This window comes from Actinomycetota bacterium (assembly GCA_005888325.1).
In the GTDB taxonomy this organism is placed as follows: domain Bacteria; phylum Actinomycetota; class Acidimicrobiia; order Acidimicrobiales; family AC-14; genus AC-14.
Map to the genome: position 1 here is coordinate 1 of VAWU01000018.1, position 57,671 is coordinate 57,671.

The 57,671-nt window shown below is 70.7% G+C and carries 56 protein-coding genes, 1 tRNA gene and 5 pseudogenes (1 of these 62 running past the window's edge); 37 read left to right on the top strand and 25 right to left on the bottom strand.

The features are described 5' to 3' along the window. A partial coding sequence (locus tag E6G06_04650; protein TML92689.1) for a VOC family protein occupies positions 1-275 on the bottom strand: 275 nt, incomplete at its 3' end. Positions 276-466: 191 nt separating this feature from the next. Between E6G06_04650 and E6G06_04655 the strand changes: the two are divergent. The 3 genes and pseudogenes from E6G06_04655 to E6G06_04665 all read left to right on the top strand — a co-directional run bounded on the left by E6G06_04655 (position 467) and on the right by E6G06_04665 (position 2,979). Continuing rightward, positions 467-1,674 (top strand): annotated as a pseudogene (locus E6G06_04655) (NAD(P)/FAD-dependent oxidoreductase). Positions 1,675-1,703: 29 nt separating this feature from the next. Beyond that, positions 1,704-2,225 (top strand): GNAT family N-acetyltransferase, encoded by a 522-nt coding sequence (locus tag E6G06_04660; protein ID TML92690.1) that lies wholly within the window; start codon positions 1,704-1,706, stop codon positions 2,223-2,225. A gap of 55 nt (positions 2,226-2,280) precedes the next feature. After that, positions 2,281-2,979, top strand: a complete 699-nt coding sequence (locus E6G06_04665) for a DUF480 domain-containing protein (GenBank protein ID TML92691.1) — start codon at positions 2,281-2,283, stop codon at positions 2,977-2,979. A 37-nt stretch (positions 2,980-3,016) separates the two neighbouring features. Here the strand turns inward: E6G06_04665 and E6G06_04670 are convergent, their stop codons facing one another. Next, positions 3,017-3,682 (bottom strand): hypothetical protein, encoded by a 666-nt coding sequence (locus E6G06_04670; protein TML92692.1) that lies wholly within the window; start codon positions 3,680-3,682, stop codon positions 3,017-3,019. 515 nt (positions 3,683-4,197) lie between these two features. Between E6G06_04670 and E6G06_04675 the strand changes: the two are divergent. From E6G06_04675 to E6G06_04695, 5 genes and pseudogenes are all read left to right on the top strand, one after another. Continuing rightward, a pseudogene (locus E6G06_04675) lies at positions 4,198-6,348 on the top strand (glycosyltransferase family 39 protein). A 670-nt stretch (positions 6,349-7,018) separates the two neighbouring features. Then, the gene (locus E6G06_04680; protein ID TML92693.1) at positions 7,019-8,773 is read left to right on the top strand and encodes a methyltransferase domain-containing protein; all 1,755 of its coding nucleotides are present in this window, start codon (positions 7,019-7,021) and stop codon (positions 8,771-8,773) included. Between the two features lie 23 nt (positions 8,774-8,796). Further along, a complete protein-coding gene (locus E6G06_04685) occupies positions 8,797-9,957 on the top strand; it encodes an acyltransferase (GenBank protein TML92694.1) in 1,161 nt (386 codons plus the stop codon). A 31-nt stretch (positions 9,958-9,988) separates the two neighbouring features. Next, positions 9,989-11,464: a glycosyltransferase gene (locus tag E6G06_04690; protein TML92695.1), complete on the top strand. Its 1,476-nt coding sequence runs from the start codon at positions 9,989-9,991 to the stop codon at positions 11,462-11,464. An 81-nt stretch (positions 11,465-11,545) separates the two neighbouring features. After that, positions 11,546-13,300, top strand: a complete 1,755-nt coding sequence (locus tag E6G06_04695) for a B12-binding domain-containing radical SAM protein (GenBank protein TML92696.1) — start codon at positions 11,546-11,548, stop codon at positions 13,298-13,300. Between the two features lie 209 nt (positions 13,301-13,509). Here E6G06_04695 and E6G06_04700 read toward each other — a convergent pair whose 3' ends face one another. The 3 genes from E6G06_04700 to E6G06_04710 all read right to left on the bottom strand — a co-directional run bounded on the left by E6G06_04700 (position 13,510) and on the right by E6G06_04710 (position 15,470). Beyond that, complete coding sequence (locus E6G06_04700; protein TML92697.1) at positions 13,510-13,734, bottom strand: hypothetical protein; 225 nt, start codon at positions 13,732-13,734, stop codon at positions 13,510-13,512. Then, complete coding sequence (locus E6G06_04705; protein ID TML92698.1) at positions 13,721-14,596, bottom strand: hypothetical protein; 876 nt, start codon at positions 14,594-14,596, stop codon at positions 13,721-13,723. Before E6G06_04705 ends, E6G06_04700 begins: the two co-directional genes overlap by 14 nt. A gap of 220 nt (positions 14,597-14,816) precedes the next feature. Beyond that, positions 14,817-15,470, bottom strand: a complete 654-nt coding sequence (locus tag E6G06_04710; GenBank protein ID TML92699.1) for a hypothetical protein — start codon at positions 15,468-15,470, stop codon at positions 14,817-14,819. Positions 15,471-15,544: 74 nt separating this feature from the next. Here E6G06_04710 and E6G06_04715 point away from each other — a divergent pair, with 74 nt between their 5' ends. Next, positions 15,545-16,093, top strand: a complete 549-nt coding sequence (locus E6G06_04715) for a VOC family protein (GenBank protein ID TML92700.1) — start codon at positions 15,545-15,547, stop codon at positions 16,091-16,093. A 15-nt stretch (positions 16,094-16,108) separates the two neighbouring features. Next, positions 16,109-17,257 carry an alpha/beta hydrolase gene (locus tag E6G06_04720; protein TML92701.1) on the top strand — a complete coding sequence of 383 codons (1,149 nt, stop codon included), beginning with the start codon at positions 16,109-16,111 and terminating at the stop codon, positions 17,255-17,257. 9 nt (positions 17,258-17,266) lie between these two features. Here E6G06_04720 and dnaB read toward each other — a convergent pair whose 3' ends face one another. From dnaB to panB, 7 genes and pseudogenes are all read right to left on the bottom strand, one after another. After that, on the bottom strand, positions 17,267-18,628 hold the full coding sequence (gene dnaB, locus E6G06_04725; protein TML92702.1) for a replicative DNA helicase: 1,362 nt from the start codon (positions 18,626-18,628) through the stop codon (positions 17,267-17,269). Between the two features lie 132 nt (positions 18,629-18,760). Next, positions 18,761-19,213: a 50S ribosomal protein L9 gene (locus E6G06_04730; protein TML92703.1), complete on the bottom strand. Its 453-nt coding sequence runs from the start codon at positions 19,211-19,213 to the stop codon at positions 18,761-18,763. A gap of 236 nt (positions 19,214-19,449) precedes the next feature. Beyond that, positions 19,450-19,713, bottom strand: a pseudogene (rpsR, locus tag E6G06_04735) (30S ribosomal protein S18). Continuing rightward, positions 19,713-20,186, bottom strand: coding sequence for a single-stranded DNA-binding protein (gene ssb, locus E6G06_04740; protein TML92704.1), 474 nt, complete (start codon positions 20,184-20,186; stop codon positions 19,713-19,715). Before ssb ends, rpsR begins: the two are co-directional and overlap by 1 nt. A gap of 4 nt (positions 20,187-20,190) precedes the next feature. Further along, positions 20,191-20,559: a 30S ribosomal protein S6 gene (rpsF, locus tag E6G06_04745; protein TML92705.1), complete on the bottom strand. Its 369-nt coding sequence runs from the start codon at positions 20,557-20,559 to the stop codon at positions 20,191-20,193. A 604-nt stretch (positions 20,560-21,163) separates the two neighbouring features. Then, positions 21,164-21,682, bottom strand: a complete 519-nt coding sequence (locus tag E6G06_04750) for a DUF192 domain-containing protein (protein TML92706.1) — start codon at positions 21,680-21,682, stop codon at positions 21,164-21,166. 18 nt (positions 21,683-21,700) lie between these two features. Continuing rightward, positions 21,701-22,609 (bottom strand): 3-methyl-2-oxobutanoate hydroxymethyltransferase, encoded by a 909-nt coding sequence (panB, locus tag E6G06_04755; GenBank protein ID TML92707.1) that lies wholly within the window; start codon positions 22,607-22,609, stop codon positions 21,701-21,703. 80 nt (positions 22,610-22,689) lie between these two features. Here panB and E6G06_04760 point away from each other — a divergent pair, with 80 nt between their 5' ends. After that, positions 22,690-22,869 carry a hypothetical protein gene (locus E6G06_04760; protein TML92708.1) on the top strand — a complete coding sequence of 60 codons (180 nt, stop codon included), beginning with the start codon at positions 22,690-22,692 and terminating at the stop codon, positions 22,867-22,869. 30 nt (positions 22,870-22,899) lie between these two features. On the opposite strand, the gene E6G06_04765 is transcribed toward E6G06_04760, so the two are convergent. Further along, complete coding sequence (locus tag E6G06_04765; protein TML92783.1) at positions 22,900-23,250, bottom strand: hypothetical protein; 351 nt, start codon at positions 23,248-23,250, stop codon at positions 22,900-22,902. A 231-nt stretch (positions 23,251-23,481) separates the two neighbouring features. Here E6G06_04765 and E6G06_04770 point away from each other — a divergent pair, with 231 nt between their 5' ends. The 3 genes from E6G06_04770 (at position 23,482) to E6G06_04780 (ending at position 26,023) form a co-directional block, all read left to right on the top strand. Then, positions 23,482-24,120, top strand: coding sequence for a PadR family transcriptional regulator (locus tag E6G06_04770; GenBank protein ID TML92709.1), 639 nt, complete (start codon positions 23,482-23,484; stop codon positions 24,118-24,120). A gap of 19 nt (positions 24,121-24,139) precedes the next feature. Beyond that, positions 24,140-25,198 carry an inositol-3-phosphate synthase gene (locus E6G06_04775; protein TML92784.1) on the top strand — a complete coding sequence of 353 codons (1,059 nt, stop codon included), beginning with the start codon at positions 24,140-24,142 and terminating at the stop codon, positions 25,196-25,198. A 69-nt stretch (positions 25,199-25,267) separates the two neighbouring features. Next, complete coding sequence (locus E6G06_04780; GenBank protein ID TML92710.1) at positions 25,268-26,023, top strand: class I SAM-dependent methyltransferase; 756 nt, start codon at positions 25,268-25,270, stop codon at positions 26,021-26,023. Here the strand turns inward: E6G06_04780 and E6G06_04785 are convergent. The 3 genes from E6G06_04785 to E6G06_04795 all read right to left on the bottom strand — a co-directional run bounded on the left by E6G06_04785 (position 26,020) and on the right by E6G06_04795 (position 29,637). Continuing rightward, complete coding sequence (locus E6G06_04785) at positions 26,020-27,411, bottom strand: CCA tRNA nucleotidyltransferase (protein TML92711.1); 1,392 nt, start codon at positions 27,409-27,411, stop codon at positions 26,020-26,022. The two genes, E6G06_04780 and E6G06_04785, sit on opposite strands and share 4 nt — an antisense overlap. A gap of 55 nt (positions 27,412-27,466) precedes the next feature. After that, positions 27,467-28,516: a PilT/PilU family type 4a pilus ATPase gene (locus E6G06_04790; protein TML92785.1), complete on the bottom strand. Its 1,050-nt coding sequence runs from the start codon at positions 28,514-28,516 to the stop codon at positions 27,467-27,469. Between the two features lie 74 nt (positions 28,517-28,590). Further along, positions 28,591-29,637 carry a histone deacetylase gene (locus E6G06_04795; protein TML92712.1) on the bottom strand — a complete coding sequence of 349 codons (1,047 nt, stop codon included), beginning with the start codon at positions 29,635-29,637 and terminating at the stop codon, positions 28,591-28,593. On the opposite strand from E6G06_04795, the gene E6G06_04800 reads away from it, so the two are divergent. From E6G06_04800 to E6G06_04855, 12 genes are all read left to right on the top strand, one after another. After that, on the top strand, positions 29,610-30,392 hold the full coding sequence (locus tag E6G06_04800; GenBank protein TML92713.1) for a GNAT family N-acetyltransferase: 783 nt from the start codon (positions 29,610-29,612) through the stop codon (positions 30,390-30,392). The genes E6G06_04795 and E6G06_04800 overlap by 28 nt on opposite strands. After that, positions 30,389-32,368 carry a hypothetical protein gene (locus tag E6G06_04805; protein ID TML92714.1) on the top strand — a complete coding sequence of 660 codons (1,980 nt, stop codon included), beginning with the start codon at positions 30,389-30,391 and terminating at the stop codon, positions 32,366-32,368. The genes E6G06_04800 and E6G06_04805 overlap by 4 nt, the downstream gene beginning before the upstream one ends. A gap of 7 nt (positions 32,369-32,375) precedes the next feature. Beyond that, positions 32,376-34,022: a murein biosynthesis integral membrane protein MurJ gene (gene murJ / locus E6G06_04810; protein TML92715.1), complete on the top strand. Its 1,647-nt coding sequence runs from the start codon at positions 32,376-32,378 to the stop codon at positions 34,020-34,022. Further along, complete coding sequence (locus E6G06_04815; protein TML92716.1) at positions 34,019-34,378, top strand: hypothetical protein; 360 nt, start codon at positions 34,019-34,021, stop codon at positions 34,376-34,378. The genes murJ and E6G06_04815 overlap by 4 nt, the downstream gene beginning before the upstream one ends. Positions 34,379-34,395: 17 nt before the next feature. After that, the gene (locus E6G06_04820; protein ID TML92717.1) at positions 34,396-35,244 is read left to right on the top strand and encodes a DegV family protein; all 849 of its coding nucleotides are present in this window, start codon (positions 34,396-34,398) and stop codon (positions 35,242-35,244) included. 45 nt (positions 35,245-35,289) lie between these two features. Beyond that, positions 35,290-36,789 carry a serine/threonine protein kinase gene (locus E6G06_04825; protein TML92718.1) on the top strand — a complete coding sequence of 500 codons (1,500 nt, stop codon included), beginning with the start codon at positions 35,290-35,292 and terminating at the stop codon, positions 36,787-36,789. A gap of 22 nt (positions 36,790-36,811) precedes the next feature. Then, a complete protein-coding gene (locus E6G06_04830) occupies positions 36,812-37,414 on the top strand; it encodes a sigma-70 family RNA polymerase sigma factor (GenBank protein ID TML92719.1) in 603 nt (200 codons plus the stop codon). Further along, complete coding sequence (locus E6G06_04835; GenBank protein TML92720.1) at positions 37,407-38,180, top strand: hypothetical protein; 774 nt, start codon at positions 37,407-37,409, stop codon at positions 38,178-38,180. Before E6G06_04830 ends, E6G06_04835 begins: the two co-directional genes overlap by 8 nt. 42 nt (positions 38,181-38,222) lie before the next feature. After that, on the top strand, positions 38,223-38,570 hold the full coding sequence (locus E6G06_04840; GenBank protein TML92721.1) for a hypothetical protein: 348 nt from the start codon (positions 38,223-38,225) through the stop codon (positions 38,568-38,570). A gap of 14 nt (positions 38,571-38,584) precedes the next feature. Beyond that, a complete protein-coding gene (trxB, locus tag E6G06_04845; GenBank protein TML92722.1) occupies positions 38,585-39,526 on the top strand; it encodes a thioredoxin-disulfide reductase in 942 nt (313 codons plus the stop codon). A gap of 125 nt (positions 39,527-39,651) precedes the next feature. Then, complete coding sequence (gene trxA / locus E6G06_04850; GenBank protein TML92723.1) at positions 39,652-39,978, top strand: thioredoxin; 327 nt, start codon at positions 39,652-39,654, stop codon at positions 39,976-39,978. Between the two features lie 5 nt (positions 39,979-39,983). Next, entirely contained in the window at positions 39,984-40,949 is a 966-nt protein-coding gene (locus tag E6G06_04855) for a hypothetical protein (protein ID TML92724.1), read from the top strand. Between the two features lie 62 nt (positions 40,950-41,011). Here the strand turns inward: E6G06_04855 and E6G06_04860 are convergent, their stop codons facing one another. From E6G06_04860 to E6G06_04895, 8 genes are all read right to left on the bottom strand, one after another. Continuing rightward, positions 41,012-41,893, bottom strand: coding sequence for a ParB/RepB/Spo0J family partition protein (locus E6G06_04860; protein TML92725.1), 882 nt, complete (start codon positions 41,891-41,893; stop codon positions 41,012-41,014). Next, the gene (locus E6G06_04865; protein TML92786.1) at positions 41,868-42,644 is read right to left on the bottom strand and encodes a ParA family protein; all 777 of its coding nucleotides are present in this window, start codon (positions 42,642-42,644) and stop codon (positions 41,868-41,870) included. Before E6G06_04865 ends, E6G06_04860 begins: the two co-directional genes overlap by 26 nt. Before the next feature lie 336 nt (positions 42,645-42,980). Next, entirely contained in the window at positions 42,981-43,640 is a 660-nt protein-coding gene (locus E6G06_04870; GenBank protein TML92726.1) for a hypothetical protein, read from the bottom strand. Next, the gene (locus tag E6G06_04875) at positions 43,637-44,431 is read right to left on the bottom strand and encodes a KH domain-containing protein (protein ID TML92727.1); all 795 of its coding nucleotides are present in this window, start codon (positions 44,429-44,431) and stop codon (positions 43,637-43,639) included. The genes E6G06_04870 and E6G06_04875 overlap by 4 nt, the downstream gene beginning before the upstream one ends. A gap of 6 nt (positions 44,432-44,437) precedes the next feature. Beyond that, positions 44,438-45,520, bottom strand: a complete 1,083-nt coding sequence (yidC, locus tag E6G06_04880) for a membrane protein insertase YidC (GenBank protein TML92728.1) — start codon at positions 45,518-45,520, stop codon at positions 44,438-44,440. Then, positions 45,420-45,683 carry a membrane protein insertion efficiency factor YidD gene (gene yidD, locus E6G06_04885; protein ID TML92729.1) on the bottom strand — a complete coding sequence of 88 codons (264 nt, stop codon included), beginning with the start codon at positions 45,681-45,683 and terminating at the stop codon, positions 45,420-45,422. The genes yidC and yidD overlap by 101 nt, the downstream gene beginning before the upstream one ends. Then, on the bottom strand, positions 45,680-46,012 hold the full coding sequence (rnpA, locus tag E6G06_04890) for a ribonuclease P protein component (GenBank protein TML92787.1): 333 nt from the start codon (positions 46,010-46,012) through the stop codon (positions 45,680-45,682). Before rnpA ends, yidD begins: the two co-directional genes overlap by 4 nt. After that, positions 46,009-46,143: a 50S ribosomal protein L34 gene (locus tag E6G06_04895; GenBank protein TML92730.1), complete on the bottom strand. Its 135-nt coding sequence runs from the start codon at positions 46,141-46,143 to the stop codon at positions 46,009-46,011. Before E6G06_04895 ends, rnpA begins: the two co-directional genes overlap by 4 nt. Before the next feature lie 301 nt (positions 46,144-46,444). Here E6G06_04895 and E6G06_04900 point away from each other — a divergent pair. The 11 genes and pseudogenes from E6G06_04900 (at position 46,445) to E6G06_04950 (ending at position 57,351) form a co-directional block, all read left to right on the top strand. Beyond that, positions 46,445-46,636: pseudogene (locus tag E6G06_04900) on the top strand (hypothetical protein). A gap of 14 nt (positions 46,637-46,650) precedes the next feature. After that, positions 46,651-47,827 (top strand): annotated as a pseudogene (gene dnaA, locus E6G06_04905) (chromosomal replication initiator protein DnaA). 219 nt (positions 47,828-48,046) lie between these two features. Beyond that, positions 48,047-49,141 (top strand): DNA polymerase III subunit beta, encoded by a 1,095-nt coding sequence (dnaN, locus tag E6G06_04910; protein ID TML92731.1) that lies wholly within the window; start codon positions 48,047-48,049, stop codon positions 49,139-49,141. Positions 49,142-49,145: 4 nt separating this feature from the next. Next, on the top strand, positions 49,146-50,234 hold the full coding sequence (gene recF / locus E6G06_04915; GenBank protein TML92732.1) for a DNA replication/repair protein RecF: 1,089 nt from the start codon (positions 49,146-49,148) through the stop codon (positions 50,232-50,234). After that, positions 50,231-50,575 carry a DUF721 domain-containing protein gene (locus E6G06_04920; protein ID TML92733.1) on the top strand — a complete coding sequence of 115 codons (345 nt, stop codon included), beginning with the start codon at positions 50,231-50,233 and terminating at the stop codon, positions 50,573-50,575. Before recF ends, E6G06_04920 begins: the two co-directional genes overlap by 4 nt. A 139-nt stretch (positions 50,576-50,714) precedes the next feature. Next, positions 50,715-52,667: a DNA topoisomerase (ATP-hydrolyzing) subunit B gene (gene gyrB / locus E6G06_04925; GenBank protein ID TML92734.1), complete on the top strand. Its 1,953-nt coding sequence runs from the start codon at positions 50,715-50,717 to the stop codon at positions 52,665-52,667. A gap of 187 nt (positions 52,668-52,854) precedes the next feature. Continuing rightward, positions 52,855-55,239 (top strand): DNA gyrase subunit A, encoded by a 2,385-nt coding sequence (gene gyrA / locus E6G06_04930; GenBank protein TML92788.1) that lies wholly within the window; start codon positions 52,855-52,857, stop codon positions 55,237-55,239. Positions 55,240-55,304: 65 nt separating this feature from the next. Then, positions 55,305-55,631: a pilus assembly protein TadE gene (locus tag E6G06_04935; GenBank protein ID TML92735.1), complete on the top strand. Its 327-nt coding sequence runs from the start codon at positions 55,305-55,307 to the stop codon at positions 55,629-55,631. After that, entirely contained in the window at positions 55,559-56,098 is a 540-nt protein-coding gene (locus tag E6G06_04940; protein TML92736.1) for a hypothetical protein, read from the top strand. The genes E6G06_04935 and E6G06_04940 overlap by 73 nt, the downstream gene beginning before the upstream one ends. Positions 56,099-56,125: 27 nt before the next feature. Then, positions 56,126-56,199 (top strand) — tRNA-Ile (locus E6G06_04945). Positions 56,200-56,349: 150 nt separating this feature from the next. Next, positions 56,350-57,351: a hypothetical protein gene (locus E6G06_04950; protein ID TML92737.1), complete on the top strand. Its 1,002-nt coding sequence runs from the start codon at positions 56,350-56,352 to the stop codon at positions 57,349-57,351. 12 nt (positions 57,352-57,363) lie between these two features. On the opposite strand, the gene E6G06_04955 is transcribed toward E6G06_04950, so the two are convergent. After that, positions 57,364-57,671: the 3' end of an Fpg/Nei family DNA glycosylase gene (locus tag E6G06_04955; GenBank protein TML92738.1), read on the bottom strand. 568 nt of this gene lie beyond the right edge of the window; the window shows 308 of its 876 coding nt (coding positions 569-876); the start codon falls outside the window, past its right edge — the gene reads right to left on this strand; it ends in the stop codon at positions 57,364-57,366.

Genomic DNA, 57,671 nt, shown 5'->3' on the forward strand with positions numbered 1-57,671 from the left:
CCCGCCCCGTCGACCCTCTTGGCGATGTCGTCTGCGTCGGCGACCGACACATACGTCGTCCAAACCGGGGGACCGGGGCTCTGCTGGGGCCCGTAGCCGGCGACCAACTTCTCGCCCTTCACGAAGAAGCCGTACCCTCCGGTCTCCTCGGCGGGTCCCGCGTCGCGTGCGCCCCAGCCGAACAGCCGACCGTAGAACCGCTTCGCGTCTTCCACGTCGGTACCGATGTCGACCCACGACGGCGTCCCCGGTGCGTAGTGCGCTCGCTCGGGCATGGCTGCTCCTCTCGACTCGACAGACGGACGCACACTATCGGTGGCGACCCGCGGCCCGAAGTCGCCAACCAACTGGCCGCACGGGGAGCGAGCGGCCGCCGACTCGTGCCGGCGGGGCGGGGTCAGCGCGGAGCCCGCAGGCGCACGCGACAGGCCATGCTGTGGTGTCCCCAACTGACGAGGAGGGCACCATGGCCGAGAACCAGTACGACGCAATCGTGGTCGGAGCGCGCTGCGCCGGGTCTCCCACCGCGATGCTTCTCGCGCGCAAGGGGTACAACGTGCTCGTCGTCGACCGGGCGACGTTCCCGAGCGACACGATGTCGACCCACATCGTCCACCCGCCCGGAGTGGCGGCGCTTCGCGAGTGGGGACTGCTCGAGCGGCTCACGGCAACCGGTTGTCCGCCGATCGACACGTACGCGTTCGACTTCGGCCCGTTCTCGATCTCCGGAGGCCCGGGGACAGCCGACTCCCCTATCTCGTACTGTCCTCGACGCACCGTGCTCGACAAGTTGCTCGTCGACGGCGCGTCCGAGGCAGGGGCGGAGGTCCGCGAGGGTTTCACCGTCGAGGACGTCGTCGTCGAGGAAGGGCGCGTCACCGGTGTCCGCGGCCACGCCAAGGGCGGCAAGACCGTCACCGAGCAGGCCAACGTGGTCATCGGAGCAGACGGCCGCAGCTCGCTCGTCGCCCGAACGGTTCGTCCCGAGCAGTACAACGAGAAGCCGCAGATCCTGTGCGGCTATTACAGCTACTGGAGCGGCTTGCCCATGGACGGCCGCTTCGAGGTCTTCATCCGTCCCGACCGCGGTTGGGGGGTGGCGCCCACCCACGACGACCTACGCTCGTCGTCGCAGGTTGGCCGTTCGCGGAGTTCGATGCGAACAAGAGGGACATCGAAGGCAACTATCTCCGGATGTTCGATCTGGCGCCGGAGTTCGCCGACCGAATCCGCGGCGCCAAGCGCGAGACCCGGCTCCTCGGCACGGCCGTGCCCAACTACTTCAGGAGGCCCTTCGGGCCCGGCTGGGCGCTGGTCGGCGACGCCGGCTACAACAAGGACTTCATCACTGCCCAGGGGATCAGCGACGCCTTCCGCGACGCCGAGCTGTGCGCGACGGCGCTCGACGAGGCGTTCTCCGGCGCTCGCGACTTCGACGTGGCGATGGGCGCGTACCAGTCCACGCGTGACGAGCACGTCCTGCCGATCTTCGAGTTCACCTGCCAGCTCGCGACGCTCGAGCCGCCACCGCCCGAGATGCAGCAGTTGCTGGCGGCAATGCACGGCAACCAGGAGGCGATGGACGGGTTCGCGCGGGTGAACGCCGGAGTGACGTCGCCGGCCGAGTTCTTCTCCGAGGAGAACGTCGAACGCATCTTCGCCGCGGCCGGTTGAGTCGAGGGCCCGATCGTCGTTCCCCGACGATGACCGCGCTGCAGGGGTCGGTCGTCCGACTGAGGTCGGCCACGAGGGCCGACATCCCCGACCTGGTGAAGATCCGCCGGACGCCGCAGGTCTACGAGCACTGGCGCGGCGGAGACGACATGGTCGCGGCCGTTGAGGAGGACTTTGCCGAACCCGGGAGCACCTCGTATGTGATCGAGCTCGATGACCGTGTCGTCGGCTGGATCCAATGGCAGGCCGAGGAGGAGCCCGACTACCGGCACGCGAGCATCGACATCTACGTCGACCCCGCGGTGCACGGCCGCGGCGTCGGTACCGACGCGGTCCGGACACTCGCGCGGCACCTCTTCGTCGATCACGGCCACCACCGGCTCGTGATCGATCCCGCCGCCGACAACGCGGCCGCCATCCGCGCCTACACGAAGGTGGGCTTCCGACCGGTCGGCATCATGCGACGCCACGAGCGCGGGGTCGACGGCACCTGGCACGACAGCCTGCTCATGGACCTTCTGGCCGACGAGCTCGTCGACGAGCGCGAGTAGCCGCCCGCGGACGACCGGCACCGGTGCCAGAGGGGCGGTGTGGCACCCTGGCGCCATGTCGGACGCATCCGGCGCCATCGAGTTGACCGCCGTCGAAGCCCGCGTGCTCGGCGCGTTGCTGGAGAAGCAGCTCGCGACGCCCGATGCCTACCCCTTGACGCTCAAGGCCGTGATCGCGGCCTGCAATCAGACGTCGAGCCGCGAGCCCGTCGTGAGCTACGAGCCGAACCTGGTGGAGACGACGTTGCTCGCCCTGAAGGCCAAGGGTCTGACGCGGGTCGTCCACCCGGGATCGGGAGAACGGGCCACGAAGTACCGCCAGGTGGCCGACGAGGTCCTGCGCCTGGGGCCCCCCGAGCGGGCGCTGCTGTGCGTGCTGCTGTTGCGCGGCGCGCAGACGGTGGCGGAGCTCAAGGCTCGAACCGAACGGCTGCATGCGTTCGACTCGCTCCGCGACATCGAGTCCGTCCTCGACGCCCTGACGCGCCGCGACCCTCCGCTGGCGGCCCGGGTCGACCGGCTCCCGGGTCAGAAGGAGGACCGGTGGATCCAGCTGCTCGAGACGGGAGCTGCGGAGCGGGCGGCGGCGAGCGCGCGGGTGCGGGTCACCCCGTCGGTTCGAGGCGGGGGGCGGGTGGAGGAGCTCGAGGATCGCGTCGGCGTCCTGGAGACGCGTCTCGCGGCTCTGGTCGAGGCGCTGGGCGACCTGGTCGCGCTCCCCGACCTCGACGGCGAGCCCTCCCAAGAGCGGTAGCGCTCACCCGACGGGCGCGCGGGAGAAGGGTGGCGCATCACGAGCGATCCGTCGCGAGGCGGCGGCGCAGCTCCACGTAGACCGCGGTGCCGACGACAGCCTCGAGCTCGTCGCCCAGGGAGTCGAGCACCGGCCGGTCGCCCACGTAGGCGGATGTGCCCTCGGTGCAGCACCATGCCATCGTGTCGCCGTCCTCACCCCAGTCGCGGCGCGCCCACCGCCTCACCGTGGCCACCTCGGTACCGTCGGCCCCCGGCTCCCAGTCGACCTTGATGGGCAGCTGCCAGCAGACCGACGGCTTCCAGTGGACGGGCGACTCGTCCGCGTCGATCGCGGCCAGGTGCAACGCGCAGCCGGGACCGCCGGCGAAGCCGGGTCGATTGAGGAAGATGCACGCGCCGTCGACCACTAGGGTGTGGAGGCGCGAGGCATCGCTGAAGATGCCGTCGCGGGCCGCCTCGGCGTGATGCTCGAAACGAGCGGGTGGCAGAGTGGCGGCGAGCGCGCTGATCATGCGGGCCTCGTCCTCGTCGCCGAGGTCGGCGCCGATCGAGCAGCACCCGTGGCCCAGGTGCTCGGCCGGCTCGGGGAGGATGCCCTGACAGCCGCGACCCCAGATGCACCTCCAGTTGGAGGTGAGGAATGCCCTGTCGAAGCGCCAGACGGTGTCGCCGGCGTCGATCTCCTCGACCAACGAGTCCACACCGCGGGAGCGTAGGCCCATCTCCGCCCCGAGCCGTGCGGGTCGCCAAAGCCACGCGGCGGTGCCATTCTGGCGACCCCCGGCCCGAGCGAGGTCGCGATGCACCGCACCGGAGACCTGGAATAGCCGAGAGAGCTCGTGCCCCTACTTGCCTTCGTCGTCTCCGTGATCGCCGGGCTCGGCTCGCTCCCTGCGACGGGTCGTCCTCCGCCCGCAGTGCTCGTTCTCGTGCCCGACCTCGCATGGGTGAACGCCCCCGCGGGCATGGGCGGCTATGCGAAGGCGAACCTCACGTTGGCTTCCGCGCGACGTGACGCAACGGTGGCCGACGCATATCTCACGATCGGCAAGGGCGCGCCGTCGGCCGCGCCTGCGTCGGGGGTCGGGGCCATCGCACGTGCCGGGCGGGGTATCCGACTGCGCGACTGGCGCGCGCTCCAGCGCCACGATGCGACGCTCCACCGGACGGGCCGGCTCGGGGCCCTCGGCGACGCGCTCGACCGCGCCGGCCGGCCATGGTTGCTCGTGGCCGACGATCCCCGGGCCGCGGCCGCGGTCGCCAACCGCCGAGGGGTCGTGCATCGGGCCGCGTCTCACACGGTGCCGGCGCTCGAGCAAGAGGTCGCGACCGGAGCGGTCGCGCTCGTCGTCGAGGTCGGAAGACCCGAGCTCCCGACGGTCCTGCGCGCCGCCACGAAGCGCTGCGTCGTTGTCGTGAGCGTGTCGTCTCCTGCTGCCAACGCGCACCTCGGCGTCTTCGCTGCGTCTCCGCGGTGCGAGTTGGGCAACCGCAGCGTTCGATCGCCGTCGACCCATCGCCGCGGGCTCGTCACGCTCTCCGACGTCGCGCCGACCTTCCTCACGGCCGCGCACGGCCCGCGCCCGCGGTCGGTGATCGGTGCCTCGGTCGACGCGGACACGGGCGGATCGGTGGGCGCATTGATCCGCGCCGACCGACGAGCCGTCACCGGCGACCGGGTTCGCACCGACCTGATCTACCTCTTCGCCGTGCTGAGCGGCCTCGGAGCCGCGCTCATGATCTGCGTGTCACGTGCTCGCGCGGTCGTGGCGTTCTTTCTGCTGGCCATCCCATCGGCCAGCTTCCTCATGATGCTCTTCCCCTGGTGGGAGCGGGGTCTCACCGGCGCGGTCGCAGTCGGGGGTGGTCTCGCCGCGCTGATGGCCGTCATGGCGGCGTGGGTCGGTCGACGCGACGTGCGACTCGGAATCGGCGCGCTCACGGCTACGGTGGCCGCGGTCGTGGCAATCGACGCAGGTTTTGGCGGTCGACTCGAGGTCGATGCGCCCTTCGGCAACTCGTCGACCGGAGGAGGTCGTTTCTTCGGCGTCGGCAACGTCGGGTTTGGGTTCCTCGCGGCCGGGCTCATCGTCGTGTGCGCCCTGGCGCTCGATCAATGGGGGCGCCGGGCCGTGCCCTGGGTGGTCGCCGCCCTGGCGGTGGGTCTCACCCTGAGCGCCGGGCCCTGGTTCGGCGCCGACGTCGGCGGCCTGCTCACCGCGATGCCGGCGTTCGGCGTCCTCGTGTTCGGCTACCGAACCGGTCGACCGGCACGGCGCAACGTCCTCGCGACGCTCGCCGCCACCTTCGGGGGTGTGCTGCTGCTCGTCGCCGTCGACTCCTGGCGGGCACCGAGCGGCCAGACTCACCTGGCGCGCGCCCTCGGGGGCGACCCGGCGGGGCTGATCCTGCGGAAGGTCGAGGCTGCCGCAGGCAACATCACCAACCCGATCGGGTTGTTGATCGTCGTCGGCTTGATCGCGCTGGCGGTCGATCACCCCCGGTTGGCGGCCCGTCCCGCGTTGAGGGCGGCGGCGTGGGCGTTGCTGGTGGCCGGTCTGCTCGGCTCTGCGGTCAACGACTCGGGGCTGGCGGTCGCGGGAGCGGTCATGGCCATCGCGTGGCCCGCGTTCTTCCTCCTCGGGCCGGGCAACGAGCCGAGCATCGAACGGCTCAGGCAGCGCCGGTCGCGCGCCTTGGCGGCGCATCCATGAGCACGAGCACGCTTTCATCCACGCGGGCCGCCCCCCGTCGCGGGCTGCCGGCGCGACTCGTCATAACGCTGATGGCGCTGGCCCTGGCGCTGCACCTACCGGGCCTCGTGCTACGACTGTTCAACTCCGACGAGGCGAGCATCGCCACGATGGCGATGGTCATCAACCACGGCGGGACCCTCTACCACGAGACCGCGGACCGAAAGCCGCCCGCCGTCCCGTATCTGTACGCAGGTGTCTTCGCGCTGACCGGAAACCACGACCTGCGGCCCGTCCGCGCCTTGGGCGCTCTCGTGCTCGGTGCTACGGCCGTGCTCCTCGCGGCCGAGGCGCGCCGGCGCTACAACAGCGATCGAGTCGGGTTGTGCTGTGGTGCGTTGTTCCTGCTCGCGTACGTGATCGTCTTCCCGGCCGACTCGCAGGCGGCGAGCTTCGAGCTGTTCATGATCCTGCCCGTGACGGCTGCGGTGATCGCCGCGACGCGGGGCCACCCTGTTTCAGCCGGGCTGTGCCTGGCGCTCGGATTCCTTTGCAAGCAGACCGCGGCGACCGCGTTGGTGCCCATCGCCTACGTCCTCTACATGTCAGGAGGGTGGCGAGCCGTCGCCCGGGCCGGTGTCGCCGCGTGCGCGCTCGTCACGCTCACCGCGCTCGCCTTCGGCCCGTCCCAGTTCCTGCTGTGGACCGTCACGGGCAACGGCGGCTATCTCAGCGTCGGCGGGTCACTCTCGTCGAACCTCCTGCGCGGGCTGGGGATGACCGGAGCGCTCGTCGGGCTCGAGATCGGCATCGTCGTGCTGAGCGTGCGGGCGTGGCGGGGCCGGTTGGCGGCGCCCGAGCTCTGGCTGTGGGTCGCCAGCGCGGCCGTCGGCGTGGTGGCCGGGCTGCGTTTCTTCGGGCACTACTACCTCGAGCTCCTCGCGCCGCTCAGTCTGATCGCGGCGCCCGCCGTCATCGCTCTCGCGTACCGGGCCCGGCAGGTGGCCTTCGCCGCGATCGTCGTGCCCGCCCTCGGTGTCACCGTTGCCGGGTTCGTGCCCACGGGTGACGAGGGCATTCAGCGCTTCCCGGCCGTGGCCCAGCGGGTGAAGGCGATCACCAACGCCGACGACACCCTCTTCGTCTGGGGCCAGCTACCCGAGCTCTACTGGGCCGCCGACCGCGAGCCGGCCACCCGCTTCATCCACACCGGCTTCCTGACCGGGAACTCCGGCGAGCGGCCCAACGGGAGCGGCCGGCCCTCCGACGGCATCCCCGGGGCATGGACGATGTTGGCCCGGGACCTGTCGACGCGACCGCCGGACCTGGTCGCGGACGTCACGCATGCGAAGATCCGCGGCTCGCAGTACTACCCGCTCTCGACAACCCCCTTGTGGCGAACGATCGCACGGGACTACCAGCTGGTCGCGACGGTCAACGGCGTGCGTCTCTACCGGCTCGACCGCGGAGACGGGCACGCGTCGTTCGCAGCCGCTCCGCTCGCCGTGCCCCCGAGATGAGCCGTCCCCGGCGGCGTTACCCTGTGCACAACGGGGCCGGAGCGTGGAAGGGGGTCGGGTGCAGCCAAAGCGAATCGGGATCCTGATCGTCGCGTACAACGCCTCGTCGACCCTCGCCGAGGTGTTGAACCGCATCCCGCCGGAGTTCCGGACCCGTGTATCCGACGTGCTGGTGTGCGACGACCACAGCGACGACGCGACCTACCTCGTGGGTCTCGGCTACCGGCAGCTCGTGCCCGACCTCCCGCTGACGGTCATCCGCCACGACCGCAACCTCGGGTATGGCGGCAACCAGAAGGCCGGCTACCGCTGGGCGATCGAGCACGACCTCGACATCGTCGTGCTCGTGCACGGCGACGGTCAGTACGCGCCTGAGCTCCTCCCGGAGATGGTCGCGCCGCTGGAGCGCGACGAGTGCGACGCGGTCTTCGGGTCGCGCATGATCGACCGTGGCGCGGCGCGGCGCGGCGGCATGCCCCTGTACAAGTACGTCGGGAACCGGATCCTCACGACGGTTCAGAACGCGATGGTCGGCACCGACCTCAGCGAATGGCATTCCGGCTACCGCGCCTACAGCGTCGCCGCCCTGCGCGACATCCCGTTCGAGCGCAACTCCGACGGGTTCGACTTCGACAGCGAGATCATCGTGCAGCTCCACGAGGCTTCGAAGCGGATCCGCGAGATCCCCGTCCCCACCTATTACGGCGACGAGATCTGTCACGTCGACGGGCTGGCGTACGCCAGGGATGTCCTCGTCGACACGACGCGGTACCGGCTCCACCGCATGGGGTTGGGCTCGGGCGAGCTGGCGTTCGCGAGCGAGGCCTACGAGCTCAAGGTCGACCCCCGCAGCTCCCACGGGCGCATACTCGCCTGGCTCCGCGATCGTCCCCCCAGCCGCGTCCTCGACCTGGGCTGCTCGCACGGTGTCCTGAGCGAGCAGCTGCGGGAGATCGGCCACCACGTCACCGGCGTCGACCTCGTCGAGCACGACGGGGTGCGGGCGCGGGTCGACAGGTTCGTCGCCGCCGACCTCAGCCGCGGCATCCCCGCCGAAGTCGGTGGCGACTATGACGTCGTCGTGGCCGCCGACGTGCTCGAGCACGTGCGCCACCCCGAGCGCCTCCTCGCCGAGGCCCAGCGCTGCCTCCGGTCCGGAGGGTCGGTCGTCGCGAGCGTCCCGAACTTCGCGCACTGGTACCCGCGGATGCGCGTGACCATGGGCCGGTTCGACTACGACCGGCGCGGCATCCTCGACCGCGGCCACATGCGCTTCTTCACCCGGCGCAGCTTCGAGCGCATCGTGGCCGAGCAGGGCCTCACCGTGCACCGGCGGGCGCCGGTGGGCATGCCGCTCGAGATCGTCGACCGCGGCCGCGACCGGGACGACCATGCCTCGCCCCGGACGGCCGTCGACGCGCTCCAACGCATCGACGCGATGACGCTCGCGGTGCGGCCCACGCTCTTCGCCTATCAGTTCGTCTACGAGCTGCGCCCGACGATCGGCCCCTCGGTCGAGCTTCGCGATGCGGACGCGACGCGCCCCGTCGTGGAACCGCTCACGGCCGTTCGCGCCTGACGCCACCGCCGTATCCTCTGCGCGTGGCTCGCGACATGGTGGCAGCGGCGCCCGAGGCGAGCCTGCCGCCGCCGCAGACCCCTCCTCCCCTCGGCCATCGCCCCGGCCTCGACGGGCTCCGCGCCATCGCCGTCGGGCTCGTGCTGCTCCATCACACGGTCGCCATCCTCCTGCCGCGGCACGGCGACTGGTTCAGCGGGGGGTTCCTTGGCGTCGATCTCTTCTTCGTCCTCAGCGGGTTCCTCATCACCACACTCCTCCTCGAGCGCAGGCAACGTAAGGAGGCGCACCCGCTGCTCTCGTTCTACGCCCGGCGGGCGTTGCGTCTGCTCCCCGCAGTTGCCGCGCTGCTCGTCGGCAACCTGGTCGTGGCCTTGTTCGAGCGGAACGGCGTCGGCAGCGCGGTCGAATCGTTCGCGGTCGTGTTCACCTACACCACCAACTGGGCCCTGCTCTACCACTTCGGAAACCTCTCGCCCAACCTCTCTCACCTGTGGTCGCTCGCGATCGAGGAGCAGTTCTACGCGGTCTGGCCGCTCGTGCTGCTCGGGACGCTGGCGCTGGGCCTGACCCGGCGCCGGCTGGCCTGGCTGTGCGTCGCCCTCGCGCTGGTTGCCGCGATCTGGCGCGCCGCGCTCTACCAGAGCGGCGAGGTCTGGCTCGTGATCTACATCCGTACCGATGCCCGTGCCGATGCCCTGCTCATTGGTGCCGCGCTCGCGCTCGTGCGGCCCGACATGTTGATCGGGCGCATCCTCCCGCGGGCACGCGGCGCGGCGGGGGCCGCGGCACTCCTCCTGTTCATCGGGGTGGCGTGCGCCGTGCACGGAGACTCGAGCAGCCTCTATCTCGGCGGCTACACCCTGGTCGCGCTCCTCGCGGGGGCACTCATCACCGTCGAGCTCGCGGGGCCGTGGGCGCTGCACCCTCTCCTCGCGTCGCGGCCGATGGTGTACGTCGGCCGTCTGTCGTACTCGCTCTACCTCTGGCACTTCCTGGTCTTCCGGGTCGTCGACGCACACGTCGCGGACTCGTCGACCGCCCTGCGGCTCGCGCTCGGGTGGGGGGTCACGGCCGCCGTCTCCGTCGCCTCGTTCCGTCTGGTCGAACGGCCCGCGCTGCGGGTGAAGGACCGAATCGGCCGGCGCGCCGGGCACTCCACGGACGAAGCGATGAGCCGTTGAGCCCCCGACCCGCCTACCCTGCTGCGCGGCCATGAAGAAGATCGGGATCCTGGTCGTCGCCTACAACGCGGCGTCGACGCTCGCCAAGGTGCTCGACCGCATCCCGCCCGACTTCAGGCCTCGCATCAGCGACGTGCTCGTCTACGACGACAACAGCAGCGACGCCACGTACCTCGTGGGGCTCGGCTACCAGACGCTCGACCCGGGGTTTCCGCTGACGGTGATGCGCCACCCCGAGAACCTCGGGTACGGCGGCAACCAGAAGGCCGGCTACCGGTGGGCGATCGAGCACGGGCTCGACATCGTCGTGCTCCTCCACGGTGACGGCCAGTACGCCCCGGAGCAGCTCCCGGCGATGGTCGCGCCACTCGAGCGCGGCGAGTGCGACGCGGTGTTCGGATCGCGCATGCTCGTGCCCGGCGGGGCGCGGGCCGGCGGGATGCCGCTCTACAAGTTCGTCGGCAACAAGGTGCTCACCGCCTTCCACAACGCGATGGTCGGCCTGGAGCTGAGCGAATGGCACTCGGGCTACCGCGCCTACCGGGTGGCGGCGCTCCGTGACATCCCGTTCGAGTCGAACAGCAACGGCTTCGACTTCGACAGCGAGATCATCATCCAGCTGCACGAGTCGGGGAAGCGCATCCTCGAGATCCCGATCCCCACCTTCTACGGAGGCGAGATCTCCTATGTGAACGGGCTGACGTACGCGCGCGACACCGCGGCCGAGGTCGCCCGCTACCGACTCCACAAGATGGGGTTCGGCACGGGTGAGGCGGCGTTCGCGAGCAACGACCACGAGCTGAAGCAGGGCGAGGACACGTCGGACGGGCGCATCGTGACGTGGCTGCGCAGCCGCAGCCCTGCCCGCGTGCTCCACCTGGGATGCTTCGACGGCTCCCTGAGCGCGCGCATCGAGAAGCTCGGGCACGAGGTGACCGGCGTGGAGGGCGAGGAGCTGGGCCAGGTGCGCGAGCGGGTCCATCGCTTCATCCGGGCCGACCTCGACGAGGGCATCCCCGGCGAAGCGGGCGGCGGCTACGACGTCGTGCTGCTGGCCGACGCCCTCACACGGGCGCGCCGGCCCGAGCTGCTGCTCGCGCAGTCCCACGGCGTCCTCGGGCCGGGCGGCACCGTCGTGGCCTGCGTAGCGAACTTCGGACACTGGTACCCGCGAAGCCGGGTGGCCCTCGGCGCCTTCGACTACGACCGTCGAGGCATCCTCGACAACCGGAGCGTGCGCTTCTACACGCGGCGCAGCTTCGAGCACCTGACGGCCGCGCAGGGGTTCCGGGTCCGCCGGCGTGAAGCGCTCGGCCTGCCCGTCGAGGTGCTGCGGCGGGGAAGCCGGCGGGCAGGAGCGCCGATGGGCAGGACCGGAGCCTTCCTGCAGCGGGTGGGCAGCCTCGGCGTGGCGCTGCGGCCCACGCTGTTCGCCTACCAGTTCCTCTACGAGCTCGCCCCCACCGGCGAGCGGGCCCCTATTGGGGAACGACCACTTGACGTATAGTCGAGTCGCGCCCGGGGGGTCCGAAAATGCCCGATCCGGGTGGCGCGAGCCTCGCCCGTGCTGTTCCGGAAGGATTTGCCAATGGCGTCACAGAGTGACCGCTCACCTGTCTGCCTGATCCGAGCGCCAACGGTCGAGACGTTCCGGTTCGCGACGACGTCGATCACGCCGCCCCTGGGGCTCGCCTTCATCGCCGGCGCGCTGGAGTCCGCCGGCGAGCAGGTGATGTTCATCGACGCGGTCGCCGAGGCTCCCGAGACGTTCCGCCGCTACTTCAAGGGCTACCTGCTCGGGCTGCCGTACGAGGAGATCGCCCAGCGGGTCCCGGCCGACGCGAAGCTGATCGGGATCTCGGTGATCTTCACCCACGAGTGGCCGTCGGCGGTGCGGCTGATCGACGTCATCAAGGCCCGTCATCCCCATGCCCGGATCGTGCTGGGCGGCGAGCACATCACGTCGATGCCCGAGTTCTGCCTGCGCACGTCGGGCGCCGACTTCCTGGTGCTCGGCGAGGGTGAGGAGACCGTCGTCGAGCTGGTCCGCGCGCTCGACGGCAAGACCTCCCTCGACGAGGTCGACGGCATCGCCTTCCGCTCAGGCGACGAGGTCGTCGTCAACCCCCGACGCGCCCGCACCCTCGCGGTCGACGACATCGCCTGGCCCGCGTGGCACCACGTCGACCTCGACACCTACAACGAGCGGCGGTGGATGGGCGGAATGTTCACGTCCACCAAGTCGGTGCCGATCCTGGCGACCCGCGGCTGCCCCTACCAGTGCACGTACTGCTCCTCGCCCAACATGTGGACGCCACGGTGGATCCCGCGCGACCCGGCCAAGGTCGCGGACGAGATCCAGTACTACTACGAGCACCTCGGCGCCCGGAACTTCCCGTTCCAGGACCTCACCGCGATCGTGCGGCGGCAATGGATCATCGACTTCTGCAACGAGCTGCTCGATCGCAACCTCGACATCACGTGGCAGCTGCCGTCGGGCACACGGTCCGAGGCGATCGACGAGGAGGTCGCCGAGCTGCTGCGACGTACGGGCATGATCAACATGGCCTACGCGCCGGAGTCGGGCTCCGCGGAGACGCGGGAGCTGGTCAAGAAGCGGATGAATGAGGACCGTCTGTTCGAGAGCATCCGGGCGGCAGTCGTCTCCGAGCTCAACGTGTCGGTGTTCATCGTCGTCGGGTTCCCGCACGACACCGAGGCGCAGCTTCGCGAGAACCTGCCGTTCCTCGACAAGCTCGCCGAGATCGGCATCACCGACATCGCGATCGCGTTTTACATGGCGCTGCCCGGCACGCAGATCTTCAACAGCCTCTACGACAGCGGCAAGATCAAGATCGACGAGACGTACTTCCGGCACATCCTCGCCTCGACGTCGCTGTGGTCGACGTCCACGTATTGCGAGGAGCTGAGCAACATCCAGCTCACGATGTGGAAGTTCCGCTTGTTCCGTCGCTTCTACAGCCAGCGACGGGCGCGCGTGGAGTCCGACGGGCTCACCACCACCGTGCGCCAGGCGGTGGCGGCGCTGCGCGGCAAGAGCGGTGACGCCTCGAAGCTCCAGACCGCCTTCCGCAACGGCATGGTGAGCGGCCTCGAGACGGCCAAGGCGAAGGTGCGACGGGGCTGGATGACCCGGGCCGAAGAGAAGCGCATGTTCGAGTCATGGGACGGCATCTTCCGGGAGATCCGCGAGAAGAACGAGCGTGACGGCGTGCACGTCCGAGCCCCGGCCGACACACGCGAGCTCCGCGACACGAACGTGATCAAGGAGCTCAAGGCCACGCACGCGACGCGCCGTAGGATCCCGGTTCGCTCGGCCTAGCACCCAGCTCTCCATCCCATTCGCGACGACGCGAGGCGCAACGGGTCGTCTGCCCAATGAGTCGTCCGCCCTATGGAGACGCGCCGCGGTCCCTGCGACTCTCTGTGTGGCCCCGCCGTGAGCTCGTCTCGACTTCGGGGGGCGTCGATCGACGAGCTCTACGGCGGGCGCCAAACCTGAGCCTCCGCCCGGCCGAGGCTCTGCGCGCCTCAGCCGGCCAGCAGCGTCGCGAGCGCCCAGATGGCGGCGACCGCCCCGATCACGATCATCACAACGCTCCGCCGCACCGGAGCCCGCTCGAGGTCGCCGGTCCGCGCCCGATCCGGCGGACGCACCAGCGCCATCCCGTTGCCGACAACGAGCGCGCCACCGAGCGCGAGCACCAACCAGGCCAGCAGGTCGTTGCCCAGGAAGAGCTGCTCAGCCAGGAACACCGATGACCTCTGTCCGGGCCGCGCCGGCCCGTACCACCAGGAGCCCGGCCGCCACGATCAGCACCGCCCCCGCGATCGTGGCGGGCGCCGGCCGCTCGTGCAGGAACAGCCAGCCGCAGACGACCGCACCTGCCGGCTCGAGGTAGCCGAGGATCCCCGCGTGGACGGCGGGCACCCGCGCCAGCGCGGCCAGATAGAGGCTCACGCCGAGCGCGGTGTGCACGAGCCCCAGGACGAGCAGCCAGAGCCAGTCGGGCCGAGGCGCGCCCCAACCGGCGGTCAGGCCCGCGGGCAGGAGGACGACGCCGGCCACGGCCAGCTCGAGGAACGCGAGCCGCGGCCCGCCGTAGACCGCGGCCAGCGGCTTCGACACGAGGACGAGCGCGACCAACAGCACAGCCGCCAGCAACGCCAGCGCGGGACCGAGCACGCCCGCGCTCCGCACACCGGGCGCCGCCACCAGCAGGAAGCCGCCGACGGCGAGCGCGAGGGCAGTGAGGGTTCGCGGGCTCGACCGCTCGCCCAGCACGCGTGGGGCGCCCAGCGCCACGCCGATGGGCCCGAGGAACACGATCAGGACGACCGTGCCGATCGGCGCGTGTTGGAGGGCGGTGATGAACGAGAGCCAGTGCGCCGCGAGGATCGCGCCCGTGACCACCACCCGGGCGGGCTGGTGGGAGAACAGCGCCGGGCGGGCCTCGCCGCCCCCCGTCGCCAGGATGACCGCGCCCAGCCCGACCGCGCCGATCCACACGCGTCCGCTGGTGATCGCCGCCGCCGGCAGGTCGATCGCCCGGACGAGCAGCCCGATCGTCCCCCATCCGGAGCACACCACGACGAGCACGGCGGACGGTCGACGCACGGACCGAGGCTAGTGGCCGGCCATGCTCGGGTTGAATGCCACATTCCGTGACATTTCCCTCAACTTGACCACGCTCAGTGCCGAAATTTCTCGTGCGGTGTGCTTCTGCGCCGCGTTCCGGAAGGCGGGCGGGGGTCGGGGACCCTCCAACAGCAGCCGAAGCCCCAACGCTCCCGCAGGGCGTTGGACCCCCTTCACTCGGCTCCCGTCCGCCCCTTCCTCAGCCACCCGCGACGCGGAGCCGGAAGTCGTCGGCGGAGACATCGGTGCGCACCTCGACGGCCTGCTGCACGTCGGTTCCCTCGGGCCGGTGGATCTCGCGGCGCGTGGGCGCGCCGGTCGCGGGATCGAAGCAGAAGCGGGCTCGGTCGCCGTAGGGCGGGCTCGGGTAGACGCGGCGCAGGCGCAGCGCGAAGCAGTCACCGACGCGGTCCAGACCGTAGAGCGGGAGGCGGCCCGCGAAGTAGCTGCGGAGGGCGGACACCTCACGGTCCACCTCGTCGTCGTATCTGGGCGCCGGCTGGTCGGCGGCGCAACGAAAGACGCCCGTGGCGCCGGTGCCGCAGTTCACCGTGCGATCTCCGATGCGACCGGCGACGGCACCGAGCGGCCCCACGATCAGACGGTCGGGGGGCCGTTGGGCGATCCGGAGCTCGTCATCGAGACGGCCGCGTTCCGCGGTGCGCCGGGTGAACGCCATACGGACGACCCAGGTGCCTTCGCGACTCCGGCGCCATGCGTTCGCGAACGCGTCGACGGCAGCCCGTCGCGCCGCGCCCGGCACGGTGGTCCGGTCGCGCTCACCGTGCGACGCCGCGACGTCTTGGGCGGCAAGGGCTCCCGCGACCAAGGTCCCGACGAGCAGTCCGGCCACCGCGCCTGCCGCGGGGTGAGGTGACGCACGACGCGTGAGCGCACCGTACCCGCCGACGCCTACCATCGGGTGCCATGGCGTTCCATCACGTAGCCCTTGCGACCCGCGACCTCGAGGCCACCCACGCGTTCTACACCGACGTCATGAGCTTCACGCTGGTGAAGGCGGTGGCAGCCGACAGCAACGACAAGGGCGATTGGGCCAAGCACCTGTTCTACGACACCGGCGGCAACGGGCTCATCGCCTTCTGGGAGCTGCACGGCGACGAGATCCCCGACACGTGGTCGCCGGCGATCTCCACCGGCCTGGGCCTACCCGAGTGGGTGAACCACATCGCGTTCGACGCGCCCGACCTGGAGGCGCTCGAGGCCCGCAAGCAGCACTGGCTCGGCGCCGGCCTGTTCGTGGCCGAGATCGATCACGGTTGGTGCACGTCGATCTACACCACCGACCCCAACGGGATCCTCGTCGAGTTCTGCACGACGACGCAGTCGTTCACCGACGTCGATCGCGTCGACGCTGCGCGCGTCCTGGCGGAAGCCGAGCCGGCGCGCGAGGCCGCGCCCGTGGCCGCCCTCTACGACGGCCGCGTCGCGGACGGGGCGCGGGCGAACGTGCCGTAGCCGGCCGCGACCGGCGTGCCTCCCGGCTACTGGCCCGACCCCGCCGACGCGCCGGCCACGACGGCGGGACGCGAGCCCTTCACGCTCATGGCATCGGGCGGAGCCGTCGTGCGCGGCATCCTGTGGACGCCGCCCACGGGCACGTGGCGCACGGCCGTCGTGCTGGGCCATCCACGCGCCGACTTCTCGGTTCACTACGCGGCACCACTGCTCGCCGCCGCGGGCTATGCGGTTGCCGGCTTCGCGTCGCGGTACGTGAACAACGACACGGACTGCCTGCACGAGCTCCTCGTCGACGACGTCACCGCGGTGGTCGACGAGGTGCGGCGCCGCGGCGCCGAGGCCGTGGTGCTTTTGGGCAACTCGGGAGGCGGCTCGATGATGGCGCTGGCCCAGGCCCGGCACGCGGAGGGCGACGCGTTCGTCGCCCTCGCCGCGCATCCCGGCGAGGGCGTGTTCCTGCTCTCGGCCATCGACCCCTCGGTCACCGACGAGGACGAGCCCTTCTCGGTCGAGGCGTCGCTCGACATGTACGACGAGAGCAACGGGTGGCGACCCTGGCCGCAGCCGTGCTCCTACGCACCCGCCTGGGTCGAGAGCTATCGCGTCGCCCAACGAGAGCGCGTGGCCCGCATCGACGCGATCGCCCGCGGGGCCGAGGCCGAGCGGACGGAGTACCGTGCCGCGGCCCGCGCCGCCGCGGGCACACCGCAGTGGAACCACCTCCGTCGGCGGGCCGTGCACGCGCGCTACCTCACCGTGTACCGCACGCTCGCCAACCCTGCCTATCTCGACCTGTCGATCGAGCCCGACGACCGGCGACTCGGAACGATCTTCGCGTTCCCAGACCCGCTCGATGCCAACTACGGCTACGGCGGGCTGGCGCGGGTCGTCACCGCGCGCGGGTGGCTGTCGACGTGGTCGGGACTCTCGTCGGCCGCGGCTACCGCCGACACCATGCCGTTGGTGCGCATCCCCACGCTCGTCGTGCACCCGACCGCTGACACCGAGATCCGCATCCGGGAGGCGAAGGCCATCCATGCCGCCAGCGGCAGCGACGACGCCACGTACGTCGAGCTCGCGGGTGCGCCGCACTACCTCGACGGGCACCGCGTCGCGGCCGCCGAGCTGATCGTCGACTGGCTGCGGACGCGCGTGCCGTAGCGCTCGGCGCTACACGCCCCGCGCCATGTTGGCGAAGCGGGTGTAGTGGTCGAGGAACGCCAGCTGCACTGCGCCGGTCGGGCCGTTGCGGTGCTTCGAGACGATGATCTCGGCCGTCCCCCGGTCGGGTGTCTCCGGGTTGTAGAGCTCCTCGCGGTAGATGAACATCACGACGTCGGAGTCCTGCTCCAAGCTCCCGCTCTCACGGAGGTCGGCGAGCTGGGGACGTTTGTCGGCCCGCATCTCCAGGTTGCGGGAGAGCTGTGAGAGCGCGACCACGGGCACCTCGAGCTCGCGGGCGAGGATCTTCAGGCCGCGCGACATCTCGGACACCTCGACCTGCCGGTTCTCCGCGTTGTGCCGCCCGGTCATCAGCTGCAGGTAGTCGATGATGATGAGCCCGAGGCCACCCGCGCGGCTCTTCAGCCGCCGGGCCTTGGCCCGGATCTCCATCACCGTGAGATGGGGGTTGTCGTCGATGTACATCGGCGCCTCGGCCAGTCGTCCGACCGCGTGGCTGATCTTGGGCCAGTCGGACTCGTGCAGGCGGCCGTTGCGCATGCGGGTGGCGTCGACGCGCGCCTCGGCGCAGAGGAGTCGCTGCGTGAGCTCGAGGTGGCTCATCTCGAGCGAGAAGAACAGCACCGGCGTCTGCGCCTCGAGCGCGGCGTGGGCGGCGATGCCGAGCGCGAAGCTCGTCTTTCCCATGCTCGGACGGGCGCCCACGATCACCAGGTTGGACGGTTGCAGGCCGGCGAGACGCTCGTCGAGATCGGTGTAACCCGTGGGCACGCCGGTGATCGACTCGCCCCGCTCGTACAGCATCTCCAAGTGGTCGAGCTTCTGCTCGAGCAGCTCGCGCAGCGGCGCCATCGAGTCGGTGACCCGCCGTTGGGCCACGTCGAACACGAGCGACTCCGCCCGGTCGACGGCCAGCGCCACGTCGTCGGGGGGCTCGTAGCCGAGCTCGGCGATCTCACCGGCCACTCCGATGAGGCGGCGAAGCATGGCGTGCTCCTCGACGATCCGCCCGTAGCGCGCCGCGCTGCCGACCGCAGGCGTGCCTGCTTGGAGGGTGACGAGCGCCGCCGGACCACCCACCGCATCGAGCAGACCCGCCCGGCGCAGCTGGTCGGCAACGGTGACCGGGTCGACCGGCTCGCCCTGGCCGAAGAGCGCGGTGATCGCGTCGTAGACGTGGCCGTGGACCGGCTTGTAGAAGTCGTCGGCGGACACGACCTCGACGGCCGCGGCGATGGCGTCGCGACTCAGCAGCATCGCGCCGAGCAGCGACTCCTCGGCCTGGATGCTGTGCGGGGGAACCCGTCCTCCGTGCTGGCGCCGCCGCACGTCTTCGATCGACTGGACCATGTGGGCGTTCACCCTGGTGCCCCGGCCCTGGGGATCGCTAGGGGAACAAGGGTGTGAATTGCCGGTGGACGGAGCCCTCGCTTGTCCCCAGCCCGTGCACCCGTGATCCTGAGATCGAACATGCGTTCGATACTACCGGCCCTGGGCGACGACCTCCACGGTGATCTGGAACTCGACGTCGGCGTGGAGCTTCACCGGCACCTCGTGCGTGCCGAGCGACTTGATCGGCTCGGCCAGGTGCAGACGCCGGCGGTCGAGCTCGACGCCGGCCTGGGCGTGCACCGCCTCGACCACGTCGGCTGCCGTGACCGAGCCGAAGAGCCGCCCCTCGGCCCCCGCCTTGACCGCGATGCGGATGACGCTCGGGACGAGCTCGCGCGCCACCACCTCGGCCGATTCGCGGTCGCGCGCGTCCTTGACGTCGCGCGACCGGCGCATCGCCCCCGCCTGTGAGACGACGCCCTTCGATGCCACCATGGCCAGGCCCTTCGGCACGAGGTAGTTGCGGCCGAAGCCGTCGGCGACGTCGAGGACATCGCCCTTCTTGCCGACGTTGTCGACATCGGCCCGCAGCACGATCTTCACTCCGGCTCGCTCGCCGCGGGCTCGAGCTCGTCGACAGCCCCGTCACCGGAGGCGCGGTCGCCGATCGCAGGGGCGGTGGCGCCGAACGTGGCGCCGTCGCCATCGACCTCGTCGACGTCAGCGTCGTCGGCATCGATGTCGACGTCGTCGGCATCCGCGGTGGGCGCCTCGACGTCGGCGCGCGGTCCGGAGTCGCGCCGGACACGCGGTCCGGTGCGCTCGGCCACCGTGCGCTGCGTGTAGGGGAGCAACACGAGCTCACGGGCCGTCTTGATGGCCACCGCGACGTCGCGTTGGTGCTGCGCACAGTTGCCGGACACCCGCCGGGCCCGGATCTTGCCCCGGTCGGACATGAAGCGACGCAGCAGGTTGACGTCCTTGTAGTCGACCCACTCGATGTGCTCCTTGCAGAAGATGCACACCTTCTTCTTGCCGCGCCGGGCCGTGTCCTTGGGCGCCCTTCTCCGCTCGCGGTCGTTCCCACCGCCACCGCGAGCCATCAGAAGGGCTCCTCGCCGAAGTCGTAGCCGCCGGGCTCGTTGGAGGCGGGACGAGAGCCGCCGCCGCTGCGGACGTCGACGGTGTCGCCGCCCTGGGCGCCGGGACCGCGGCGATCGCTCTTCTGCACCTGGGCGGTGGCCCACCGCAGGCTGGGCCCGATCTCGTCGGCCACCACCTCGACCACCGAGCGCTTCTCGCCCTCGGGCGTCTCGTAGGACCGCTGCTCGAGCCGGCCGGTGACGATCACGCGCGCGCCCTTCTGCAGGGACTCGCTCGTGTTCTCCGCCATCTCGCGCCAGCACACGACGTTGAAGAACGAGGTGGCTTCCTCCCACTCCTGGGTCTGGCGGTTCTGCCAGCGCCGGTTGACGGCGATGCCGAGCGAGGCCTTGGCCTGGCCGCTCGGTGTGAACCGCAGCTCGGGGTCGCGGGTGATGTTGCCGACCAGCGTGATGCTGTTTCCGTTGGACATGGTCTTACGCTCCGTTCGAGTCCTGACCCGGTTCGGGCCGTGCCTCCTCACGCGCCGGGGCGCCGGGCCGAGCCCGGCCGGCGACGCGTTCGGGAAGGCGGATCACCTTGTGGCGGACGACCTCGTCCGCGAGATGCAGTGCCCGGTCGAGCTCGGTCATCACCGCCGGCTCGGCCTGCGCCTCCACGAGCACGTAGTAGCCGTCCCAGCGGTGGTTGAGCTCGTAGGCGAACCGGCGCTTTCCCCACCGGTCGACCCGATACGGGTCGCCCCCGCGGTTGCGGATCAGGTCGGTCGCGCGGTCGACGGCCGCCCGGACCGCGTCCTCCTCCAGGCTGGAGTCGAGGATGATCATGACCTCATAGGGCCGCATGCGCTGGCCGGACCTCCCTCTGGACCCGGCGGTGAGCCGGGGCCCCGCGCGGCTCGCGGAGCAGGGTCGCGTTTCGAGTGATCGTAGTCGACGCCATCAGGCACGAATGCAGCATCGCACGGGGGTACGACAGTGTTGCCGGGTCGCTTCGCTCCCTCCGGCCGGGGCCCCAACCCCGGCCTCCTCCCGAGCGTGGGGCCCCTGCCCCACGCCGGGCCGTGCCTGCCGGCTCCCTTCGCTCCTCCCGAGCGTGGGGCCCCTGCCCCACGCCGGGCCGTGCCTGCCGGGTCGCTTCGCTCCCTCCGGCCGGGGCCCCAACCCCGGCCTCCTCCCGAGCGTGGGGCCCCTGCCCCACGCCGGGCCGTGCCTGCCGGGTCCCTTCGCTCCCTCCGGCCGGGGCCCCAACCCCGGCCTCCTCCCGAGCGTGGGGCCCCGGCCCCGCGCCGGGCCGTGCCTGCCGGGTCGCTTCGCTCCCCCCGGCCGGGGCCCCAACCCCGGCCTCCTCCCGAGCGTGGGGCCCCTGCCCCGCGCCGGGCCGTGCCTGCCGGGTCGCTTCGCTCCCCCCGGCCGGGGCCCCAACCCCACGCCGGGCCGGGCCGAGGCCTCAGTTGCAGTCGCCGCCCAGCCTGAGGTGGGCACCCGGGCCCACCCCGAGGTCGCGCAACCCGCCACGCCCGGTCTCCAGGGCGTACTGAAAGGGTCGGTCGGACGAGTAGTCCGGACACGAGACGCGCTCACGACACGGCGTCATCTCGGCGCGGTCGACGAGGTTCCCGTCCGCGTCGAACCACGCGATCGACAGGGGGATCAGCGTCCCGCGCATGGTGAACGGACGCATCGCCTCGGTGGCGAACCGGAAGATCATGCCGTCGTAGCCGCCCAGGTCGCGCCGGCCCATCAAGCCGCGGCTGAGCTGTTCGTCGGTCGTCGCCACCAGCGCGCAGCGCAGGCTGCCGCTCCCCAGCTGGCCCCGCGGCTCGATCGAGAACGCCTGCTCGCCGAAGCCCGTGATCCGCGCGCGAAAGTACGGATCGGCGGGACGGTTCGCGCCCTCGACCAGGAACCAGATCACCAACCCCACGCCGAGCGCGACGAGCACACCGATGATCACTCGCCTCCTCACCGCGCCGACGCTAAGCGATCAGGCGGTACGCGGCTCGGCGCCCTGCGGAGCGCCCTGGCCGAGCGAGCGGCGCACATCGTCGCTGAGGTGGTAGCTCTCGCCGGCGTCGGGGAAGCGGCCGGCACGCACGTCCGCGGCGAAGGCCGCGATCGCGTCCACCGCATCGGCCTTGAGCGAGGCGTAGCGGCGCACGAACTTCGGCAGCACGCGGTCCTCGAGCCCCAGCAGGTCATGGAACACGAGAACCTGCCCGTCGCAACCGCGACCGGCACCGATGCCGATCGTCGGGACCGGCACCGCCCCGGTGACGAGCCGGGCCACCTCGTCGGGAACTCCCTCGAGCACGATTGCGAAGCAGCCTTCGTCGGCCAACGCGACCGCGTCGTCGACGAGCGCGCGCGCCGCGTCGACCTGGCGGCCCTGCACCTTGAAGCCGCCCATGGCGTGCACCGACTGCGGGGTCAGCCCAATGTGGCCCATCACCGGGATCTCGGCGTCGACAATGCCGCGGACCATCGGCAGTCGCTTGCGCCCGCCCTCCAACTTGACCGCCTGGGCGCCGGCTCGAACGAGGGTGGCCGCGTTGCGCACCGTCTCCTCGACCGACACGTGGTAGCTCATCCACGGGAGGTCACCGACGATCAGCGCACGCTGCTGGCCACGCGCGACGGCGCCGACGTGGTGCGCCATGTCGGCGACCGTCACCTGCAGCGTGTCGTCGTAGCCGAGCACGACCATGGCCACCGAGTCGCCGACGAGGATGATGTCGACCCCCGCCTCCTCTGCGATGCGCGCGCCGGGCGCGTCGTACGCGGTGACCATCACGAGCGGTGGATCACTGCCCTTGCGGGCGCGCACGCCCGGCGCGGTGACCGGCTTCGCCGACGGCTGGGCCGGCCTTGAAGGCTGGACTTGCCTCGAAGTCACGACGGACCTCCTACCGTCCAGCGCCTGGATGGCTGCCGGCGGCGAACAGGAGTGTACCGGCCCTCTAAGGTGCGCCGCATATGGAGCGTGTCTGTGAGAACTGCGCTCGTGACGACGACGAGCTGGTCACCGTGCACCGTGTGTACGTGACGCCGGAGACGTGGGACACGCCCGCCTACTCGCGCACCGAGCTGGCGGTCGAGCTCTGGTGCTTCTCGTGCCGTACCCAGTACCCGCACGAGCCCGTCGACGAGGGCTGAGCCCGCGCCCCACGTCAGCCCGTCAGCCCGTCAGCCCCCGTTGCGCCGACCCAGGAGGAACGTGCGCGCCAGGTGGTTCCACTCGCAGTCCGGGCACACCTCGACCACGTAGCAGCTCAGCTCGGGCGCGCTTCTCGCGAGCTTCGTGAGCTCGTCGCGGCTCGTCACGCACCGCCCGTGCGCCGGTAGGCGGGCCCCGAACGCGAACGACACCAGCACCAGCTGGCTCTCCTCGCAGATCGGGCACGTCTCGGCGGTGGCCTCACCGACGTTGCGCGCCGCCCGCAGCAGCTCGGGGTGTGCGTCGCAGATGTCGAGGCGCGACAGACGGCCGCGCTTGAACTCGGCCACCACGTGCTTGCGAGCCAGCCGGTAGTCGATCTCGCCCGGCGTGCGCCGCACACCGTCGGCGACTCCCCGGAGCGATTCGGGCCGAAAGCTCACGCTCGACAGGGTAACCCCGACCGCCTGGGTCGTCGGGGGTGGCCATCGGCGGACATCCACGCTTGACCTTCCGTTCATCTGCTGACATAGTGTGTTTCGCTATATCGAATCGATATATCACCCCGTTCCCGAACCTCCGACGCGACCCGCAGAGACGAGGACCCGCACGTGCTCGAGCTAGCCATCCTGGGACTGCTCAAGGAGAACGAGCTCCACGGCTACGAGCTGAAAAAGCGGCTCACCGACGCGCTGGGCCCGTTCTCGAGCGTCAGCTTCGGCTCGCTCTATCCCTGCCTGGCCCGCCTCGAGCGGGCGGGCGCGGTGAAGGCGGTCGAAGCCCTGACCGCGGGGCGCCCGACCACCCCGATCCCGATGACCGGCTCGATCGCAGGCGAGGCCGCCGCGTTCCTGGCCCGGCGCCAGGCGCTACGCCCGGGCGGGCGCAGCCGCAAGGTGTACGGCATCACCGAGCAGGGGGAGCAACTGTTCGCCGACCTGCTCGCGGCCGAGTCGGTGGGAGGCGACGACGAGCGCGCGTTCAACCTGAAGCTCGCCTTCGCCCGCTACCTCCCCCGCGAAGCCCGCCTCCGGCTCCTCGAGCGCCGGCGGGACCAGCTGGTCGAGCGCCTGGCCCGAGTCCGCAACAGCGGCCTCACCCGGCGTGACCGCATGGACAGCTACACCCGCTCGCTCTACGAGCACGGAGCCGAGTCCATCGAGCGCGACATCTCGTGGCTCGACTCTCTCGTCGCATCAGAACGGCAGACATCGGAACAGCAGACGGAACTCTCAGAGGAAGGACGCTGACGTGACCCCCCATTTCCGCATTCGCGTCGCCATCGCCGGCGTCGGCAACTGCGCCAGCTCACTCGTGCAGGGCATCGAGTACTACCGCGACGCCGACCCCAACGACACCGTGCCCGGGCTCATGCATGTCGATCTCGGCGGCTACCACGTCCGCGATGTCGAGTTCGTGACCGCCTTCGACGTCGATGCAGCCAAGGTCGGCACCGATCTGGGCAAGGCGATCTTCGCGGGCCAGAACAACACCATCCGTTTCTCGGCGGTGGGCGAGCTGGGCGTGCAGGTGCTGCGCGGACCCACGTTCGACGGCCTCGGCAAGTACTACCGCGAGATCATCGAGGAGTCGCCCGCCGAACCGGTCGACGTCGCCGCCGAGCTGCAGCGGGTGCGGGCCGACGTGCTGGTGTCGTACCTGCCCGTCGGCTCCGAGGTGGCCCAGAAGCACTACGCCCAGGCGTGCCTCGACGCGGGTGTGGCGTTCGTGAACGCGATCCCCGTGTTCATCGCGTCCGACCCCGAGTGGGCCCGCCGCTTCACCGAAGCGGGTGTCCCGATCGTGGGCGACGACATCAAGAGCCAGGTGGGCGCCACCATCGTGCACCGCCTGCTGGCCCGCCTGTTCGAGGACCGTGGGCTCGTGCTCGACCGCACCTACCAGCTCAACGTGGGCGGCAACATGGACTTCAAGAACATGCTCGAGCGTGAGCGCCTCGAGTCGAAGAAGATCTCGAAGACGCAGTCCGTCACCAGCCAGATCGACAACGGCATCGCAGCCGACGACGTCCACATCGGGCCGTCCGACCACGTCGCCTGGCTCGACGACCGCAAGTGGGCGTACATCCGGCTCGAGGGACGCAACTTCGGCGACGTGCCGCTCAACGTCGAGCTCAAGCTCGAGGTGTGGGACTCGCCGAACTCCGCGGGTGTCATCATCGACGCGGTCCGCTGCGCCAAGATCGCCAAGGACCGAGGCATCGGTGGGCCGCTGCTCGGACCGTCCGCGTACTTCATGAAGAGCCCGCCGGTGCAGTACCACGACGACGACGCGCACCGCATGGTCGAGGAGTTCGCCGCGGGCTGAGCCCGTACGGCGCCTGCTGCTCGAGGGCGAGGGAGGCACGCGAGCGTCCCGTCGCGGCAAGATGCCCCCGTGCCTACCGACAAAGCCGTGCCCACCGACAACGGCGCTGCATGGGACAAGTACTCAGCCGCGTACCAGGCTGCGGTTCGTCTCTCGACCGACGTCGCCCACTACGGGCCCGACATCGCGACCGAGGCGGAGCTCCGACTGCTCGGCCACCTTCGAGGGAAGCGCGTGCTCGAGCTCGGCTGCGGTGGCGCTCAGACCTCGATCGCGTTCGCCAAGCAGGGCGCGCACGCCATCGGCGTCGATGCGTCGGGCGAGCAGCTCGGGTTCGCTCGCCGGCTCTGCGAACGCGAGGGCGTGAAGGTCGAGCTGCACCACGGTGACCTCGCCGACCTCGCCTTCCTGCGGGCCGACAGCATCGACCTCGTGTTCTCGGCCGGGGCCTTCGGCTTCGTGGACGACCTCAACCGCGTCTTCCGCCAGGTGCACCGCGTGCTCCGGCGGGGGGCGCCCTTCGTCTTCTCGCTTCCCCACCCCGCCTGGCGCCTCGTCGACCCTGACGACGAAGGGCCGCTGCTGGTGCGCCGCTCCTACTTCGACCGGTCGCCGATCGACCGCGAGATCGACGGCATCGCCTTCACCGACCACCACCACACGGTCGGCGACATCTTCGCCGGCCTCACGCGCACGAACTTCCGCGTCGACACCGTGCTCGAGCCCGAGCCGCTGACGGGCGGTCCCCGCAGCCCGCTCTGGCGCGATGCGTTCCGGCTGGTGCCGCGCACCCTCGTCGTGCGGGCGCGCAAGGAGGGGACCTAAGGCCGCGCCGCGTCGCCCTGCGCCGCCCACCATTCGTCGAGGCGGCGGTAGGCCTCCTCCTCGCCGAGCGGACCGTCCTCGAGGCGCAGCTCCAGCAAGAACGCGAGCGCCCTTCCGACGGACGGCCCCGGGCCGATCCCGAGGTGGGCCATCACCTGACGACCGTCGAGCTCGGGGCGGACCGCGGCGAGCTCCTCCCGCTCACGCAGCTCCTCGATGCGGGCCTCCAGCAGGTCCATGCGCTCCGAGAGCACGTGGGCCCTCGCCTTGTTCCGCGTGGTGCAGTCGGCCCGCGTGAGCACGTTCAACCGATCGAGCAACGGGCCCGCGTCGCGTGCGTAGCGTCGCACCGCGCTGTCGGTCCACCCACCGTCGCCCTCGTGGTACCCATGGAACCGCAGGTGCAGCTCGACCAGACGCGTGACGTCGGCAACGTCGTCGTTGGAGTAGCGCAGCGCCTGCATCCGCTCGCGCGCCATGCGCGCGCCGACCACCTCGTGGTGATGGAACGTCACACCGTTGGGACCGAACGAGCGGGTCTTGGGTTTGCCGATGTCGTGCAGCAGGGCCGCGAGCCGCAGGACGCGATCGCGCGGCGTCCGCTCGACGACCGCGACCGTGTGCGCCAGCACGTCCTTGTGCCGGTGGATGGGATCCTGCTCGAGCCCGAGCGCGGGCAGCTCGGGCAGGAACTCCTCGGCCAGGCCGGTGTCGACGAGGAACCAGAGGCCGGGGCCGGGCTCCTCGACCACGAGCAGCTTGTCGAGCTCGGCCCGGATGCGCTCCGCCGAGACGATCTCGAGCCGCGCCCTCATCGCGCTGACGGCCGCGCTGAGGGCCGGCACGGGCTTCAACCGGTAGCCCGCGATGAAGCGTGCCGCACGCAGCATGCGCAGCGGGTCGTCCTCGAACGACTCCTCCGGGGTGAGCGGTGTGCGAAGGCGTTGCGCCGCCAGATCGGTCAGGCCGTCGAAGGGATCGATGAGCTCCAGTCCGGGGAGCGTGAGGGCCATGGCATTGATCGTGAAGTCGCGCCGGGCCAGGTCGGCCTCGACCGCGTCGGCGAACCTCACGTCGGGCTTGCGCGACTCGGGCCGGTACGCCTCGTCCCGATGGGTCGTGATCTCGAAGAGCTGTCCGTCCTTGCGGGCGCCGACCGTGCCGAAGCGCTTGCCCTGCAACCACAACGCGTCGGCCCAGCCCCCGACGATGGCCTCGGTCTCCTCGGGCCGCGCGTCGGTCGTGAAGTCCCATTCGGGCCGCTCCCGGCCCAGGATCGCGTCGCGAACCGCACCGCCCACGAGGTAGAGCTTCTTGCCGGCGGCCTCGAATCGCTCCGCGATGGCGCGCGTCTCGTCGAGCAGCGGCGCGAGCCTGTCGGGGACCACACCCGCAGGCTACCGGGGTGCGATGGCGCGCCGACTGCGGTTCGGGCGACGTCGGTCAGTACGTGGTGGAGAGCCCGGCCTGCTGGAGGGCGATGCGGAAGTCGTGCGGATGCGACGACACGCCCATCGCGTCACGGAGCGAAACGAGGCCGTTCTTGTAGAGGCCGAACAGGCTCTGGTCGAACGTCTGCATCCCGTAGTACTCGCCGTCGGCGATGATGTCCTCGATCGTCTCCTGACCCTCGGGGTCGACGATGCGATCGAAGATCCGCCCCGTCATCACGAGGGTCTCGGTTGCGGGCACGCGGCCCTTGCCGTCAGCGCGCTCGAGCAGGCGCTGGCTGACCACGCCGCGCAGCGACGACGCCAGCGTGAGCCTCACCTGCTTCTGCTGGAACGGCGGGAAGAAGTCGACGATCCGGTTGACGGTCTCGGTGGCGTTGGTGGTGTGCAGGGTGGACAGCACGAGGTGGCCGGTCTCGGCCGCGGCCAGAGCCGCCCAGACCGTCTCCGGGTCGCGCATCTCGCCGATGAAGATGACGTCGGGGTCCTGGCGCAGCACCCTCTTCATCGCCTGGGCGTAGTCGCGCGTGTCACTGCCGATCTCGCGCTGGTTGATGATGGCCTTCTTGTCGTGGTGCAGGACCTCGATCGGATCCTCGATGGTGACGACGTTGACCGCCTTGACCTCGTTGATGTGGTCGATCATGGCGGCGATGGTCGTCGTCTTTCCGGCACCGGTGGGTCCCGTGACAAGCACCATGCCCCGCGGCTCTTCGGCCAGCCGCGCCGCGACCGATGGCAGCCCCAGCGCCTCGAACGACGGCGTGCCTGGGAGCACGCGGCGGAACACGAGGCCGACCGATCCGCGCTGGCGGAAGACGTTGACGCGGAAACGGCCCAGCCCCGAGACGCTGTAGGCGAAGTCCGCCTCCGACATCGTCATGAACTCGTCCGCCCGCTCCTTCGGCATGATCGCGAAGGCCATCCGCTCGGTGTCGGCGGGCGTGACGCTGTCGAACGAAGTCGGCTGCAGATGGCCGTCGACACGCACGTACGGCGCGGATGCCACCTTCACGTGCAGGTCGGAGCCCCGCTGCTCCATCAGGTAACGCAGCAGCTCGTTCAGATCCAGCACGACCTGATCCTTTCCGCGGTCGTCACGCTGGACGTATCGGCCTAACCCGAGCGCAACCTGAGCGCGGCGTCGACCACGGCGCGCCCCGCCCCGCCTGCGGTGGCCGCCTCGGGCCGGTAGTCGTCGCCCGCCAGCGCAGCCACGCACGCGCCGGCCGAGAGCGCGAGCGCTTCCAGGTCGTAACCACCCTCGAGGAACGCCACCACCCGCCCGCGCGCCACCAGGGGGAGCAGGCGCCGCGTCAGGTCGGCGTAGTCACCCGCCGCCAGGCCCAGACCGGTGAGCGGGTCGGCGCGGTGCGCGTCGAAGCCGGCCGAGACGAGCAGCCAGGTCGGCGTGAAGGCTTCCGCCAGGGGGACGACCAGCTCGTCGACGGCCGCCAGGTAGGTGTCGCCGGTCGTGCCCGCGGGGAACGGGAAGTTGACGGTGCACCCGTCGCCCTCGCCGGTACCGGTCTCGTCCAGGCGTCCGGTGCCGGGATAGAGGGGGAACTCGTGCATCGAGACGTAGAGGACGCGTGGGTCGCCGTAGAAGCAGTCCTGGGTGCCGTTCCCGTGGTGCGCGTCCCAGTCCACGATCAACACCCGCTCGCCCCGGTCGGCGAGCGCGGCCGCCGTCACCGCGACGTTGTTGAGCAGGCAGAAGCCCATCGCCCGGTTCGGCGTGGCGTGATGGCCCGGCGGGCGCACCGCGCAGAAGGCGGCGTCGGCCTCGCCGCGCTCGAGGCGCTCGACCGCATCGAGGCCCGCTCCTGCCGCGAGCAGGGCCGCGTCCCACGACTCGGGCCCGGCCGAGGTGTCGGGGTCGAGGTGGCCGCCCCCGCTGAGGCAGAAGCGCCGGAGCGCGGCGACGAAGTCGGGCGTGTGCGCACCCTCGATCTCGGACTGGGTCGCCGGGCGCGGCGAGACGGAGACGATCGCGTCGCCGACGCCGGCGTCGGCGATTCCCTGGAGCACGGCTTCGAGGCGGGCCGGGCGCTCCGGATGGCCCGGCCCGGTGTCGTGGTGCAGGTAGCTCGCATGCGTCTCGAGCAGGATCGTCACGCGTCGAGCGTACCGGCGTGCCCGTCTTGCGAGAGCGCCGGTCATTATCCTCGGGCCACGTGACCGCGTCCTCCCCACCCGGGCGCGTAACCGCCTCCGTCGGCGTCATCGAATGGGGTCGCGAGCGCGCGCGGGCCGTCCCCTGGCGAAGCGACGCCCGCACCGCGCTCCTCCTGTGCCTGCCCGACACGCCGACGCCGTCCCCCGGCTTCATCCAGCGCTGCCTCGACCGGCTCGCGGGCGAGGGGTACACGACGGTCATCACTGGCGCCCTCGCCCCGCAGGAGCAGCAGCCGTTCCTCGCCGCCGGGTTCGACGAGCACGAGCGCCTCCACCTGCTGGGCCACGACCTCGCCGACCTCGCGGACCGCCCCCGCCGGCCGACTCTGCGCAGGGGCCGGAAGGCCGACCGCGGCCCCGCCCTCGCCGTCGACGCGGTCGCGTTCGACCCGTTCTGGCGGCTCGACTGCGCCGGCCTGAAGGACGCCATCGACGCCACCCCCGCGACCCGGTTCCGCGTCGCCGGCCGCGACGCCCGACTCTGCGCGTACGCGGTGAGCGGTCGGTCGGAGCGACACGGCTACCTCCAGCGTCTCGCGGTCGATCCCGCCCACCAGCGCAGTGGCCTCGGCCGCGCCCTTGCCCTCGACGCGCTCCATTGGATGCGGCGCCACGGCGTCGCGAGGGCGGTCGTGAACACCCAGCTCGACAACCACGCGGCCCTCGAGCTCTACCGCGGCCTGGGCTTCCGTCTAGATCGCGACGGTCTGGCCGTTCTCCGCCACGAGCTGCAGCAGTGAGGCTGCGGATCGCCGCGGCCCTCGTGCTGAGCCTGGTCTCGCTCGGCGCGGCGTCGGGCCCGGCCGGCCCCGGAGGCCACCCGCAGGGCGCGGCGGCGGTCGCGCCGACGGGCGCGCTGTCGCTCGTCGACCAGAGCGCGTTCGTGCGGGCGGGCGAGAACCTCGTCCTCTGCGTCCGCGTCTCGGGCGTGGCCGACCCGTCCCAGGTGGAGCTCGCGGTCTTCACGTACTCGCGGCTCCTGAACCGCACCAACTTCCTGCATACGCTCGACGGCAAGAGCCTCGGCAAGCAGCTCGGGTTCGTGCGCGTTCCCCTCGAGCGCGTGCAGGTCGGGGGCTGTGGCGCCGACTCGTTCTTCCTCAGCGTGCCGCCGCCGGAAAGCGCGAGCGGCGGCGTCTACCCGGTTCGGGTGGAGCTGCGCGGGACGGGCGACACGACGGCGGTGATCAGCAGCTTCGTGACCCACCTCGTCTACGTGGCATCGCTGCCGGTGACGCAGCCGATCAAGGTCGCGGTCGTGCTGCCGGTCCACGACGCACCCGCGTTGCAGCCGGGCGGCGCCCGCCATCTCGGGCACCTCGACGACATCCGGGCGCTGGCCGGGGCGCTCGAGTCGGTGGCCGACGTGCCCGTCGTGCTCGACCCCACGCCGGAGACCCTCGACGCGCTCACCGTGAGCGCCACCGGAAGAGAGGCGCTGGCTTCATTGCGCAACGCCGTGCGCGGCCGTCAGGTCCTGGCCGGGCCCTACGTCCCGGTCGACATGCCGGCCCTGCTGGACGCGCGGCTGGGCGACGAAGCCGGCGCCCAGCTGACAGCCGGCTCCGACGTCGTGGCCCAGCGTCTGCTCGCAGAGGGACAACGCCCCGACCCCCGCACGTGGGTGGCGCGCGACCCGATCGACCAGGGGTCGCTCGCAGACCTCCGCGGTCGGGGCTTCGACCGGCTGGTGCTGCCGGCCGCCAACCTCTCGCCCCTCCGCGACGGCCTCGACGCCGCCAACCGGGCGCGGCCGTTCACGATCGAGGCCCGGCCGGGGAGCAGGCAGACCGCGTTCGTCGCCGACCCCGATCTGAGCGCCCACTTCGTCGACGGCGGCGACGATGTGCTGCATGCCCATCAACTGCTCGCCGATCTCGCGTTCATCTACTTCGAGGTGCCGAACGAACCCACCGGCGGGCGCGGCGTCGTCGCGGTGGCGCCGCGGTCGTGGCGTCCGACGGGCGCGTTCCTCCGTGCGCTCCTGCTGGGGTTGCGCGCCAATCCCGTCGTGAGCGCGACGACCCTCGATGGGCTGTTCACCAGCGTGCCCGCCGGAGTCGACCGGAGGAAGCCACTCGAGCGGACGCTGGTCCCGTCGCCCCGGCCCGCGCCGTACCCGGCGCACGCCCTGAACGCGGCCCGCGCCCGGCTGGACGGCTTTGCGAGCGTCGTCGGCCGGGAGAACCCGCTTCCCGACCGGCTGAGCAACCGGCTGCTCGTCTCACAGTCGGTCGAGCTGCGCACGAGCCGGCGGGCCGCCTACCTCTACGCCGTCAACGCGACGATCAAGGACCAGATGGCTCGGATCAAGCTGCCCACCGGCCGCACGATCACGCTGACCGCACGCGAGGGAGAGATCCCGATCAGCTTCCGCAACGAGACCGGCTACCCCGTCCACATCCAGGTGCGCATAAAGAGCGAGAAGCTCATCCTCCGCGCCAGTGACCGCGTCCGACCCCTCGACCTGTCGCGGCTCAACACGACGGCGCGCTTCCCCGTCAAGGCGCGCACCTCTGGCGACACCGGCCTCAACATCGTGGTCGTGTCGCCCGACGGCACCCTGCAGATAGCCAACACGCTCCTCACCGTGCGTTCGACCGCCGCGTCCGGCGTCGGCATCGTGCTCTCTGCGGGCGCGGCTCTGTTCCTCGTCGTCTGGTGGGGTCGCGACTTCCGGCGCGGACGGAGGGCCCGTCGCCTGGTCCCCGAGTGACCAGCGCGTGACCGAAGTCGTCGCGGAGCCGCCGACCGACGACACGGCACGCCTGTCGCGCGCCACCATCGGCATGACGGCGGGGACGCTGCTCTCGCGGGTCACCGGGTTCGGCCGCATCGTGGCGCTCGCGTACGCGCTGGGGCTGGGCTCGCGCGCGCGGCTCGCGGACACCTACAACCTCGCCAACACGACACCCAACATCGTCTACGACCTCTTGCTCGGGGGCATCCTCTCGGCGTTCATCGTCCCCGTCTTCGTCGACCACCTGACCCGCCCCGGCGCGAACGCGGACGAGGCGGCAGACGACGAGGGATGGACGGCCATCTCCGCCATCGTCACCGCCGCGGTGACGTTCCTGCTCGTGATGTCGGTGCTGTTCGTCGTGGCGGCGCCGTGGGTGTTCCGCATCTACACGGTCGGCCGCCGGGGTGCGGCGACGGGCGACCAGATCGCCGTCGGCACGTTCCTGCTGCGCTGCTTCGCGCCCCAGGTGCTGTTCTACGGCGCCACTGCGCTCTTCACCGCGTTGCTCAACGCCCGGCGCCGCTTCTTCTGGCCCATGGCCGCGCCGGTGCTCAACAACCTCGTCGTGATCGGCGTCCTGCTCGCCGTGCCCCATCTCAACCGCAGCCTGGCCCTCGCCGCGGCGCGCCACGACTCGGGCCTGCTCCTCTGGCTCGGCCTCGGGACGACCGCCGGCGTGGCCGCGCAGGCGCTCGTGCTCTGGCCGCTGTTGAAGGGCGCCGGCGTGCATCTCCGCTTCGTCTGGGCGCCCCGGCACCCCGCCATCCGGCGCGTGCTCCGGCTCGCGGGATGGACGCTCGGCTACGTCGTCGCCAACCAGGTCTCGTTCTGGGTGGCTCTCGTGCTCGCCAACCGCGAGCCGGGTGACGTCTCCGCCTACGCCTACGCATACGTGTTCTTCCAGCTGCCCTACGGCGTGCTCGCGGTGTCGATCCTCACCGCGCTCGTGCCCGACCTAGCCGAGCGCTGGTCGACCGGCAACCGCGACGGCTACCGCGATCGCCTCTCGCTGGGCCTGCGCGCCGTCGCGCTGGTCATGCTCCCTGCGGCCGCCGGCTACGCCCTCCTGGCGCGGCCCATCCTCACCCTGCTCCTACGGCACGGCGCCGCGGCCGACGTCGGCACCGCCTCCGACGTGCTCGCGCTCTTCGCGCTCGGACTGCCCGCCTTCAGCGCCTACCTCCTCTTCATGCGCGGCTTCACCGCCACCCAGGACACCCGCACGCCGTTTCTCATCAACTGCATCCAGAACGTGCTCACCATCGCCTTCGACCTCGCCCTCTACCCGGCGCTCGGCGTGCAGGGCCTCGCGCTCGGCTTCACCCTCGCCTATGCGCTCGGCGCCGCCCTCGCCGCGTTGGCGTTGCGCCGTCGCGCCGGCGGGCTCGACGGGCCCTCGGTGTGGGCGTCCGTTGGACGCATGGCGCTCGCCACCGCAGTGATGGCCGGCGTGGTCTGGGCGGTCTCGCGCGCCTTGTCCGACGTCGACGCCGGCGGGGAGCTCCTGCAGGTCACGGGGGCCGTTGTCGCCGGTGTTACCGTTTATCTCCTGGCAGCCAGGGCGATGAGAGTGCGCGAGCTCGATGTGCTGACCCGGGTGGTTCCGCGGTCGCGACGCTCCAGATGATCGTCAAGGGACTCGTCAAGATCGTCGCCGCCATCGCGATCGCGGGCTTCGCGTTGATCGAGCTCGGCTCGCCGCTGTGGACCAAGGCGCAGCTCGACAGCACCGCCCACAACGCCGCGAGCGACGCGGCGTACGCTTTCGGCCGCACGAACGACCGGGAACAGGCCTACCAAGCCGCCCTCGACGACACCAACGGCGACGGCGCCAAGCTCGACGAGTTCTTCGTCGACGACGCCGGTGTGGTGCACGTCACTGTTTCCAAGCGTGCGAAGTCGTACCTTCTACACAATTTCAAGAAGACCCGGGGCTGGTACGAGGTGCACCTCCGCGCCACGGCCCAGCCTGCGAGCCGATGAGCCGATAAGGAGCGCCCATGCCCGGAGTGCGCGTCGTCACCGACAGCAGCTGCGATCTTCCGAACGATCTGGCCGTCGAGCTCGACATCGACATCGTGCCGCTGACGATCCGGTTCGGAGATGACGAGTTCGTCGACCGGCGAGATCTCTCGCCCAAGCAGTTCTGGGCCCGGTGCGGCACGTCCCCCGTGCTCCCGGAGACGGCGGCGCCGTCGGCCGGCGCCTTCGAGGAGGCCTTCCGCGCGGCCAAGGCCGCCGGCGCCGAGGGAGTCGTGTGCATCAACCTCTCCTCCAAGCTCTCGGCCACGTACCAGGCCGCGCAGATGGCGGCGAACACGTTGCAGGGCGAGGTCCCCGTGCGGGTGGTCGACTCGCTGTCGGTCACCATGGGCCTCGGCAACATCGCGATCGCCGCCGCCAGGCTCGCTGCCGCGGGCAAGAGTCTCGACGACGTCGCCGGCGCGGCCGAGGACCTGAGCCGCCGCACGCGCGTGCTCGGCACCCTCGACACGCTCGAGAACCTGAAGAAGGGTGGGCGCATCGGTGGGGCCAAGGCCATGCTCGGCTCCATGCTGTCGCTCAAGCCGGTGATCTGGGTCGTCGACGGCCTCGTCGAGGAGGAGTCGAAGCAACGCACACGCTCGCGTGCGCTGCGTTACCTCGTCGACAAGGTGGCCGAGCAGGCGACGCAAGGCATCGAGGACCTCGCGGTGATGCACGGCGACGCGCCCGATCTCGACGAGTTCCTCGACATGCTCGACGCGCACTTCCCCCGTGAGGACATCGTGATCGGCGACATCGGCGCCGTCATCGGCACCCACGCGGGGCCGCGCGTGATGGGCGTGGCCTACCACACGACCGCCTGACCCACCCGCCTGGAGACGACCCCCACCCATCGGTACGGTGACCTGGTGCCCGACGCCGCCGCGCCCATCGCCGCTGAGAGCGTCCTCGGCGGGCGCTACCGCCTCGTCCGGCTCATCGCGGGCGGCGGCATGGCACAGGTGTGGGAGGCGCACGACGAGATCCTCGCCCGTTCCGTCGCGGTCAAGGTGCTCCATCCCCACCTGGCCGACGACACCGCGTTCCTCGAGCGCTTCCGCCGCGAGGCGGTGGCAGCTGCCCGGCTGTCGCATCCCAACGTCGTCGCGATCTTCGACACCGGCGTCGACGGCAGCCTCGCGTACATCGTCATGGAGCTGGTGCGGGGCAGGACGTTGCGCGAGCTGCTCGCCGCCCGGGGCGCGCTCGGCCCGGCGCGGGCGGTGCAGATCGCGGCACAGACCGCCGACGCGCTCGACTACGCGCACGGCCAGGGCATCGTCCATCGCGACGTCAAGCCCGCCAACGTCCTGATCGCCGACGACGGCAGGGTCAAGGTCGCCGACTTCGGCATCGCCAAAGCCGCCTCGACCGTGTTCGGGAGCAACGCCGACCTCACCCAGACGGGCGCGATCGTGGGCACCGCGAAGTACCTGTCCCCGGAGCAGGTGAACGGCGAGCCGCAGGATCGGCGGGCCGACGTCTACTCACTCGGTGTCGTGCTCTACGAGATGCTTTGCGGCCGGCCGCCCTTCACCGGCGACACCGAGCTCGCGGTCGCCATGAAGCACGTGCGGGTCGCGCCGGTTGCTCCGCGCCAGGTGCGTGCCGGCATCCCCCGGCCGCTCGAGGCCGTCGTGCTCAAGGCGATGGCGAAGGCGCCCTCCGACCGCTTCGACACCGCGGGCGACATGCGCGCCGCACTCTCGATGATCGACCTCGTCGACGACGACGCCACCGCCATGGTGACGCGCGACCCGACACCGCCCGAAGGGATCGCGCCGACGTTCGCGCAGACCGAGCGCTCGTGGATGATTCCCGTCGTCGTCATCGTGCTCATCGCCCTCGCGCTCGGCACCGTCGGCGTGCTGTTCGCCCGCAACGACAACGTGCGCAGCTTCCTCAACCCGTCCAAGCGCCCGGCGTCGGGCAGCTCGACCACCCCGGTCAAGCTCGTCGGCGCGCGGGCGTTCGATCCCCTCGGCGGCGGCAGCGAGCACGACGAGCAGGCCGGCAACGTCATCGACGGAAACCCGGCCACTGCCTGGACCACCGAGCGCTACGCGACCCGACGCTTCGGAAACCTCAAGCCGGGAGTCGGCATCGCCATCCAGCTCGATCGCGCCGAGAAGCTGGCCCAGGTGCAGGTCTCCTCGCCCACGAAGGGCTACGCGGTCGAGGTGTACGTGGCCGACGCCTTCCAACCGACGCTCGCGGGCTGGGGTCGCCCGGTCGACGCGAAGTCGGGCATCGACGGCGACACCACCTTCGACCTGAAGGGCACGCGTGGGGCCGCGGTGCTGATCTGGATCACCGACCTCGGCGAGACGCGCGTGACGCAGATCGACGACGTGCGCGTCTCCACCTGAGCCGCGTCGGTACGCTCGTCACATTGCCGACGACCGCGACGACACGGCGCTGGTCCGCGCCGCCCGCAGCGGCGACCGCCAGGCCCTCGAAGACCTCCTGCGGCGCCACCATGACCGCCTGCATGCCCTGTGCCGGCGGCTCACCGGCAACGACGCGGACGCCCTCGACGCCACCCAGGAGGCGCTCATCGCCGTGGCGCGGGGACTCGACCGCTTCGACGAGCGGTCCTCCTTCAAGACGTGGGCCTACCGGGTCGCCACCAACGCTGCGCTCGACGAGCTGCGCCGGCGCCGGCGCCGGCCCGAGCCGGGCCTGCCGGTCGCGGCCCTGACGTCGCTCGGCACGGACGCGGCGCTCGACCAGGCCGTCGCCACCCGCCTCGATGTCGACGCCGCGCTCGCTCGCCTGCCCGCCGAGTTCCGGGCCCCCGTGGTGCTCCGCGACCTCTGCACGCTCTCCTACGACGAGATCGCCCACGTACTCGAGATCCCGCCCGGCACGGTGCGGTCGCGCATCGCCCGCGGCCGTGCCGCGCTCGCCGACATGCTGCGTGACGACGTGCCACCGGACACTCGCGGGAACCCATCGGGCGCCGCCAACCGTCCAAACCCTGCCCATGAGTGACCTGCACCCCGACGACGAAGCCTTGAGCGCTCATCTCGACGGCGAGGAGCCGCAGGTGCGCGTCCACGTCGAGAGCTGCACTGCGTGCACGGCGCGGCTGGCGGAGCTGCGCCGGGTCCGCGCCGCGGTCGGCGCCCCCGTGACACCTCCCCCCGCCTGGCAACGCGACGCGACGATCGCTCGCGCGCTCGACGCCGTCGGTCACCCTCGCGGCGCGCGACGCGCCCGAGCCGGCATCGCGGCCGCGATCCTGCTCGTGCTCGGCGCCGCGATCGGGCTCTCACAGCTGTCGCACTCGGCGAAGCGCGACGCGCTGAAGACGACCGGGGCCGCGCGTGGCACCGAGGCGGGAGCCGCGGCACCGTCGACGACCGCCATCGCCGCGACGGACCTCGGCGACCTTGGGGCGCTGAGCGACACCGCGGCCCTCCGCGCGCGGGTCCAGCCCATCGTGGCGCGGCTCGACGCCGGCGTGCCCGGCGCACCGAATGCCGCCGCACCCAAAGCCGCGGGCACGGTCCGCGAGTCGGCACAGACGGGGCGGCAGTTCGGGACGGGCGACAGCGCGGGACGGCGATGCGTGGACGCGGCACGAGCACTCGATCCCGCCAACGTCAGCCCCGCGGCCGCGGGCACCGCGACCTGGCAGGGAACACCTGCGGAGGTGCTGGTGTATGCGGTGGCCGGACGGCCCGGCGCGGCGCGGGTCTACGTCCTCGCGCAGGCGGACTGTCGGGTGTTGGAGTTCCAGTCGTACGCGCCCTGAGAGCAGTTGTCCGGAACAACGCGACGGGTAGGCTCTCGCGCCATGCCCACCAACGTCGAGGCCCGGGTCCCATCGGCACCGGCCGCGAACGACGAGGCCGACTGGACGGTACAGACGGCCGACACCATCGACCGCGTCGTCACGACGATCCGCACCAAGACCTCCGAGCCGCTCGTGGGGTTGGCCCGGTGGGTCGTGTTCGGCCTCCTCGCCGCGTTGGTGGGCACGATGGCGCTGGTTCTGGTCGCCATCGGTGCCGTGCGCGCGCTGGTCGTCTACCTCCCGTTCGGTGACAACCGGGTGTGGGCGGCCCATCTCATCGTCGGCGGCATATTCGTCTTCGCCGGGCTGTTGCTCTTCCGCATGGCGCGTCCGCGTGAGGCGCGCTGACCGCCGGGAGGCACGTGTCCGACGCTCGCAACGTGATCATCATCGGTTCGGGGCCGGCGGGGCTGACGGCCGCTATCTACACGGCCCGGGCCAACCTCCAACCCCTCGTGATCGAGGGCGAGCTGTCGTCGAGCAGTGACCAGCCCGGCGGCCAGCTCATGCTGACGACCGAGGTCGAGAACTACCCGGGGTTCATCGACGGCGTGATGGGGCCCGAGCTGATGGGCTCGTTCCGCGCCCAGGCCGAGCGCTTCGGCGCGGAGTACCTCACGGCCAAGGTCACCAAGGTCGACCTCTCGGCCCGACCCTTCGGGGTGTGGGTGGGCGCCGACGAGTACCGCGCCCGTGCGGTCATCGTGTCGACCGGCGCGCGCGCGCTGATGCTCGGGCTCGAACACGAGCTCCCGTTGATCGGGCACGGGGTCTCGACGTGCGCCACGTGCGACGGCTTCTTCTTCCGCGGCCAGGAGATCGCGGTCGTCGGGGGCGGCGATTCGGCACTGGAAGAGGCGATCTTCCTCACCAAGTTCGCGCACAAGGTCACGGTGATCCACCGGCGCGACAGCCTGCGCGCCTCGAAGATCATGCAGGAACGGGCGTTCAAGAACGACAAGATCGAGTTCCTCTGGGACCACGTCGCCGTCGAGCTGTTGGGCGGCACCAAGCTCACGGGCGCGCGCGTGAGACACGTCACGACGGGCGAGGAGTCGATCCTGCCGGTCACCGGTCTCTTCGTCGCGATCGGCCATGTGCCGAACACCGACCTCTTCCGCGGCCAGCTCGACATGGAGACCACCGGCTACCTGCGCACGCACGACGGAACCAAGACCAACGTCGAGGGCGTCTTCGCGTGTGGCGACGTGCAGGACCATGTCTACCGTCAAGCCGTCACCGCCGCGGGCTCGGGCTGCATGGCCGCGATCGACGCCGAGCGCTGGCTGGAAGCGCATGAGTGACACCGGCGGCACTAATGAGAGTTGTTCTCATTCTCGATTGAGGCCGAGGAATGCAGTCGATTGGTTCCTTGTTCTGACAACCCGACGGGTACGATCCCGCAGTTCACCAGGAGGCGACAGGAGCGATGGCCGACGGCATCACTGAACTAACCGACAGCACGTTCGACGAAGAGGTCAACGGCGCTGAGGCGTTGGTGTTGGTGGACTTCTGGGCCGAGTGGTGCGGGCCGTGCAAGCTCATCGCGCCCGTCCTGTCTGAGCTCGCCAACGAGCACCCCGACACGCTCCGGGTGGTGAAGGTGAACGTCGACGACAGCCCCGATGTGGCCCGCCGGTTCGAGATCATGAGCATCCCCACCCTCATGTTGTTCAAGGACGGCGTGGCCAAGAAGCGGCTCATCGGGGCCAAGGGCAAGCAGCAACTGCTTCAGGAGCTCCAGGAATTCCTGTAAGCCCGTTGCTGCGCCGCGGCCACGTCGGCGAACCGATCCGCGACCTCCAGGCGCGGTTGGCGGGCGTCGGGATCGACACCGCCCCCGACCGGCCGGGGCTCTTCGGCGAGGGCACCGAAGCCGCGGTGCGAGCGTTCCAGCAGGCTCGGGGCCTGCACGTGGACGGCATCTGTGGGCCACAGACCTGGGGCTCGTTGGTGGAGGCGGGTTACCGCGCCGGCGACCGGCTGCTCTACCACGCCTCGCCCCCGCTGCGGGGCGACGACATCGCGGCGTTGCAACGGCGGTTGGGCGCGCTCGGTTTCGACGCCGGACGCGTCGACGGCATCTTCGGCGAGCGCACGCAGCGGGCCCTCATCGACTTCCAGCGCAACGCGGGCCTCACCACCGACGCGGTGTGCGGGCCCGCGGCATGGGAGAGCCTCGATCGCCTCGGCTCACACGCGGACGACCCTGAGCCGGTCGTCGGCGTCCGGGAGCGTGAGGCGCTGCGCCAGTCACCGCGGACCCTGCTGGGCCGCCGCATCGTGATCGGCGACGCGGGCGGGCTGAGCGCGCTCGCCGACGCCGTGCGACGGGCGCTGGCCGAGCGGGGGGCGCTCGCGCTCGTCGTGGAGCATCCTGACGGCTCCGCCCAGGCCGAGCAGGCCAACGGCATGGAGGCCCACGTCTATCTCGGCCTCGTCTCCACCGAGGGTGAGTGCGCGATCGCCTACTACGGCGCCCATGGATTCGAGTCGCCCGGTGGTCGCCACCTGGCCGAGGCGCTGAGCCGAGAGCTCGGGCCCGTGCTCCCGGGCGGCGCCCCCGCCATCACGGGGATGGCGTTGCCGGTCCTGCGCGAGACGCGCATGCCCGCGGTGGTCTGTGAGCTCGGGCCCCCGTGGCCCTTCGTGGTGAAGGGAAGGTCGCTCGCGCAGGCGGTCGGGCGGGCCATGGACGCCTGGGTGAACGCGTTCGACCGGGTCTGACCCCACGTCGTCCACAAGCTCGCGCACAGGCTGTGGATAGTTCTCCGGCGCAGGTGTGGGAGCTACTCCGGCGGACGAACGTCCCCGGTCATGGCCCGGTAGATCCGCTCGAGGTCCTCGAGGGTGGCGAAATCCACGACGACCCGGCCCTTGCTGGGCCCCATCTCCACCTTCACGCGCGTGTCGAGGTGGGCGGAGAGCAGCTCCTCCAGCTCGAGCAGGCCGGGGGCCCGAAGGCGCCGCGCCTGGGCGCTCCGCTCGCGCCCGGCGCCCGCGTCGCCTTCGCCGTGCTTGCGGACCGCTTCCTCCACCGCCCGCACCGACATCCCCTCGGCCACGGCACGCCGGGCCAGCGTCTCCTGGAAGCTGCGGTCGGGGGTGGCGAGGAGGGCTCGCGCGTGGCCGGCGGCCAGCTGACTCTGGGCGACGAGCTTCTGGATGCCCGAGGGCAGCTGGAAGAGTCGGAGGGTGTTCGAGATCGCGACCCGACTCTTGCCCACTCGAGTGGCAACCTCGTCGTGCGTCAGTCTGAAGTCCTCGATCAGCTGCTGGTACGCGGCCGCCTCGTCGAGCGGGTTGAGGTCCTCGCGTTGCAGGTTCTCCACCAGCGCCTGCTCGAGCGTGGCCGTGTCGCCGACGGTGCGGATGAGCGCAGGGATCGACTGGAGCCCGGCGCGGCGCGCCGCCCGCCAGCGGCGCTCACCCGCCACGAGCTCGTACTCGCCGTCCTCCATCGGCCGCACCAGTACCGGTTGCAGGATCCCGACCTCACGGATCGACGCGGTCAGCGATGCCATCGACTCCTCGTCGAAGGTGCTGCGGGGCTGGTTCGGGTTGGGCCGCAGCGCGCTCACCGGCAACTCCTGGTAGGCGGCCGCCGTCTCGGTTGTGGTCGGGGGGATGAGGGCCCCCAGCCCCTTACCCAGACCGCTGCGGCGCACCACCGCTCACCTCCTTGGCCAGCTCGCGGTAGGCGATGGCCCCTCGCGAAGACGGATCGAACACGATGCTGGGCTGCCCGCACGACGGCGCCTCCGAGAGCCGCACCGTGCGGGGGACGAGGTTCCGGCACACCTTCGGGCCGAAGTGGTCGCGTACCTCCTGCGCCACCTGCTCGGCGAGCTTGGTGCGGGCGTCGTACATGGTGAGGATGATGGCGCTGACCTCGAGCTTGGGATTCAGGTTGGACTGCACCAGCTGCACGTTGCGCAGGAGCTGGCCCAGGCCCTCGAGCGCGTAGTACTCGCACTGGATCGGCACGACGACCTCGTCGGCTGCGGCCAGTCCGTTGACCGTGAGCAGGCCGAGCGACGGCGGGCAGTCGATGAGCGTGTAGTCGAACTCGCCCGTGATCGTGTCGAGCGCGCGCCGCAGCTTGAGCTCACGGCTGAAGGCCGGCACCAGCTCGATCTCGGCGCCCGCGAGGTCGATGGTGGCGGGGGCCACGAAGAGGTTGCGAACCGCGGTCGGTTCGATGCAGTCCTCGATCGGGGTCTCGTTCATGATGGCGTCGTAGATCGACGACTGGAGGTTGCGGGCGTTGACCCCCAGGCCGGTCGTGGCGTTGCCCTGGGGATCGAGGTCGACGATCAGGACCCGATAGCCGAGCTCCGCCAGCCCCGCGCCCAGGTTGACCGCCGTCGTTGTCTTGCCGACGCCACCCTTCTGGTTCGCGATGGCGAGGATACGGGGCAGGTCGCGCACCACGTCGGCAGGCGTGGCCGCGAAGTCTTCCTTCGCCTGCCGGGCCATCTGGGCGAGGGAGGGTGTCGGCGAGACGGGCACGGGTGTGGGCGCGAAAGTCGAGTCGGCAGGGGCGACAGCCGAGAGCGTGGCTTCGGATGCCTCCGCGGCGGGATCGGCGTCGCTGGCGTCGTCGGAACGTTCCTCCACCGGCTCGGTCGTGCGGAGCCGGGAGAAGATCGCGCGAGCTCGGCTGGCGAGATCGTCGCTGGGTGTACTCACGCGGGCGCTATCCTGCCGGTCGGCGGGTCGGCGGGTCAAGCACGAGCTGACGTTTCACGTGAAACTTCAGAACAGCGGGCGCTTGGCGGGTACCCCGATCCGCCTGGGATAGCGCTCGGGGCACGGCAGCGCCTGCCGGATGACCTGAAACGTCCCTTTTGTCAGACTAGCGACCCGCTCGGGCGCGGCACCGAGCAGCGCCAGACCCGCGGCCGGCCAGCGGGTGCCTTCGCTCGCCGGCGGCTCGCTCACCACGAGGAGCCCGCCTGCCGCCAGCAACGGTGCCCCGCATTCCGCCGTCACCGCAGGGGGGCCGAAGCTTCGGGCCACCACCACCCGGTACGCGCCGCGATGAGCCGGGTCGCGCCCGACGAGCTCGGCTCGCTCGGCCACGACGTCGACCCGGGCGGAGCACCCCAGTCGCATCGCCGCCGCCTCGAGGAACGCCGCACGACGCCGGTGCGCCTCCACGAACGTCCACGACGTGGCCGGCCACATCGTCGCGAGCACCAGGCCGGGCACCCCGCCGCCGCTCCCCAGGTCGACGGCCGAACTCGGTGGTGCTTCCGGGCCCAGGGCTTCGGCGAAGCCGGCGGCGTGCTCGAGGTGCGGGCGAACCGGGCCCGGGCCCAGGAACCCGAGCCCGCTGGCCTCCTCGAGGACAGCGACGAGCGCCGACGGGAAGGAGCCCTGTTCCGCCGAGCCCGGCCCGGGGTCGGCGATCAGGGGGTCGCGTCGGGCGTGATCGCCACCCGGCGGTACGGCTCCTCGCCCTCCGAGCTCGTGGAGACGCCCTCGATGGCGTTCACGGTGTCGTGGACGATCTTGCGGTCGGGCGGCGTCATGGGCTCGAGCAACGTCGCCGTGCCCGTGGCTCGCACCTGCTCGGCCACCTCGGTCGTGAAGCGCTCGAGCGCGGCGCGGCGCTTCCGGCGGTACTCCGCGACGTCGACGAGGAGCCGCCCCCGGCGCCCGCCCAGACGGCGCTGGACGACGGTGCGCGTCAGCTCCTGGACCGCGGCCAGCGTCTGTCCTTTCGGCCCGATGAGCAGCCCGAGGTCGCCCCCGGTCACGGCCACCTCGATCGTCTCCTCCTCGACGATGCGGCTGGACACGGTGGCGTCGGCGTCGAGCGCGTCCAGCAGCCCGACCAGGAACTCCTTCGCCGCTTCCGCCTCCTCGGCCAGGGTCGGTGCTTCGGTCATGACGCTCTCCTTCTCTGCCGCCGGCTTCTCGGGCTTCGGCCGGGACGCGGCGCGGGCCGCCGGGGGGCGAGCCTGCTTCCGGTCGCGTGCGGGCCGGCGGTCACGACGGTCACGGCGCTCCAGCTTGGGGCGGGGCGCGGTCGGCAGCACCCGGGCCCGCACCCGTGCCTCCGACCGCAGACGGCCCAGGAAGCCGCTCCGTGGCTCCTCGAGCACCTCGAACTCGGCCTCCTGCGCATCGACCCCCAGCTGATCGAGCGCCGCCTCCTTGGCCTCTTCCACCGAGCGACCGGTGACCTCCACCCACTCCACCGGCGCCTACCTCCTCTTGGGCTTCCCCTTCGACCGGGCCCCGCCGCGGGATGGGCGGGCCCCGTTCCCGCCCGGGCGCTGGGCCCGGCCGGACTGCGGCCGTGGCTTGGGCTCCGCCTTGGCCGCCGGCTTCGTGCCCTTCGGCGGCTCCGGGTCGGGCTGCGGGATGACCGGCTTGACATCGCCCGAAGGTGTCGTCTTCTTGCGGAACATGATCGACTGCTGCGCGATCTGCCAGACGTTCGACGTCGCGAAGTACACGACCACGCCGGCCGGGATGGTGAGGGAGATGAACCCGAAGAAGATCGGGAAGATCTTGCCCATCATCTGGGCCTGCTGGTTCACCGCGCCGTCGGCGGCCTGACGAGCCGTGGTCTGACGCTGCTGGTACCAGCCCGTCGCGACGACGAACGCGATCAGCACGTAGTACGGCCATGCCTTCCCCAGCCCGTGCACGGTCGTGGCACGCTCCGCGAGGTCCATGCCCCACGCCTTCATCGTCCCCGCTTCCTTCACCAGCGCGTGGTACAGCTCGCTGTCCTTGGGGATGTGCTTCGGCTTGCCGACCACACCGCTCGCCGACTTGGGGACGAGGTCTCTGATCAGGCGGTAGAGGACGATGAACAGCGGCATCTGCAACAGGAGGGGCAGGCAACCCGAGAGGGGGTTGACCTTGTTCTCCTTGTAGAACTTCATCGTCTCTTCGTTCAGCTTCTGGCGGTCGTCCTTGTACTTCTGCTGAAGTCGTTTGATCTCGGGTTGGAGGCGCTGCATCGCCTGCATCGACCGGATCTGCTTCATCGTCAGCGGGATCAACAGCACCCTGACCGCGACGGTCAGGAGGACGATCGACAGCCCGTAGTCGCCGACGATCCCGTAGAACCAGGCGAAGGTGTGCCCCAGGACGGTGTAGAGGGGGTCGAGGATCCAGAACTTCTTTGGCGCCGTCTTGTCCGCCGCCGCCAGGATCAGGCTCAGGTCGACCACGTCACGCGGCCTTTCGATCCGGCGTCGGCGGCACGGGGTCGAGCCCGAAACCACCCCATGGGTGACAGCGCGCCACACGCCGTGTCGCGAGGCGGAGCCCACGCCACGCTCCGTGTGTTTCGATCGCCTCGAGCGCATAGTTCGAGCAGGATGGCGTGAAACGACATGGAGAGGGCCGACCGGCTCTCACGGTCTGGTAAACGTTGATACCGACGCGAAGCCCACGTTGCGCCCAGGACGGCGGGCTCGGGTTGGCGGTGGTCATGTGCGCGGGTCGGGGAGGGCTCGAAGGGCGGTGGACACGATTGCGCTCAGCTCTCCATAGGACTGGGTGGCCGCAGTGGGGGCGGCTCGGATGAGGTAGGCCCCGGGGCGCAGCAGGTTGCAGGACTCGCCGGTGATCGCTCGCAGCCGTCGTCGAACGCGGTTCCGCACGACGGCCGGACCGACCGCACGACCGACTGCGTACGCGACCCGGGGTGGTTCGGTGGGCTTGCCTGGAAGCCAGGTTACCGTGATCGGGCCCCGTGTCACCCGGCATCCCGACCGCCGCAGCGCGGCGAACGTCGCACGGTCGCGCACGCGCCAGATCAGGCCGACAGGCGGTGGCGACCCTTGAGCCGCCGCGCCCGCACGATCGCCCGCCCCGCGCGCGTCGACATCCGGTGCCGAAACCCGTGCCGCTTGGCCCGTTTGCGGTTGTTGGGCTGATACGTGCGCTTCACTCATGGCCTCCTCGCCGGCGGATGAGGCTAGAGGACGCCCGTCACACCGGCAACCCGAGCCGCGAGCGCCCTGACCTGCATCGCACCATCGGCCTTGTCCTGGCCGGGGAGGCGGGTGCTACGGTGCTCCAGCCACCCCCGGAACGACCCCGCCTGGCGGACAAGGGTCGCTCACTTCCCCCGGGGCCTTGCTGAACCGGCACGACGCTCGGCTCGGCGGCGTGCAGGTCGTTGGCCGTTGTCCACAGGTGTGGACGGGGTTGTGGACGAGCTTGAAGCCGAGGAGACGTTCGGGCTGGTGATGACGGCTGAGCACCTGTGGACCTCCTGCGTCGCCGTCCTCCGCACCCGTATCGCGGACTCGGCTTGGAAGACGTGGTTCGAGACCGCGTGGCCGGTCGAGTTCCGGGACGGCACGTTCGTCCTGGGGGTCCCCAACGGTGTCGCCCGTGAGCGCATCGCGTCGCGCTACGGGGAGCTCGTGCGCAGCGTGATCGGCGAGGTGGCAGGCCGTACCTCCGACCTCGTCATCGAGGTCCACACCGAGCGTGCGACCGTCGACATCGACCGGGCCGTGCTCGGGGCCCTGCCCGACAACCTGTCTCCGTCCGAAGACGGCGCGCTGGCGGCGGTGGCGGAACAGCGGGCTCCCGACGAGCTGCCACTGAATCCCAAGTACAGCTTCGACGCGTTCGTGATCGGCGCGTCGAACCGCTTCGCGCACGCTGCCGCGCTCTCAGTCGCCGAGACACCGGCCCGGTCGTACAACCCGCTCTTCATCTACGGCGGCGCCGGGCTGGGCAAGACCCACCTGCTCCACGCCATCGGCCATTACGTGCGCGAGAACTACCAGGCCCTGCGCGTGCGTTACGTGTCCACCGAGACGTTCCTCAACGAGTTCGTCGATGCGATCCGCACGAACACGACCACCATCTTCAAGCGGCGCTATCGCGAGTGCGACGTGCTCCTCGTCGACGACGTGCAGTTCATGGAGAACAAAGAGGGCCTGCAGGAGGAGTTCTTCCACACGTTCAACACCCTGCACGGCTCGGGGCGCCAGATCGTCATCTCCTCCGACCGACCGCCGCGGTCCATCGCGACCCTCGAGGACCGCCTGCGGAGCCGCTTCGAGTGGGGCCTGATCACCGATGTGCAGCCGCCCGAGCTCGAGACCCGTCTCGCCATCTTGCGCAAGAAGGCCGAGGGTGAGCGCACGCCGATGCCTCCGGAGGTGCTCGAGTACATCGCGACACACATCACGCAGAACATCCGTGAGCTCGAAGGCGCACTCATCCGTATCTCCGCCTTCGCCAGCCTCAACCGGGAGCCGCTCACCCACACCTTGGCCGAGCGGGTCCTCGGCGACCTCATCAGCTCGAACGAGCCCCGCCCCGTCACCCCGCGGGCCATCTTGGAAGCGACCTCGGAGATGTTCGAGTTCACCGCGGACGAGCTCTGCGGCAAGAGCCGCAGCCGGCCCCTCGTCACCGCCCGCCAGATCAGCATGTACGTCTTCCGGGAGATGACCGACCTGAGCTACCCGGCCATCGCACGCGAGTTCGGCGGTCGCGATCACACGACGGTCATCCACGCCGTCGACAAGATCGCCACGCTGATGAAGGAGAAGCGGTCGATCTACGAGCAGGTCACCGAGCTGACCCATCGGGTCAAGAGCAGGGCATAACCCCGTGGACGACACCTGCTTCGGATGTGGACGACATCGGTCTCGTCCCCAGGCCCTGTCGCGCGACCCGTCTTCGTCGCGCGAAGCTGGGGACGGAGGGGGGACGACGAAAGTGGCCCTGACCAGCCGGGCAACCTCGACATCCACAGTCCACAGGGCTTATTACTTCCTCTTGGGAACTTCCTCTTTTGAGACAAGAACAACTGAGGCGAGGTTGGCGTGAAGTTCCGATCCGAACGTGACGCGTTGCAGGAAGCGCTGGCGACGGCTTCCCGAGCTGCTGCCACACGCGGGGGCGCGTTGCCGGTCCTCTCCGGTGTACGCATGGAGGCTTCGGACTCCTCGTTGCAGGTGACCGGGAGCGACCTCGACTTGACCATCCAGGTCGAGACGGAGGTCAGCGTCGACGACGAGGGCGTGTGCGTCGTACCTGCCCGGCTCATCACCGACATCGTGCGAGCGCTCGAGCCCGGGGCGGTCGTGTTCGAGGTCGACGAGGGTGAAGCTCGCATCTCCTCCGGTCGGTCACAGTTCGCAGTGCGCGTGCTGCCCGCTGAGGAGTTCGTGCGGGTCCCCCAGCCCACGGGCGAGGCGGTCACGCTGGCCGCAGCCGACTTTGCGGAGGCATTGCGTCAGGTGGTTCCTGCGGCCAGCCACGACGACGCCCGTCCGATCCTCACAGGCGTGCTGATGGCAGCCGAGGCGGGCGGGCTGCGCATGGTTGCCACCGACTCGTACCGGCTCGCGCTGCGTGACCTACCGGGCACGAGCGTGCTGCGCGAGGGGCAGAGCGTGCTCGTGCCGTCGCGTGCGCTGGGCGAGCTGACACGGCTGCTCGCGGGGGCGGAGCACGTCACCCTGCGGCTCGCGGATGACGCGGCGAGCTTCGAGGTGGGCAACGTGCGGATGCGCACGCGCCTGCTGGAGGGGGAGTTCCCCAACTACCGGCAGTTGATCCCGAGCGCCTATCCCAACCGCGCCATCGTCGGCAGGGAGCCGCTGCTCGACGCGGTGCGACGCGTGAAGCTGCTCGCCCGCGAGGCGACACCGGTGCGGATCGCGCTGAAGGCCGACGGGCTCGAGCTCACCGCCATCACTCAGGACGTGGGCACGGCGCACGAGGACCTCGACGCCAAGTACGAGGGCAACGAGATGGTCGTGGCCTTCAACCCCGAGTTCCTCATCGACGGCGTCGAGGCGATACCGGGCGACGAGGTGCAGTTGGAGACGCTCGACGCGCTCAAGCCGGCGACCGTTCGACCCACCGGCGGGTCCGACTACCTCTACCTGCTGATGCCCGTCCGGGTCTCGTAGACCCGTGCGGCTCGACCGCCTCTGGCTCACCGACTTCCGGAACTACGAATCACTCGACCTGTCGTTCGCGCCGGGCCTCACCGTCGTGCAGGGCGACAACGGACAGGGCAAGACCAGCCTGCTCGAGGCGATCGGCTACCTCGCCGCTCTCTCGTCCTTCCGCGGCGTGCCGAACGACGCGCTCGTGCGTCAGGGGTGCGCACGGGCCGTCGTGCGTGCCCAAGGGCAGCGCGAGGACCGCGAGCTGCTCCTCGAGGCTGAGATCCCGACGAGCGGGCGCGGGCGCGTGGCGGTGAACCGCCAACCGCTCCGGCGGGCCCGCGACCTGCTCGGCGCGTTGCGCACGACCGTGTTCTCCCCCGACGACCTCGCGCTCGTGAAGGCCGGGCCGAGCGAGCGAAGGCGCTACATCGACGACGTGCTCGTCGCGCTCCACCCGCGCAACGACGCGCTGCGTGCCGACCTCGACCGCATCTTGCGGCAGCGCAACACGCTGTTGCGTCAGGCCGCAGCCCAGCGGGCGGACGCGGAGCTGCTCGCCACGCTCGACGTGTGGGACGCGAAGTTCGCGGAGACGGGTGACGCGCTGGGCGCGGCGCGTGAGGAGCTGCTCGACCGTCTGCAACCGGAGTTGACCAAGGCGTACGCGCAGGTGAGTGGCGATCGCGCCGGTTCCGCGGGCGAGGTCGCGGCGGTCTACGACGCGTCATGGCGTGCCACAGGGCTGGGGGACGCGCTCGCGAACGCGCGCGTCGACGAGCTGCGGCGCGGGGTGAGCCTGGTCGGACCGCACCGCGACGAGCTCGTCCTCACCGTCGGGGGCATGCCGGCCCGCACCCACGGCTCGCAGGGCGAGCAGCGCTCGCTCGCGCTCGCGCTCCGGCTCGCGGCGCACGCGGTGGTGACCACGAGCGTCGGGGAGTCGCCGGTGCTGCTGCTCGACGACGTGTTCTCCGAGCTCGACGAGACGCGCGCCGCCGCCCTGGTCACGCACCTGCCGTCGCGCCAGGCCGTGCTCACGACCGCGGGCCGCGTCCCCCCCGGCGTCACGGCCGACCTCGTCGTGCGTGTCACCGACGGGCGGGTCACGTGAGCGGCCGGCGAGACGACGAAGCCGGTGAGGGACACGGTGGTGAGGGACACGGCCCCCGACCGCTCGGCGACTCCCTCGACCGCGTGGCGCGCAGCCTGGGAGGGCCGGGCGCGGCGATGCTCGGCGCGGTGTTCTCCCACTGGGCCGATGTGGTGGGACCGGTGGTGGCCGACCACTCGTGGCCCGTCTCGCTGGCGCGAGGGGTGCTCGTCGTCGGGGTCGACGAGCCCATCTGGCACACCCAGCTGACCTACCTGCAGGCCGACATCCTGGAGCGTCTCGGCTCGGTCGCGGGGGCTGGCGCCGTCACGCGCGTCGAGGTGCGGGTTCGCGCTCGTTGACACCCCCCTCTGATAAACTGAAGGCATCGCGTTTCGGGCCTCTGACCAGCACTTTCGCTCGCAAAAGGCCCCGTTCCACACCTGACGATCTCTGTGACGATGCTCTTGTGAAAGGTCGCGCCTAGTGGCCATCAGCGCCATGCCAGAAGACGACGAGAAAGCGCCCCGCGCGGGCACGAAGTCGAGCTCCTACGCGGCCAAGGACATCACCGTCCTCGAGGGCCTCGAGCCCGTCCGGAAACGGCCGGGCATGTTCATCGGGTCCACCGGCCCGAGCGGCCTCCACCACCTCGTCTGGGAGGTCGTCGACAACTCCGTCGACGAGGCGATGGCCGGTGAGTGCACGCTCATCGAGGTGACCCTCCTGGCCGACGGCGGGTGCCGCGTGGCCGACGACGGCCGCGGCATCCCGGTCGACCCCCACCCCCAGGACAAGAAGAAGTCCGCGGCCGAGGTCGTGCTCACGACCCTCCATGCCGGGGGCAAGTTCGGGGGCGGCGGCTACAAGGTGTCCGGCGGCCTCCACGGCGTCGGGGTGTCGGTGGTCAACGCGCTCTCGTCGCGTCTGGTCCTCGAGATCGACCGAGAGGGCAACCACCATCTGCTCGAGTTCGCCAAGGGCGGGCGGGTCCAAGGGAAGCTGCAGGTGACCGGGAAGGCACCGCGCGGCCGCCGCGGCACCACCGTCACGTTCTGGCCCGACTCCAGCGTGTTCGAGGACACCGAGTTCCGGGCCCAGACGGTGCTCGAGCGCCTGCAGATGATGGCGTTCCTCAACAAGGGCCTCGAGATCCGCTTCGCCGACGAGCGCCCGGGCCACGAGCAAGCCGTCACCTACCTCTACGCGGGCGGCATCGTCGACTTCGTGCGCCACCTCAACGAGTCGAAGGAGGCGCTCTTCAAGCGGGTGTCGTCGTTCGAGGCGACCGAGGACGACCAGGAGATCGAGATCGCCCTCCAGTGGAACACGGGCTACTACGAGGCGATCCACAGCTTCGCCAACGGCATCGCCACCGTCGAGGGCGGCATGCACGAGGAGGGTTTCAAGAAGGCCCTCACCAACGTGGTCAACAAGTACGGCCGGGCCAAGGGCCATCTCAAGGAGAAGGACGACAACCTCCTCGGCGAGGACATCCGCGAGGGCCTCACCGCCATCGTCGCGGTGAAGCTGCGCGACCCTCAGTTCGAAGGCCAGACCAAGGCCAAGCTCGGCAACGTCCCGATGCGCTCGCTCGTCGAACGGGCCACCAACGAGAAGCTGGCCGACTGGCTCGAGGAGCACCCGACCGAGGCCCGCCAGGTGGTGCAGAAGGCGACACAGGCGGCGCGGGCGCGGGTCGCCGCCCGCCAGGCGCGCGACGCCACCCGGCGCAAGTCACCCCTCGAGGGGGCCGGTCTCCCGGGCAAGCTCACCGACTGCTCGTCGCGCGACCCGCGCGAAGCCGAGCTGTTCATCGTGGAGGGCGACTCCGCGGGTGGCTCCGCGGTGAAGGCGCGCCACCCCGAGTTCCAGGCAGTCCTGCCCATCCGGGGCAAGATCCTCAACGTCGAGCGGGCGCGCATCGACAAGATGTTGAAGAACAACGAGATCCAGACCCTCATCACGGCGATCGGCGCGGGCCTCGGCGAAGAATTCGACATCGACAAGGCCCGCTACCACAAGGTCATCATCATGGCCGACGCGGATGTCGACGGCAGCCACATCCGCACGTTGCTCCTCACGTTCTTCTTCCGACAGATGAAGCCGCTCGTCGAAGCCGGCTACGTCTACATCGCGCAGCCGCCGCTCTTCTCGGTCGTGGTCGGGAAGGAGAAGACCTATCTGAAGGACGACGCCGCCAAGACACGGTTCCTCGCGGAGAACGCCGACAAGAAGTGGGAGTTCAACCGGCTCAAGGGCCTCGGCGAGATGGACTTCGACGAGCTCGGCGAGACCACCATGGAGCGGGCGCGGCGCACGTTGCTGCAGGTGTCGGTGGAGCAGGCCGCGATCGCCGACGAGGTGCTCAGCATCCTCATGGGTGACGACGTCGAGCTGCGCAAGCACTTCATCGTCACCAACGCCAAGGACGTGAGGTTCTTGGACATATGAGCGAGCACCGAAGCGGAGCGGAGGAGCGCAGCTCTCAGCAAGCACAGCAGCCCGGCTCACCGCCACCGACGAAGGAGGTGGCCAGGTGAGTCCACGTCGCACCGCACCGCCCCCCGACGACGGCAACGGCGAGTCCGGTACCGGTTCGAGGTTCGGTTCGATCGAGCCGATCGAGCTCCAGGAGGAGATGGAGCGCTCCTTCCTCGACTACGCGATGTCGGTCATCGTCGAGCGGGCGCTGCCCGACGCGCGCGACGGCCTCAAGCCCGTGCATCGCCGCATCCTCTACGGCATGCTCGACGTGGGGGCTAGGAGCGACCGCCAGCACATGAAGTGCGCCCGGGTGACGGGACACGTGATGGGCAACTACCACCCGCACGGCCCGTCGGCGATCTACGACGCGCTCGCGCGCATGGTGCAGGACTTCAGCCTGAGGCACCCGTTGATCGACGGCCACGGCAACTTCGGGTCGCCCGACCACCCGCCGGCCGCCGAGCGCTACACCGAGTGCCGCCTCGCCACGCTCGCCAACGAGATGCTGGCGGGGATCGACGAGGAGACCGTCGACTTCGTCGACAACTACTCGGGTGAGTTCCGGGAGCCCGTCGTGCTGCCGAGCCGGTTCCCCAACCTGCTGGTCAACGGGAGTCAGGGCATCGCGGTCGGCATGGCCACCAACATCCCGCCCCACAACCTGGGCGAGGTCGTCGACGCCACCGTCCACCTCATCGACCACCCCGACGCCACGCCCGACGACCTCATGCAGTTCGTCAAGGGCCCCGACTTCCCGACCGGAGCGCTCATCCTCGGGCGCGCCGGCATCCTCGACGCCTACCGCACCGGCCGCGGCTCGATCCGCATGCGGGCCCGCGCCGAGATCGAGGAGGGCAAGAAGGGCACGTTCATCGTGGTCACCGAGCTGCCCTACCAGGCATCGCCCGCGGCCATCCTCACCAAGATCGCCGACCTCGTCACCGCGCGCGAGCTCGACGGCGTCGCCGACATCAACGACGAGTCGTCCGGCAACAACACCCGCCTGGTCGTCAAGCTCAAGCGCGACGCCAACGCCAACGTCGTCCTCAACAACCTCTACAAGCACACCCCGCTGCAGACGAGCTTCGGCGTCAACATGGTTGCGCTCGACGACGGCGTGCCGCGCACCCTCAACCTGGTGCAGGCCCTCACGGCGTACGTGAGCCATCAGGTCGAGGTCATCACCCGCCGCTCCGAGCACCGCCTGAAGGAGAAGCGTCGCCGCGCCCACATCGTCGAAGGCCTGATCAAGGCGCTCGACATGATCGACGCGATCATCACGCTCATTCGAGGATCCGACGACAAGGCGTCGGCGCGCACCGGGCTGATGGCGGCCCCGTTCGAGTTCAGCGAGGTACAGGCCGAGCACATCCTCGACATGCAGCTGAGCCGCTTGACCCGGCTGGGCCGGAGCGACCTCGAGAGCGAGATGGCCAAGCTGCGCGCCGAGATCGACGAGCTCGAGGCCATCCTCAACGACGACGCCAAGCTGCGCGGCGTCATCAAGACCGAGCTCGGTGAGGTGCGCGACAAGTTCGCGACGCCGCGTCGCGCCGAGATCACCTACGACCCCGGCGAGATCGACCTCGAGGACCTGATCGACGACGAAGAGCTCGTCATCACCATGACCAAGGCGGGCTACGTGAAGTCCACCTCGGCCGGCGCCTTCCGCACGCAGGGCCGGGGCGGGCGCGGCGTGCAGGGCGCGCGGCTGAAGGAGGAAGACCTCGTCACCCGCATCATCCACACGACGGCGCACGCCTACCTGCTGTTCTTCTCGAACCGGGGCAAGGTCTACCGGCTCAAGGCGCACGAGATCCCGATGAAGGAGCGCACGGCGAAGGGCACCGCCATCGTCAACCTCCTGCCGCTCGCGCCCGACGAGCGCATCGAGGCGATCATCGACACGCGGACCTACGAGACCGAGCGCCACCTGTTCTTCGCCACCCGGCTCGGGCACGTGAAGAAGACGCTCATGAGCGAGTACGACAAGAGCCGGCGCGAGGGCTTCATCGCCATCAACCTCAACGACGCCGACGAGCTCGTCCGGGTGATCCAGACCAGCGGCGACGACGACATCTTCATGGTGTCGCGCAATGGAATGACGATCCGCTTCAGCGAGGACGACGTGCGGCCCATGGGCCGCTCGGCCGCGGGCGTCCGCGGCATGCGCATGCGTCAGGGCGACGAGGTCGTGTCGTGCGACGTGGCCCGCGATGACGCGAGCATCCTCATCGTCACCGACGCGGGCTACGGCAAGCGCACACAACTCGAGAAGTTCAACCGCCAAGGACGCGGCGGCCAGGGCGTGCGCGGCATCAAGCTCACGGCCCGGCGCGGCTATGTCGTGGCTGCGTTGATGGTCGGCCTCGAGGACGAGATCTTCGGCATCTCCACCGGCGGCACCACGATCCGGGTGCCTGTGCGCGAGATCTCGTCGCAGGGCCGCGACGCCACCGGGGTCCGGGTGATGAACCTCGACGAGGGTCAGAGCGTGGCCGCGGTGGCCCCGATCCTCGCCGCCGACGAAAGCGACTGATCGCCCGCCTGGCGGGCAACACCACCGCTTCCCCGCAACGTGCAAACGCGCCCGAGGAGGCGACGATGAACGAAGCGGAGCGCGGGTCGGTGCTGCCGCTGCTGGCGGTGGTGCTGTTGTTGGCGGCAACCCTGGTCGTGGCCATCGGTCGGCTCGGTGAGGCGGCCGTCGCCCGGGCCCACGCACGCGCCGCCGCCGATGCGGCCGCGCTCGCGGGTGCCGCCGGGAGCAGGGCGGCGGCGACCACGCTGGCCGAGGCCAACGGCGCCCGCGTGCTGACCTACGAGCCTCGCGGGCGCGATGTGCGTGTCACGGTGCAGTGGGGTGTGGCGCGTGCGACCGCACGCGCCCGCGCCGCGGGGTGGTCCGAACGCCGGAGTGGCGGACGGTAGGGTCGGGGCGCCGGTCCCACACGAGGAGCCAACGTTTGCCGCAAGGTCGCCGGGTCCGCCGCGTCATTCGCAAAGTCGATCCGTGGACCGTGCTGCGGTTCTCGGTGTTGTTCTACCTCAGCATCCTCTTGGTGGTGCTGGTTGCGGGCTTCGCGCTCTGGGAGGTCGCCTCGGCGACCGGTGTGCGCGACAACGCGGAGAACTTCGTGGGCGAGCTCGTCGGGGCCGGCCCGGCCACCGACGCCGCCGGCGCCGCCCAGTCGACTGCCAACAGCCAGGACAACAACTACCGGTTCCGGGGCGGCCGGATCCTCGAAGCTTCGGCACTCGGCGGCCTGGTGCTCGTGGTGGTCGGCACCGGCGCGAACGTGTTGCTGGTCGTCCTCTACAACCTGATCAGCGATGTCGTCGGCGGGGTCGAGGTCACCGTGCTCGAAGAGGACACTTCATCGCGTCCCGTCATCTGAGCCGACTACCCTGAGCGACCGTCGTCGGGGGCTATAGCTCAGCCGGTTAGAGCGCATCCCTGATAAGGATGAGGTCGCTGGTTCGATTCCAGCTAGCCCCACGTGAAAGTGATCCGTCGAGCCATGTTGGCGTTGGGAGTTGCCGGTCTCATCGCGGGTGCACTGCGCCTTCGCGGGCGCGGAGGAGTGCCACCGCAGGGCGGCGGTTGGCGCGAGCTCTCCGGGCCGGACTTCCGATAGGCGCGAGAGGCATGCGCGCGGTCATCGTCGGCGCAGGCGCGGTGGGCGGGCGCGCCGCCCGCCAGCTCCTGTCGACGGGCCCCCTCGACGACCTGGCGCTCGTCGAGTCCCAGACGGCGCGTGCGTCCGACGTCGTGGGCGCGCTCGGCGAGCCCGCGCGTCACGTGTCGTCCGCCGCCGAGGCCATCGACGGCGCCGACGTCATGTTGCTCACTGCGCCCGTGGCCCAGCGCCCGCTGGCCGAGGCGGCACTGGAGGTGGGGGCCCACGTCGTCTCCGTCACCGACTCGGTGGGGGAGATCCGCGCACTGCTCGAGCTGGACAGCGAGGCACGCGAGCGGGGGCTGCACATCGTGCTGGGCGCGGGGTTCTCGCCCGGCCTGTCGTGCGTGCTGGCCGCGCACGCGGCATCCGAGTTCGACGCGGTCGAGGAGATCCACGTCGCCAAGCTCGGCACGGGTGGTCCCGCATGTGCGCGCGAGCACCATCGCGCCCTCGGCGACCATGCTTTCGAGTGGCGCGACGGCACCTGGATGCGGCGCCCCGGGGGCTCCGGCCGCGAGCTGTGCTGGTTCCCCGAACCGGTGGGTGGAGTCGACTGCTACCGGGCCGCATTGCCGGATCCGCTGTTGTTGCTGCCGAGCTTCCCGGGGGTGCGAAGGGTGACCGCGCACCTCGGAGCCAACCGTCGCGACCGGCTGACGGCCCGCCTGCCGATGTTGCGACCGCCGCACCCCGAGGGCGGCCTCGGCGCGCTGCGCGTCGAGGTGCGCGGACGGCAGGGCAGCGGGCGCGACGAATGCGTGCTCGGCGTCGTCGATCGCCCCGCGATGGCCGCGGGCGCGGTGGTGGCTCTGGCCGCCCGCTGGGCCGTCGACGGCCGCTTGCTGCGGCCGGGTGCGGCCGGGTTGGCTGCCCTCGTCGAGCCGATCCCGTTCCTCGCCGCGCTCGCCGAACGCGGCGTGCGCGCGGCTGCGTTCGAAGGTGAGGCGGCGTCGCGCGCGACGGCTTGACGGCTTGACGCCTCAACGCACGAGTCGCGACAGGCGGCGGTCCGCGAGCACCTTTCCACCGGTCTGACACGTGGGGCAGTACGTCACCTCGTGCGACTCGTACGAGACACGCCGGAGATCGGCTCCGCACACGGGGCAGGGCTGGCCGTAGCGCCCGTGCACGACCCAATGGTCGCCCACCTTGGGGGGCAGACCGCCCGTACGTTTGCGCTCCGCCTCCAGCCCTTCGGCGAGGACCTCGTGGATCGCCGCAACGAGCCGGTCGCGCTCGTCGCTGGAGAGGCCGGCGAGCGTGGCGTACGGCGAGAGGCGGGCCCGGT

What these genes read in the sequence shown, in the direction of transcription:
- E6G06_04660 (TML92690.1), top strand. Translation starts at nt 1,704, where the DNA reads ATGACCGCGCTGCAGGGGTCGGTCGTCCGACTGAGGTCGGCCACGAGG.
- E6G06_04695 (TML92696.1), top strand. Translation starts at nt 11,546, where the DNA reads ATGGCGTCACAGAGTGACCGCTCACCTGTCTGCCTGATCCGAGCGCCA.
- ssb (TML92704.1), bottom strand. Translation starts at nt 20,186, where the DNA reads ATGTCCAACGGAAACAGCATCACGCTGGTCGGCAACATCACCCGCGAC.
- E6G06_04950 (TML92737.1), top strand. Translation starts at nt 56,350, where the DNA reads ATGCGCGCGGTCATCGTCGGCGCAGGCGCGGTGGGCGGGCGCGCCGCC.
- E6G06_04790 (TML92785.1), bottom strand. Translation starts at nt 28,516, where the DNA reads ATGGAGCAGCGGGGCTCCGACCTGCACGTGAAGGTGGCATCCGCGCCG.
- E6G06_04680 (TML92693.1), top strand. Translation starts at nt 7,019, where the DNA reads ATGCGAAGATCCGCGGCTCGCAGTACTACCCGCTCTCGACAACCCCCT.
- gyrA (TML92788.1), top strand. Translation starts at nt 52,855, where the DNA reads ATGGAGCGCTCCTTCCTCGACTACGCGATGTCGGTCATCGTCGAGCGG.
- E6G06_04795 (TML92712.1), bottom strand. Translation starts at nt 29,637, where the DNA reads ATGACCGGCGCTCTCGCAAGACGGGCACGCCGGTACGCTCGACGCGTG.
- E6G06_04690 (TML92695.1), top strand. Translation starts at nt 9,989, where the DNA reads ATGAAGAAGATCGGGATCCTGGTCGTCGCCTACAACGCGGCGTCGACG.
- E6G06_04665 (TML92691.1), top strand. Translation starts at nt 2,281, where the DNA reads ATGTCGGACGCATCCGGCGCCATCGAGTTGACCGCCGTCGAAGCCCGC.
- trxA (TML92723.1), top strand. Translation starts at nt 39,652, where the DNA reads ATGGCCGACGGCATCACTGAACTAACCGACAGCACGTTCGACGAAGAG.
- E6G06_04815 (TML92716.1), top strand. Translation starts at nt 34,019, where the DNA reads ATGATCGTCAAGGGACTCGTCAAGATCGTCGCCGCCATCGCGATCGCG.
- E6G06_04715 (TML92700.1), top strand. Translation starts at nt 15,545, where the DNA reads ATGGCGTTCCATCACGTAGCCCTTGCGACCCGCGACCTCGAGGCCACC.
- rpsF (TML92705.1), bottom strand. Translation starts at nt 20,559, where the DNA reads ATGCGGCCCTATGAGGTCATGATCATCCTCGACTCCAGCCTGGAGGAG.
- dnaB (TML92702.1), bottom strand. Translation starts at nt 18,628, where the DNA reads ATGGTCCAGTCGATCGAAGACGTGCGGCGGCGCCAGCACGGAGGACGG.
- E6G06_04835 (TML92720.1), top strand. Translation starts at nt 37,407, where the DNA reads ATGAGTGACCTGCACCCCGACGACGAAGCCTTGAGCGCTCATCTCGAC.
- E6G06_04840 (TML92721.1), top strand. Translation starts at nt 38,223, where the DNA reads ATGCCCACCAACGTCGAGGCCCGGGTCCCATCGGCACCGGCCGCGAAC.
- gyrB (TML92734.1), top strand. Translation starts at nt 50,715, where the DNA reads ATGCCAGAAGACGACGAGAAAGCGCCCCGCGCGGGCACGAAGTCGAGC.
- E6G06_04820 (TML92717.1), top strand. Translation starts at nt 34,396, where the DNA reads ATGCCCGGAGTGCGCGTCGTCACCGACAGCAGCTGCGATCTTCCGAAC.
- yidD (TML92729.1), bottom strand. Translation starts at nt 45,683, where the DNA reads ATGACCACCGCCAACCCGAGCCCGCCGTCCTGGGCGCAACGTGGGCTT.
- E6G06_04760 (TML92708.1), top strand. Translation starts at nt 22,690, where the DNA reads ATGGAGCGTGTCTGTGAGAACTGCGCTCGTGACGACGACGAGCTGGTC.
- E6G06_04935 (TML92735.1), top strand. Translation starts at nt 55,305, where the DNA reads ATGAACGAAGCGGAGCGCGGGTCGGTGCTGCCGCTGCTGGCGGTGGTG.